50 protein-coding genes and 1 pseudogene (2 of these 51 cut by a window edge) are annotated in these 56,477 nt (G+C 69.1%); 27 read left to right on the forward strand and 24 right to left on the reverse strand.

Annotated features, from left to right (window positions below):
- A protein-coding gene (locus AB0B61_RS08000; RefSeq protein ID WP_358429462.1) for a TAXI family TRAP transporter solute-binding subunit crosses the window boundary here: on the forward strand, positions 1–51 show its end. The gene continues 849 nt to the left of window position 1, outside the view; 51 of the gene's 900 nt are visible here — the last part of the coding sequence; its start codon lies off the left edge, out of view; it ends in the stop codon at positions 49–51.
- A 7-nt stretch (positions 52–58) separates the two neighbouring features.
- On the opposite strand, the gene AB0B61_RS08005 is transcribed toward AB0B61_RS08000, so the two are convergent.
- From AB0B61_RS08005 to AB0B61_RS08020, 4 genes are all read right to left on the reverse strand, one after another.
- Positions 59–1,396 (reverse strand): HAMP domain-containing sensor histidine kinase, encoded by a 1,338-nt coding sequence (locus AB0B61_RS08005; RefSeq protein ID WP_358429464.1) that lies wholly within the window; start codon positions 1,394–1,396, stop codon positions 59–61.
- Entirely contained in the window at positions 1,393–2,058 is a 666-nt protein-coding gene (locus tag AB0B61_RS08010; protein WP_357947318.1) for a response regulator transcription factor, read from the reverse strand. Before AB0B61_RS08010 ends, AB0B61_RS08005 begins: the two co-directional genes overlap by 4 nt.
- 9 nt (positions 2,059–2,067) lie before the next feature.
- Positions 2,068–3,390, reverse strand: coding sequence for an MFS transporter (locus AB0B61_RS08015; RefSeq protein WP_358429466.1), 1,323 nt, complete (start codon positions 3,388–3,390; stop codon positions 2,068–2,070).
- Positions 3,391–3,538: 148 nt separating this feature from the next.
- Positions 3,539–3,784 carry a DUF2630 family protein gene (locus AB0B61_RS08020; protein ID WP_358429467.1) on the reverse strand — a complete coding sequence of 82 codons (246 nt, stop codon included), beginning with the start codon at positions 3,782–3,784 and terminating at the stop codon, positions 3,539–3,541.
- Positions 3,785–3,822: 38 nt separating this feature from the next.
- Here AB0B61_RS08020 and ddaH (AB0B61_RS08025) point away from each other — a divergent pair, with 38 nt between their 5' ends.
- A complete protein-coding gene (gene ddaH / locus AB0B61_RS08025; protein WP_358429469.1) occupies positions 3,823–4,566 on the forward strand; it encodes a dimethylargininase in 744 nt (247 codons plus the stop codon).
- A gap of 162 nt (positions 4,567–4,728) precedes the next feature.
- Positions 4,729–6,435: a 2-isopropylmalate synthase gene (leuA, locus tag AB0B61_RS08030; RefSeq protein WP_358429471.1), complete on the forward strand. Its 1,707-nt coding sequence runs from the start codon at positions 4,729–4,731 to the stop codon at positions 6,433–6,435.
- A gap of 54 nt (positions 6,436–6,489) precedes the next feature.
- On the opposite strand, the gene AB0B61_RS08035 is transcribed toward leuA, so the two are convergent.
- Genes AB0B61_RS08035 through AB0B61_RS08045 form a run of 3 tightly spaced genes read right to left on the reverse strand, consistent with a single transcriptional unit; the run spans position 6,490 to position 8,672 of the window.
- The gene (locus AB0B61_RS08035) at positions 6,490–6,927 is read right to left on the reverse strand and encodes a YbaB/EbfC family nucleoid-associated protein (protein ID WP_358429473.1); all 438 of its coding nucleotides are present in this window, start codon (positions 6,925–6,927) and stop codon (positions 6,490–6,492) included.
- A gap of 16 nt (positions 6,928–6,943) precedes the next feature.
- Entirely contained in the window at positions 6,944–7,246 is a 303-nt protein-coding gene (locus AB0B61_RS08040; RefSeq protein WP_358429475.1) for a hypothetical protein, read from the reverse strand.
- Positions 7,247–7,262: 16 nt separating this feature from the next.
- A complete protein-coding gene (locus AB0B61_RS08045) occupies positions 7,263–8,672 on the reverse strand; it encodes a hypothetical protein (RefSeq protein ID WP_358429477.1) in 1,410 nt (469 codons plus the stop codon).
- Between the two features lie 386 nt (positions 8,673–9,058).
- Here AB0B61_RS08045 and AB0B61_RS08050 point away from each other — a divergent pair, with 386 nt between their 5' ends.
- The 9 genes from AB0B61_RS08050 (at position 9,059) to AB0B61_RS08090 (ending at position 26,117) form a co-directional block, all read left to right on the forward strand.
- Positions 9,059–9,772, forward strand: a complete 714-nt coding sequence (locus AB0B61_RS08050) for an alpha/beta fold hydrolase (protein ID WP_358429479.1) — start codon at positions 9,059–9,061, stop codon at positions 9,770–9,772.
- A gap of 2 nt (positions 9,773–9,774) precedes the next feature.
- Positions 9,775–10,599: an SDR family oxidoreductase gene (locus AB0B61_RS08055; protein ID WP_358430419.1), complete on the forward strand. Its 825-nt coding sequence runs from the start codon at positions 9,775–9,777 to the stop codon at positions 10,597–10,599.
- 41 nt (positions 10,600–10,640) lie between these two features.
- On the forward strand, positions 10,641–13,580 hold the full coding sequence (locus AB0B61_RS08060) for an amino acid adenylation domain-containing protein (protein WP_358429481.1): 2,940 nt from the start codon (positions 10,641–10,643) through the stop codon (positions 13,578–13,580).
- On the forward strand, positions 13,573–16,722 hold the full coding sequence (locus AB0B61_RS08065; protein ID WP_358429483.1) for an amino acid adenylation domain-containing protein: 3,150 nt from the start codon (positions 13,573–13,575) through the stop codon (positions 16,720–16,722). Before AB0B61_RS08060 ends, AB0B61_RS08065 begins: the two co-directional genes overlap by 8 nt.
- 12 nt (positions 16,723–16,734) lie before the next feature.
- On the forward strand, positions 16,735–22,083 hold the full coding sequence (locus AB0B61_RS08070; protein ID WP_358429485.1) for an amino acid adenylation domain-containing protein: 5,349 nt from the start codon (positions 16,735–16,737) through the stop codon (positions 22,081–22,083).
- A 1-nt stretch (position 22,084) separates the two neighbouring features.
- A complete protein-coding gene (locus AB0B61_RS08075; protein ID WP_358429487.1) occupies positions 22,085–22,834 on the forward strand; it encodes an AzlC family ABC transporter permease in 750 nt (249 codons plus the stop codon).
- On the forward strand, positions 22,831–23,151 hold the full coding sequence (locus tag AB0B61_RS08080) for an AzlD domain-containing protein (RefSeq protein ID WP_358429488.1): 321 nt from the start codon (positions 22,831–22,833) through the stop codon (positions 23,149–23,151). Before AB0B61_RS08075 ends, AB0B61_RS08080 begins: the two co-directional genes overlap by 4 nt.
- Before the next feature lie 292 nt (positions 23,152–23,443).
- Positions 23,444–24,937: an AbgT family transporter gene (locus tag AB0B61_RS08085; protein WP_358430421.1), complete on the forward strand. Its 1,494-nt coding sequence runs from the start codon at positions 23,444–23,446 to the stop codon at positions 24,935–24,937.
- 40 nt (positions 24,938–24,977) lie between these two features.
- A complete protein-coding gene (locus AB0B61_RS08090) occupies positions 24,978–26,117 on the forward strand; it encodes a M20 family metallopeptidase (protein WP_358429490.1) in 1,140 nt (379 codons plus the stop codon).
- A 513-nt stretch (positions 26,118–26,630) separates the two neighbouring features.
- Here the strand turns inward: AB0B61_RS08090 and AB0B61_RS08095 are convergent.
- The 6 genes from AB0B61_RS08095 to AB0B61_RS08120 all read right to left on the reverse strand — a co-directional run bounded on the left by AB0B61_RS08095 (position 26,631) and on the right by AB0B61_RS08120 (position 32,090).
- Positions 26,631–27,029, reverse strand: coding sequence for a hypothetical protein (locus AB0B61_RS08095; protein WP_358429492.1), 399 nt, complete (start codon positions 27,027–27,029; stop codon positions 26,631–26,633).
- Positions 27,030–27,278: 249 nt separating this feature from the next.
- Positions 27,279–27,581, reverse strand: a complete 303-nt coding sequence (locus tag AB0B61_RS08100; protein WP_358429494.1) for a hypothetical protein — start codon at positions 27,579–27,581, stop codon at positions 27,279–27,281.
- A 284-nt stretch (positions 27,582–27,865) separates the two neighbouring features.
- On the reverse strand, positions 27,866–30,067 hold the full coding sequence (locus tag AB0B61_RS08105; protein WP_358429496.1) for a hypothetical protein: 2,202 nt from the start codon (positions 30,065–30,067) through the stop codon (positions 27,866–27,868).
- A complete protein-coding gene (locus tag AB0B61_RS08110; protein ID WP_358429497.1) occupies positions 30,064–30,306 on the reverse strand; it encodes a hypothetical protein in 243 nt (80 codons plus the stop codon). The genes AB0B61_RS08105 and AB0B61_RS08110 overlap by 4 nt, the downstream gene beginning before the upstream one ends.
- 753 nt (positions 30,307–31,059) lie before the next feature.
- Positions 31,060–31,275, reverse strand: a complete 216-nt coding sequence (locus AB0B61_RS08115; RefSeq protein ID WP_358429499.1) for a DUF397 domain-containing protein — start codon at positions 31,273–31,275, stop codon at positions 31,060–31,062.
- Entirely contained in the window at positions 31,263–32,090 is an 828-nt protein-coding gene (locus tag AB0B61_RS08120; protein WP_358429501.1) for a helix-turn-helix transcriptional regulator, read from the reverse strand. Before AB0B61_RS08120 ends, AB0B61_RS08115 begins: the two co-directional genes overlap by 13 nt.
- A 149-nt stretch (positions 32,091–32,239) precedes the next feature.
- Between AB0B61_RS08120 and AB0B61_RS08125 the strand changes: the two genes are divergently transcribed.
- Entirely contained in the window at positions 32,240–32,716 is a 477-nt protein-coding gene (locus tag AB0B61_RS08125) for an ATP-binding protein (protein ID WP_358429503.1), read from the forward strand.
- Between the two features lie 357 nt (positions 32,717–33,073).
- A complete protein-coding gene (locus AB0B61_RS08130) occupies positions 33,074–33,202 on the forward strand; it encodes a hypothetical protein (protein ID WP_358429505.1) in 129 nt (42 codons plus the stop codon).
- 186 nt (positions 33,203–33,388) lie between these two features.
- On the opposite strand, the gene AB0B61_RS08135 is transcribed toward AB0B61_RS08130, so the two are convergent.
- Both AB0B61_RS08135 and AB0B61_RS08140 read right to left on the reverse strand, forming a co-directional pair.
- Positions 33,389–34,066: an NAD(P)H-binding protein gene (locus AB0B61_RS08135; protein WP_358429507.1), complete on the reverse strand. Its 678-nt coding sequence runs from the start codon at positions 34,064–34,066 to the stop codon at positions 33,389–33,391.
- Between the two features lie 97 nt (positions 34,067–34,163).
- Positions 34,164–34,595, reverse strand: a complete 432-nt coding sequence (locus AB0B61_RS08140; protein WP_358429509.1) for a VOC family protein — start codon at positions 34,593–34,595, stop codon at positions 34,164–34,166.
- Positions 34,596–34,707: 112 nt separating this feature from the next.
- Here AB0B61_RS08140 and AB0B61_RS08145 point away from each other — a divergent pair, with 112 nt between their 5' ends.
- From AB0B61_RS08145 to AB0B61_RS08160, 4 genes are all read left to right on the forward strand, one after another.
- Positions 34,708–35,418 carry a GntR family transcriptional regulator gene (locus AB0B61_RS08145; RefSeq protein ID WP_358429511.1) on the forward strand — a complete coding sequence of 237 codons (711 nt, stop codon included), beginning with the start codon at positions 34,708–34,710 and terminating at the stop codon, positions 35,416–35,418.
- 107 nt (positions 35,419–35,525) lie between these two features.
- The gene (locus tag AB0B61_RS08150) at positions 35,526–36,920 is read left to right on the forward strand and encodes an MFS transporter (protein WP_358429513.1); all 1,395 of its coding nucleotides are present in this window, start codon (positions 35,526–35,528) and stop codon (positions 36,918–36,920) included.
- Between the two features lie 100 nt (positions 36,921–37,020).
- Positions 37,021–39,525, forward strand: coding sequence for a PEP/pyruvate-binding domain-containing protein (locus AB0B61_RS08155; protein ID WP_358429515.1), 2,505 nt, complete (start codon positions 37,021–37,023; stop codon positions 39,523–39,525).
- A 1-nt stretch (position 39,526) separates the two neighbouring features.
- Entirely contained in the window at positions 39,527–40,126 is a 600-nt protein-coding gene (locus AB0B61_RS08160; RefSeq protein WP_358429517.1) for a TetR/AcrR family transcriptional regulator, read from the forward strand.
- Between the two features lie 90 nt (positions 40,127–40,216).
- Here AB0B61_RS08160 and AB0B61_RS08165 read toward each other — a convergent pair whose 3' ends face one another.
- A complete protein-coding gene (locus tag AB0B61_RS08165) occupies positions 40,217–40,918 on the reverse strand; it encodes a TetR/AcrR family transcriptional regulator (RefSeq protein ID WP_358429519.1) in 702 nt (233 codons plus the stop codon).
- A gap of 140 nt (positions 40,919–41,058) precedes the next feature.
- Between AB0B61_RS08165 and AB0B61_RS08170 the strand changes: the two genes are divergently transcribed.
- From AB0B61_RS08170 to AB0B61_RS08180, 3 genes are read left to right on the forward strand one after another with little or no spacing between them, the layout of a single operon-like run.
- A complete protein-coding gene (locus AB0B61_RS08170) occupies positions 41,059–41,385 on the forward strand; it encodes a YrdB family protein (protein WP_358429521.1) in 327 nt (108 codons plus the stop codon).
- A gap of 2 nt (positions 41,386–41,387) precedes the next feature.
- Positions 41,388–42,299 carry an NAD-dependent epimerase/dehydratase family protein gene (locus AB0B61_RS08175; protein WP_358429523.1) on the forward strand — a complete coding sequence of 304 codons (912 nt, stop codon included), beginning with the start codon at positions 41,388–41,390 and terminating at the stop codon, positions 42,297–42,299.
- Complete coding sequence (locus tag AB0B61_RS08180; protein ID WP_358429525.1) at positions 42,296–43,183, forward strand: Gfo/Idh/MocA family oxidoreductase; 888 nt, start codon at positions 42,296–42,298, stop codon at positions 43,181–43,183. The genes AB0B61_RS08175 and AB0B61_RS08180 overlap by 4 nt, the downstream gene beginning before the upstream one ends.
- A gap of 85 nt (positions 43,184–43,268) precedes the next feature.
- Here AB0B61_RS08180 and AB0B61_RS08185 read toward each other — a convergent pair whose 3' ends face one another.
- The 3 genes from AB0B61_RS08185 to AB0B61_RS08195 are packed head-to-tail and all read right to left on the reverse strand — an operon-like array spanning position 43,269 to position 46,517.
- Positions 43,269–44,093: a hypothetical protein gene (locus AB0B61_RS08185; protein ID WP_358429527.1), complete on the reverse strand. Its 825-nt coding sequence runs from the start codon at positions 44,091–44,093 to the stop codon at positions 43,269–43,271.
- A 52-nt stretch (positions 44,094–44,145) separates the two neighbouring features.
- Positions 44,146–45,153 (reverse strand): acetamidase/formamidase family protein, encoded by a 1,008-nt coding sequence (locus tag AB0B61_RS08190; protein ID WP_358429529.1) that lies wholly within the window; start codon positions 45,151–45,153, stop codon positions 44,146–44,148.
- Positions 45,150–46,517 carry an APC family permease gene (locus AB0B61_RS08195; RefSeq protein WP_358429531.1) on the reverse strand — a complete coding sequence of 456 codons (1,368 nt, stop codon included), beginning with the start codon at positions 46,515–46,517 and terminating at the stop codon, positions 45,150–45,152. The genes AB0B61_RS08190 and AB0B61_RS08195 overlap by 4 nt, the downstream gene beginning before the upstream one ends.
- A gap of 185 nt (positions 46,518–46,702) precedes the next feature.
- Here AB0B61_RS08195 and AB0B61_RS08200 point away from each other — a divergent pair, with 185 nt between their 5' ends.
- Positions 46,703–46,990 (forward strand): hypothetical protein, encoded by a 288-nt coding sequence (locus AB0B61_RS08200; RefSeq protein WP_358429533.1) that lies wholly within the window; start codon positions 46,703–46,705, stop codon positions 46,988–46,990.
- Here the strand turns inward: AB0B61_RS08200 and AB0B61_RS08205 are convergent.
- Entirely contained in the window at positions 46,987–47,175 is a 189-nt protein-coding gene (locus tag AB0B61_RS08205; RefSeq protein ID WP_358429535.1) for a hypothetical protein, read from the reverse strand. The genes AB0B61_RS08200 and AB0B61_RS08205 overlap by 4 nt on opposite strands.
- A gap of 77 nt (positions 47,176–47,252) precedes the next feature.
- The gene (locus tag AB0B61_RS08210) at positions 47,253–48,530 is read right to left on the reverse strand and encodes a Glu/Leu/Phe/Val dehydrogenase (protein ID WP_358429537.1); all 1,278 of its coding nucleotides are present in this window, start codon (positions 48,528–48,530) and stop codon (positions 47,253–47,255) included.
- Between the two features lie 244 nt (positions 48,531–48,774).
- On the opposite strand from AB0B61_RS08210, the gene AB0B61_RS08215 reads away from it, so the two are divergent.
- The 4 genes from AB0B61_RS08215 to AB0B61_RS08230 are packed head-to-tail and all read left to right on the forward strand — an operon-like array spanning position 48,775 to position 52,950.
- Entirely contained in the window at positions 48,775–50,322 is a 1,548-nt protein-coding gene (locus AB0B61_RS08215; RefSeq protein WP_358429539.1) for an alkaline phosphatase D family protein, read from the forward strand.
- 21 nt (positions 50,323–50,343) lie between these two features.
- On the forward strand, positions 50,344–51,072 hold the full coding sequence (locus AB0B61_RS08220) for a class I SAM-dependent methyltransferase (RefSeq protein ID WP_358429541.1): 729 nt from the start codon (positions 50,344–50,346) through the stop codon (positions 51,070–51,072).
- Between the two features lie 53 nt (positions 51,073–51,125).
- Positions 51,126–51,737 (forward strand): RNA polymerase sigma factor, encoded by a 612-nt coding sequence (locus AB0B61_RS08225; protein ID WP_358429543.1) that lies wholly within the window; start codon positions 51,126–51,128, stop codon positions 51,735–51,737.
- Positions 51,730–52,950 carry a CU044_5270 family protein gene (locus AB0B61_RS08230; RefSeq protein ID WP_358429546.1) on the forward strand — a complete coding sequence of 407 codons (1,221 nt, stop codon included), beginning with the start codon at positions 51,730–51,732 and terminating at the stop codon, positions 52,948–52,950. The genes AB0B61_RS08225 and AB0B61_RS08230 overlap by 8 nt, the downstream gene beginning before the upstream one ends.
- 61 nt (positions 52,951–53,011) lie before the next feature.
- On the opposite strand, the gene rocD is transcribed toward AB0B61_RS08230, so the two are convergent.
- From rocD to AB0B61_RS08245, 3 genes and pseudogenes are all read right to left on the reverse strand, one after another.
- Entirely contained in the window at positions 53,012–54,226 is a 1,215-nt protein-coding gene (rocD, locus tag AB0B61_RS08235; RefSeq protein ID WP_358429549.1) for an ornithine--oxo-acid transaminase, read from the reverse strand.
- 1 nt (position 54,227) lies between these two features.
- On the reverse strand, positions 54,228–55,025 hold the full coding sequence (gene ddaH / locus AB0B61_RS08240) for a dimethylargininase (RefSeq protein WP_358429551.1): 798 nt from the start codon (positions 55,023–55,025) through the stop codon (positions 54,228–54,230).
- 228 nt (positions 55,026–55,253) lie between these two features.
- Positions 55,254–55,688, reverse strand: a pseudogene (locus tag AB0B61_RS08245) (Lrp/AsnC family transcriptional regulator); the annotation flags it as partial.
- Between the two features lie 91 nt (positions 55,689–55,779).
- On the opposite strand from AB0B61_RS08245, the gene AB0B61_RS08250 reads away from it, so the two are divergent.
- Positions 55,780–56,477, forward strand: partial view of a GH1 family beta-glucosidase gene (locus tag AB0B61_RS08250; protein ID WP_358429553.1) — the 5' end (the start) only. It continues 1,639 nt past the right edge of the window; only the first 698 of its 2,337 coding nucleotides appear in the window; it begins with the start codon at positions 55,780–55,782; its stop codon lies beyond the right edge, outside the window.

A 56,477-nucleotide genomic window follows, 5' to 3' on the forward strand; every position in this document is an offset into this window, starting at 1 on the left:
GTCCCCCTGCACCCCGGCGCCGCCCGCTACTTCAGGTCCGTCTACGACTGAGCCGGCGTTACAGGTCCGTGTACGGCTCAGCCAGCCGCAACTCCACGACCAGCCCATGGGGTACGGCGGGCAGCAGGCTCAATGTCGCCCCGCACGACTTGGCCAGCTCGGTGGCGATGGCCAGCCCCAGCCCGCTGCCCGGCACGTTCGCGTGCGCGCCCGACCGCCAGAACCGGCCCAGCGCGTCACCCCGCTCCTCCTCGGCCAGCCCCGGCCCGTCGTCGGCGACCCGCAGGACGCCGTCGGAGAGCGTGACCGTCACCGTGCCGCCCGCGGGCACGAACTTCTGGGCGTTGTCGAGCGCGATGTCCGCCACCCTGGCCGCAGCCTCGGGCACGAGCGACATCTCCGGCACCTCCACCCGCAGGGTGAGGTCCTTGGCCGGGTAGACCTCCCGCCACACCGCCAGCCGGGGCCGCAGCTCGATCTCCTTGGCCTCGGTGCCCGCGCCCGCCTCCACCCTGGCCAGCGCCAGCAGGTCCTCCACCAGCAGGGCCAGCCGGTCGAGCTCGGCCATGGCCTCCTCGAACTCGGTGGTGCCGTCGGAGCGCAGGTGCGGCTCCAGGTTCTCCAGCCGCAGCCCGAGCACGGTCAGCGGGGTGCGCAGCTCGTGCGAGGCGTCGGCCACGAACGCCCGCTGCCGCTCCATCGCCCCCGACACCGCGTCGGCCATCGCGTTGAACCGCTCCTCCAGCCGCTGCAGCTCCGAGGGCCCCGCACCCGGATGGGCCCGCGCGTCGAGGTGGCCTTCCGCGATGGCCCGGGTGGTGCGGTCGAGCTCGGTCACCGGGCGCAGGATCCAGCGGGCCAGCTGTCTGGCCGCCAGCACCGAGTAGCCCAGCGCGATCAGCGCGCCCAGCGCCAGCGCGCCCCAGACGAGCGAGACGTCCAGCCGCGACTGGTCGGTGCGGGCCTGGAGCAGCACCACGCCGGACAGCTGCGCGTCGCGGCCGGCCGGCTCGGCCAGCAGGACCTTCGCGGGGCCGAAGGGGCTGATCGTGGGCAGGTCCTCGGTCGTGCGGCCGCTCAGCGCCAGCCGGGTCTCCGCCTGGTCGTCGCCCTCGAAGCGGCCGGCCGTGACCACGATCATGCCGTCCCTGTCGCGGACGCGGATGGCCGCGCCGTACAGGTCGGCGTAGCGGACGACCTCGGCCGTCAGCGCCGTGCGGTCGTCGTCGCGCGCGGCCTGGTCGGCCAGTTCCGCGAAGCGGGTGGCGTCGGCGCGGCGGTCGAGCAGCAGCCGGTTCGTACGGTGCGAGGCGTAGGCGAAGCCGAGCGGCACCGCCAGCGCCGCGATGAGGAACACGATCAGCGTGGTGAACGTGACCACCAGGCGGGAGTTCACGCCGTGGAACCCAGGCGGTAGCCGGTGCCGCGCAGCGTCTCGACCAGGTGCGGGCGGCCGGTCTTCGACCGCAGCCCGGCCACGTGCACGTCGAGCGAGCGGGAGGCCGACAGCAGCGGGTCGCCCCACACCTCGTCCAGGATCTCCTCGCGGCTGCGCACCACGCCAGGCTCGCGGGCCAGCAGCGCCAGCACGTCGAACTCGCGCCTGGTCAGCGTCACCTGCTCACCCGACACGGTGACCTGCCTGGCCTCCAGGTCGATGCGCACATCGCCGACGCTCACCACGTGGTCCCGCGTCGGCATCGGGCGGGTGCCCCTGCGCATCACGGCCTCCATGCGCGCCATCAACTCGACCGTACGGAACGGCTTGACCAGGTAGTCGTCGGCCCCGGAGCGCAGGCCGCGGAGCACCTCGCGCTCCTCCGTGCGGGCGGTGACCACGATGACCGGCACCGCCGACACCCGGCGCAGGCGGCGCAGCACCTCAAGGCCATCCATGTCGGGCAGGCCCAGGTCCAGTAGGACGAAGTCGACGCCCCCCGCCAGGCGGAGGGCGTCGACCGCCAGCCCCGCGCGCGCGACCTGGTGGCCGTGGCGCGCGAGGGCCGTGGTGAGCGCGGAGGCGAGTCGATCGTCGTCTTCGACCAGGAGAACTCGCATCAGGCCAGATTAGGCCCGGACGGAGACAGACTCCGCCGCTCCCTCTCGCTCCGAGCGGGAGAGCGCCACGTCGCGCGTCTCGCGCATGGTCAGGTAGACCACGAGCGACACGGCTGCGCAGGCCGAGACGTACCAGTAGAAGCCGGACTCGATGCCCGACGACTTGAACCACAGCGCGACGTACTCCGCCGTGCCGCCGAACAGGGCGTTCGCGATGGCGTACGGCAGGGCCACGCCGAGCGCCCGGATGTGCGTCGGGAACAGCTCCGCCTTGACCACCGCGTTGATCGAGGTGTAGCCGGTGATGATGATCAGGCCGACGAGCGACAGGATGAACGCGCCGACGAAGCCGGAGACGCTGGACAGCGCGGTCATGAGCGGTACGGTGCCGAGCATCGACCCGATGCCGAACGTGATCAGCAGTGGCCGGCGCCCGATCCGGTCGGACAGCCCACCGGCCAGCGGCTGGATCAACATGAAGATGAACAGCGCGGAGAAGCTGACCAGCGACGCGGTTTCCTTCGGCAGGTTCGCGGTGTTGACCAGGTACTTGGTGAGGTAGGTCGTGTAGGTGTAGTACGCGACCGTGCCGCCCATGGTCAGGGCGATGACGAGCAGCGCTTCCTTCTTGTGGGCCATCAGCGCCTTGATGGTGCCGCGCTCGCTCTTCTCACCCTCCTTGCCCTGCTCCTCCTCGTCGTAGGCCTCGGTCTCCAGGAGGTTGCGCCGCAGGTAGAACACGACCGCCGCGCCGAGGGCGCCGATGATGAACGGGATGCGCCAGCCGTAGGAGTTGAGCGCCTCCTTGGTCATCGTGTTCTGCAGGATGATCTGCAGGCCCAGGCCGACGAGCTGACCGGCGGTCATCGACACGTACTGGAAGCTAGAGGCGAAGCCGCGCTTGCCCGCCGGAGTGGCCTCCGTCAGGTACGTGGCGCTGGCCGCGTACTCACCGCCCACGGAGATGCCCTGCAGGAGGCGGGCGATCAGCAGGACCACGGCGCCGAAGTAGCCGACCGACGCGTACGTCGGGGCGATGGCGATCAGCAGCGCGCTCAGCGACATCAGCGTGACCGTCATGGTCAGCGCCGCCTTGCGGCCCTTCGTGTCGGCGTAGCGGCCGAGCAGCCAGCCGCCGATCGGGCGCATGAAGAAGCCCACGGCGAAGATGCCCGCGGTGTTGAGCAATTGTGCGGTGGAGTTGCCATTGGGGAAGAAGGAGGCGGCGAAATAGACGGCGAAACTGCTGTAGACAAACCAGTCGTACCACTCGACCAGATTGCCGACGGAACCGCCGATCACTGCCTTCCACGGCACGCGGGGTTGGCTCACTGGATTACCTCCTGTGCGGGGCCTGGGGGGAGTAGGTGCAGGCCAGAGCCTCTCCGCAGAAGGTTCTTCCGACAAGGGGAGACGGGCTAGATCTAACGTCCGCTTAACATCAAGGAAACGGAGCGGTGAGATCAGGCCCGTTTTCCCGTCATTGCCGGTAGTTCTCCACCTCGCCGGCCGGCCGGGCCTTGGCGCCGTCCGGATTCTCGCCCGCGTCCCTCCTCGCCCTGCGCTGCCTGAGCAGGTCCCAGCACTGGTCGAGGGCCGTCTCCAGCTCCCTGACCCGTGCGTGTTCCTCGTCCGAGCTGACCTCGCCCGCCGACAGCCTGCCGCGCAGCTCGTGCTCTTCGGTGACCAGGTCACTGATCTTGGTGAGAATCTCGTTGTCCCGCATGTCCAAGACTGTAGTGACTACGTGATAGAACACGGCCTATGCCTGGTATCGCGCTGGTAAGAAAGCCCGGCCCACGGATCTCCGAGGGCATCGTCACGCATGTGGAGCGCGCACCGGTCGATCACGAACGGGCCCTTGACCAGCACGAACGCTACGTCGCCGCGCTGGAGGGGGCCGGGTGGCAGGTACGCCACGTGGAGGCGGCCGACGACCTGCCAGACGGGCCCTTCGTCGAGGACATGGTCGTGGTCTGCGACCAGCTGGCCGTACTGACCAGGCCGGGGGCGATCGAGCGGCGGCCCGAGGTGGACACCGTGGCGGCCCTCGTACGGGAGCTCGGGGTCAAGTCCGTCAGGATCGCGCGGCCCGGCACGCTCGACGGCGGCGACGTCCTGCAGGTCGGCAGGACCGTGTACGTCGGCAGGTCGGGCAGGACCAACGACGAGGGGATCACCCAGCTCGCCGCGTTGCTGCCGGAGCGGCAGGTGGTGCCCGTGGACCTGAACGGCGTGCTGCACCTGAAGTCGGCCGTCACCGCGCTGCCGGACGGCACGCTCATCGGCGACCCCGACCGGGCGGACCTGCCGGGACTGCTCGTGCCCGCCGAGGAGTCGGGCGCGCACGTGGTGCCGCTGGGCGGCGACCGCGTGCTGATGGCCGCCTCCGCGCCGCGGACCTGCGCGATGCTCCAGGAACGCGGGCTGGAGGTGACGCTGGTGGACATCTCGGAGTTCGAGAAACTGGAAGGCTGCGTCACCTGCCTGTCGGTTCTCATCATGTGAGATCAAGGACGGTTTACCGCGAGACGTCTGGTAGCGTGCAAAGCATGCTGCGTGGCCTCCTTCTTAGCTGCCGCGGCGGGGGCCACTAAGGCCGGCTCCCTCGCCGCGGAGCGAGCCATGCGCGTCGGCCGCTTTTCTTTCGACCGACGAGGAGCTCCCGACATGACCGCTCAGCAGCCCAGCCCGATGCCTTTCCAGCGTTATCAGCCGTTCGAACCGATCCGGCTGACCGATCGCACCTGGCCTGATCGGGTCATCACCGAAGCGCCGCGATGGTGCGCGGTGGACCTGCGTGACGGTAACCAGGCATTGATCGACCCGATGGACGCCCATCGCAAGCTGCAGATGTTCGAGCTGCTGGTGAAGATGGGCTACAAGGAGATCGAGGTCGGCTTCCCCGCGGCCAGCCAGACCGACTTCGACTTCATCCGGCAGATCATCGAAGAGGACCGGATCCCCGGCGACGTGGTGATCCAGGTGCTGACCCAGGCCCGGCCCGAGCTGATCGAGCGCACCTTCGAGTCGATCGAGGGCGCCAAGCAGGCCATCGTGCACCTGTACAACTCCACCTCCACGCTGCAGCGCCGGGTGGTGTTCGGGCAGGACCGCGAGGGCATCACCGCCATCGCCGTCGAGGGCGCCAAGCTGGTCAAGAAGCTCGCCGACGCGACCGACGTGGACGTACGTTTCCAATACTCGCCCGAGTCCTTCACCGGCACCGAGCTGGACTACGCCGTCGAGGTCTGCGACGCGGTCAACGACGTGTGGCAGCCGACGCCCGAGCGCAAGGTCATCGTCAACCTGCCGGCCACGGTCGAGATGGCCACGCCCAACATCTACGCCGACCAGATCGAGTGGATGCACCGCCACCTGAAGTACCGCGACTCGATCGTCCTGTCGCTGCACCCGCACAACGACCGCGGCAGCGCCGTGGCCGCCGCCGAGCTGGGCTACATGGCCGGGGCCGACCGCATCGAGGGCTGCCTGTTCGGCAACGGCGAGCGCACCGGCAACGTCTGCCTGGTCACCCTGGGCATGAACCTGTTCTCCCAGGGCATCGACCCGCAGATCGACTTCGGCGACATCGACGAGATCCGCCGCGTCGTCGAATACTGCAACCAGCTGCCCGTGCACCCGCGCCACCCGTGGGGCGGCGAGCTGGTCTACACCGCCTTCTCCGGCTCCCACCAGGACGCCATCAAGAAGGGCTTCGACCACCTGGAGGCCGACGCGGCCGCGGCCGGAGTGCCGGTCGACCAGTTCACCTGGGCCGTCCCCTACCTGCCGATCGACCCCAAGGACATCGGCCGCACCTATGAGGCGGTCATCCGGGTCAACAGCCAGTCCGGCAAGGGCGGCGTCTCCTACATCATGAAGGCCGACCACCAGCTGGACCTGCCGCGACGGCTGCAGATCGAGTTCTCCAAGGTCGTCCAGGCGCGCACCGACGCCGAGGGCGGCGAGATCGGCTCGGCCCAGATGTACTCCATCTTCCGCGACGAATACCTGCCCAACCCGGCCAACCGCTGGGGCCGCCTCAGCCTGATGGCCCACCGCCACGAGTCGGCGGGCGACGACAAGGACCGCATCGGCGCCGACGTACGGCTCGACGGCGAGATCCGCGAGATCGAGGGCGTCGGCAACGGCCCGATCTCGGCGTTCATCGACGCGATCGCCAAGGTCGGCATCCGGGTGCGGGTCCTCGACTATGTGGAGCACGCGATGAGCGCGGGCAGCGACGCCAAGGCCGCGTCCTACCTGGAGTGCGACGTCGACGGCCGGGTGCTGTGGGGGGTGGGGGTCGACGCCAACACCACGACGGCCTCGCTCAAGGCGATCATCTCGGCGGTCAACCGCGCTTCGCGCTGATCTCGACAGCCATCAGCCGACCGCGTCTCCTGATCACGGTGAGCCGCGGTCGGCCTAGTGCTCGTCCATCTCTCGGATGATCTGGTCGAGTCGGGTCTCGCGGTTGTTCATGGCGCGGTTGAAGGTGTGCATGACCTCCTCGAACTGGGTCATGACCGCGTCAGGGGAAGGCGCCGTCCGGCCGACGGCGTCGTACAGGAGTTCCTCCTGGCGCCGCTCGCAGTCGTCCTGGGCCCGCATCACCGCGAGGGTGACCTCTTCGCCGAGGTCCTGGCTGCTCAGTTTCATCGCGCGTGGGTCGAGGCGCACCTCGGTGACGCGACCGCTGGAGTCGGTGCGGGCCCTGACCTTGCCGTCGGCGCTCTCACCGGCGCCGTAGACGTCCTTGAAGCCGCCGCCGGCCTTCTTCAGGCGGCTGTGCGCCTGTTCGGCTTGTTCTGAGATTCGGTGGAGTTCGTCCCGGTAGATGTTTTTGGGGTCGTCGGAACTCATGTTCTCCCTTGAGGAGTTATCTGACCGGGTTGGTCCGGTCGTAGTTCTTCTTGGTCTGGACCAGGTTCAGGCCCGCGTTGTTCAGGTTCCACATCAGGGCGTCCATCCAGTCGATGGTGTTGGTGTAGAACTTCAGATAGTCGTCGGCCAGTTCATGCGAGCCCTCGGGGAGCAGGCCGAAACAGGTGGACGTCGGCCTGGCCGCCGCGGCGAAAGCGTTTCGGGGAGCGGACAGCAGGCTCGTCGAGTCATCGGTGGCCTTACCGCTCGCCTTCAGGTCTTCCGCCGAGTATCCGACTTCCTGGTTTTTTCCTGTCATCGCATTCTCCAGTCGGTCACTTCAGATTCGGAAGTTTCAGTGTCGTGCCTGGTTTCAGGGCCCCGGGGTCAGCACCGATGACATCGCGGTTGGCGTTGTAGATTTCGGTCCAGTATTTCTCGCTGCCGTAGATCCGCTTGGCGATCCCGGACAGCGTGTCCTGCCCTGCGACCTGGAAGGACGATGGCCGGGGAGCAGCGGTGCCGGTCTCCGGTCGGCGTTCCATCGATGGGGGAATGTCGGGCTCCGGATACTTCCCATGGTCGATGTGCACGGGCGGGACCGCCTGCTTGTAGGGGACGCCGATGGGTGGGGGAAGGTTACGCAGGGCGGTGCCGGGGATGATCGCGCCGGTGGAGTTGAAGAGCTGGACCTGGAAGTCGCCGGTGACGCCGAACTTACGGAGGGCCGAACCGTTCAGGGCGCCCCAGCCGCCGTTCAGCACCGCCACCTTGCCGATGTCCTTGGCCATTTGCGCCACGGTCTTGCCTTCGAGCCGGTCGTTGGCGATCGTGTAGCCGGTTCCCGTGATGGCGCCTGCCGCGAAAAGGGCCTTGGCGCCGTACGCCTTCTTCGCCTTGTCCCAGCCGACGCGGCCCCAGGGGAAGGCCGACGATATCGCCGCGGAATTCACCATCTCCGCGTACTGGAGGCCGAAGGGCGCGAAGAACGACTGGCCCTTGATCTTCCGGCCCAAGCCGACGAACATGAGCTGGCCCGCGCCCATCTGAAGGACGAACATCTTGGAGTAGCTCCGCCAGGACGCCAGGGCCGTCTTACCGAAACTCAGGCCCTGCGTCCCGTTCAGCACCCAGTTCTGCGACTTGAAGACCGTCAAGGCCCTTCTGAGGGACTTGTGCCTCTTCATCAGCTCGGCCAGCTTGCGCAGCGGTACGGCGATCTTCTTGAGCAACCAGATCAGCCGCGCCAGGATGGTGGCCGCGAGACCGGCGCCCTGAGCGGCGATCTTGGCTCTGGCCATCCACGCGGCCCACCTGCCCATCACGCCCGTGAACATGGACAGGGCCACGCTGATCGCCACCGCCTGGAGGATGGATTTCAGCAGCTCCCGGAACGCCCGTTTGGTCTCGTGAGTGGCCTCCTTGGCCATGAGGAGCACTTCCGACACGTGGCCGAGGCTCTTGACCAGCGCCTGCCGTTCGGCCGGGTCGAAGTAGGTGTCGACCATCTCCTGGTGGTGCGTGGCCGCGCCGCCGGTCCACTGCTTGCGGCCCTTCTGCACGGCCGGGTCGATGTATTTGTCGCCCACGGACTCCAGGCTGCCGGCCAGCTGCCTGCACGCCTCGGACATCTGCGCCAGCTGGCGTTCGTCGTTGTCGTTGCCGGCGGCCTTCATGGCGTTCATGATCGTCGAGATCAGCTGCGACAACGCGTCGACCTCGGCGCGCGGGTCAAAGTTAACCATGTGCTCCCCTCAAGCGTCGCCCTGTGCTCGATCCGCGAGCGCAGGGAGGCGCCCGAGGCCCACCCTCCCAAGCCGCGCCCGATGGGCCAGGCGGCATCGGGTCATGTGGTCATGATCGCTGCGGTGCCCCGCATTGTGGCACGCAGAGGGATGTTCGGCTAGAGATTCGACGATCAAGGACGTCCTGCGGCAAGTATGACCCCGCGCGTCACATCTGAACCTTAAGTGTTTGTTAGATCGGCGATGTGGATCTTGACGCTATCGATCAAGGATACATACGTTCGGTCACGCTTCGCGACTGTTCGCAGCGCCAAGACCATCGGCGCCGGACGGGCGAGGCGTACCCCCCACAGCCGAGACACCGTCCACAGACGGGAGAACGGATCATGGAACCCACCTACCTCATCTGCCTGCCCTTCGCCGGGGCCGGCGCCTCCTTCTTCAAGGGATGGCAGCGTTACCTGGCCGAGGGCCTGAGCATCGTGCCGGTGCAACTGCCCGGTCGTGAGGAGCGCTTCGTCGAGCCTCCCCACACCGACGCCGCCCGCGCCGCGGACGAGGCGTGCTCGCAGGTGCTGCAGCGCATCGGCCCCGGTTCCCGGGTGGCCGTCTTCGGTCACAGCCTCGGGGCCGTGCTGGCCTACGAGCTGGCCCACCGGCTCAGCGGCGTGACCGGATTGCGGCTCGCCCGCCTGTACGTCAGCGGCTCCCCTGGGCCGTGGAGCGGGCGGGAGAGCCGCGCCACCGGCCTGGACGACGAGGCGTTCCTGGCGCGGATCCGTTCCTTCGCCGGATACTCGCACCCGGCCCTGGAGGACCCGGAGATGCGGGCGCTGCTGCTGCCCATGCTGCGCGCCGACGTCGAACTGCACGAGAGCTACCGGCCCCAGTCCGACAAGCCGCTGTCCACACCGATCACCGCCGTACACGGCCTCGACGACGAGCTGGTGGACATGGCGATGATCGCCCAGTGGGAGCGGGCCACCAGCGCCGGGTTCAACACCGCCGAGCTCGACGGGGGGCACATGTACCTGGCCGATGACCCCGCTCCCCTGCTGCGGCTGATCGGAGCCGACCTGGCGACGCCGGAAGAGCGGTGACGATGCGCCTGTCCGGGAAGACGGCCGTCATCACCGGCGCGGCCCGCGGGCTGGGCCGGGCCACTGCCCGGTTGTTCGCGCGGGAAGGTGCCGACCTGGTGCTGCTCGACGTCGCCCGCGACCTGCCAGGGGTGCCGTACGCGCTCGGCTCCGCCAGTCAGCTCGAATACACGGCCGAACTCTGCCGGGAGCTCGGCGTCTCCGTCCTGACCAGGCAGGCCGACGTACGGGAGACGCACGACATCGAGGCCGCGGTGTCCATGGCGGTCGGGCGCTTCGGCCGCATCGACATCCTCGTCAACAACGCGGGCATCGCCGCCCCTTCCGGCAAGGTGGCGCACGAGATCGACGAGCACGAGTGGCAGTTGATGATCGACGTCGATCTCTCCGGGGCGTGGCGCGCCATCCGCGCGGTCGGCAAGCTGATGGTCGAGCAGCGCTCCGGCAGCATCGTCAACGTCGCCTCGACCGCCGGGCTGGTCGGATATCGGCACTTCGCCGGATACGTGGCCGCCAAGCACGGTCTCATCGGCCTGACCAAGGCCGTCGCGCTCGACTACGCCCCGCGCAAGGTCCGGGTCAACGCCCTGTGCCCCGGCTCCGTCCGTGATGACTCGCAGGTCGAGGGCCGGATGCTGGCGGAGATCGCGCGCTCGCTCGACGTGCCGGCGGACGAGCACGAGGAGGCCTTCGTGCAGGCCCAGCCCATGAACGCCCTCATCGAGCCGGACGACGTCGCCTCGGCCGCCGTATGGCTGGCCTCCGACGAATCCCGGCAGGTCACTGGCAGCGTGCTCACCGTCGACGGAGGCTTCACGGCACGCTGACGCCCGCCTTTTCGCCACGACCACGCTCTGGAGATCACCGCGTGCCCCGAACCGATCTCATCCCCCCAGACCGCTCGTCCCACACCTTCTCAGGTCTCATCCCCTCAGGCTGCTCGCCGTCCGCGCACTGCCACGCCTGGTGCGTCAGGCTGCCCGACGGCGCTGATGCCACCCGGCTGGCCGGGCTCTTCGAACGCGCGGTCCGCACCTGGTGGGGGGACACGCCTGAGCGGCTGCCCCGGTTCTGGGGCGAGCGGGTTCCGGCCGCCTGTGACTCCGCGGTGGCGCGCCGCCGCGTCGAGGCCGAACTGCACCGACCTCTGGACGCGGAGGGCGCCTTGCTGCGCGCGGTGCTGCTGCGGTACGCGGACGGGCCCGCCGACCTCGTGCTCGTCGCCCATCGCGCCAATCTCGACGCGCTGTCGCTGCGCACCGTGGCCGATGTACTCACCGGGCGGGCTCGGTTTGAGGAATTCACCGGCAAGACGGCGAGTCATATCGTCGCCGCTGCGGACGCCGAAACGCTCAAAAGATGGCGGGAAGCGGATTTTTCCGGACGTATTGCGTGGGCCAGTGGCGACGACGCGGCGGGTAACCGTACCGGCCTGGTCACCGTGGCGATGAGCGAGTCCGGGGCGGACGTGTCGGCCACGATGGCGGCGGCGGTCGGGCTGGTGCTCGGGCGGTATGAGAACCAGGAGAACCCGGTCGTCGGCGTGCTCGGCCCCGTGCCCGAGCGGCCGGAAGGAGCGCTGGGTGCGTACGACGCCGGGCTCCTGCTGGCATTGGACCTTTCGGGCGGGCGCACCGCGGGCGAGCTGGTGGCCGAGACCGCCCAAGCCCTGGCCGGCGACGGCGGGCGGTGCGACGGGCGGCAGTACGCCGAACTCCTCGCCGAGACCGGCGGCCGGGTCGTGGCCGGTCTGGTCACCGACGGGCCGGCGGAGGGCGGGTCCGGCAGGCACGTTCCCTGCCAGACAGCCCCGTTCCCGCTCACGATCGTGCCCGGCCGTAGCGCGGACGGCGGCCTTCAGCTGGTGGTCCACCACCGGCTGGAAGACGTGGACGCCGACTCGGCCAGGCGCTTCGCCCGCCATGTCGCCCGCGCCTACGAGCAGCTGGCCGACGCGCCCGCCGACCTGGTCCCCGCCGACGTCGAGCTGCTGGACGAGGCGGAGACGCGGCAGATGATCGCCCTCGGCCGTCCGGCACGGCGGCTGGAGGGGCGGCCGGAACGGATCGACGACGTGTTCACCGCCCGCGTGGCGGAGCACCCCGACGCGGTGGCGCTCACCTGCGAGGGCCACTCCCTGACCTACGCGGAACTGGACGCGCGCGCCGGCCGCTTCGCCGCCGCCCTCCTCGACCGGGGCGTGCGTCCGGGGGAGCGCGTCGGCATCTGCCTCGGACGCACGCCCGATCTCGTGGTCGCCATGCTGGCCGTGCTCAAGGCGGACGCGGTGTATGTGCCCATGGATCCGGCGTACCCGGCCGACCGGCTGGCGTTCACGGCCCAGGACGCGGCCTTGCGCGTCGTCATCGCGGACAAGGACTTTGCGGACAAGGATTTTCCCGGCGGCGGGCCGGCGAGCGTGGTCCGGCCCGAGGAGCTGGAGACCCATGGGAGCGAGGCGGGCCGTGCGGGTCAAGGGCGGCGCGGGCCGGGTGCGGCCGCGTACGTCATCTACACCTCGGGCTCGACCGGGCGCCCGAAGGGCGTCGTGGTGCCGCATCGCAACGTCGTCGCCCTGCTGTCGGCCACCCGCGACGATTTCGAGCTCGGTCCGGGTGACACTTGGACGCTCTTCCACTCCAGCGCGTTCGACTTCTCCGTCTGGGAGATCTGGGGAGCGCTGCTCACCGGCGCCCGGTTGGTCGTCGTGCCGTACTGGGTCTCTCGCTCGCCCGAGGAGTTCCGCGAGCTGCTGGCGCGCGAGCGCGTCACCGTGCTGAACCAGACGCCGTCGGCGTTCGCCCAGCTCATGGAGGCCGACTGGCGGCAGGAGGAGCGGCTGGCGGTCCGGCTGGTGGTCTTCGGCGGTGAGCCGCTGGACGCCCGGCCCTTGCGGGCCTGGTTCGACCGGTATCCGGAGGACCTGTGCCGGCTGGTCAACATGTACGGCATCACGGAGACGACGGTGCACGTGACGGCGCAGAACGTGACCCGCCGCGAGGCGATGACCGGGTCACGGTCCGTGGGGCACGCCCTGCCCGGCTGGCACCTGTACGTCCTCGACGAGCGCGGCCGTCCCGTGCCGTGCGGTGTCCCCGGCGAGATCCACGTCGGGGGAAGCGGGGTCGCCCTGGAGTACCTGGACCGTCCCGAGCTGACCGCGCGGCGCTTCCTGACCGATCCCTTCACCGTGGGCCGCGTCTACCGCAGCGGCGATCGGGGCAGGCTGCTGCCGGATGGCCGGCTGGAGCACCTCGGCCGTCTCGATACCCAGGTCAAGCTGCGCGGATTCCGCATCGAGCTGGACGAGATCCGCAACGTCCTGCTGGCCGACCCTTCCATCACGGCGGCCGCCGTGGTGCTGAACGGCGATCGGGACGCCGCGGGAGCGCGCATCGACGCGTACGTGGCGCCGGCCGGCGGCGATCCGGCGGCGATGCGGCAACGGGCCGCCAAGCTGTTGCCGGAGCACATGCTGCCCGCCACCATCACGCCTCTCGACACGCTGCCACTGACCGCCAACGGCAAGCTCGACGTTCGCGGGCTTCCCGTGCCGCTCGTCGCGCCCGCCGCGCCGATCCGGGCTCCGTCAGGTGAGCTGGCGGGCGCGCTCGCCGCGGTGTGGGAGTCGGTGCTCGGCGTGCCCGTCGGCCCCGACGACAACTTCTTCGAGCTGGGCGGCAACTCCCTGTACGCCATGCGGGTGGCGGCGGCCATGCGCGACCGCGGCCTGCCCGCCTTTCCGATGCGCGAGCTGTACCTGCACCCGACGGTGAGCGGCCTCGCGGGGGTGATCTCCCATGAGTGAGCGGCTGCTGGACGGCTGGAACGACACGGCCACGGACTATCCCCGAGACAGTCGCGTCGAGCTGCTCTTCGCCGAGCAGGCCGAGGCGGCGCCCGGCCACCCGGCCGTGGTGCACGGAAACACCACGCTCACCTACGCCGAGCTGCACCGCCGCAGCACGCTGCTGGCCCAGAGGTTACGCCGTGAAGGGCTGCGTCCCGCCGAACCCGTGGCGCTGCTGCTGCCGCGTACCCCCGACCTGATCGTCGCGGCGCTCGCCGTGCTGAAGGCCGGCGGGTTCTACCTGCCGATGGACCCCGCCCATCCAGCGGATCGGATCTCCCAGCTGATTGAGGACAGCGGCGCCGGCCTCCTGCTGACCACGCGAGAGCTGGCCACACGAGAGCTGACCACGCGAGAGCCGGCCCGCGGGCAGGCCATCGCGGTGGACGCCCAGGACTGGTCGGCCGAACCCGAGGCCGACCTCCCCGTGCCGGGCGGCGCGTCGGACGTCGCGTACCTGATGTACACCTCGGGGACCACCGGACGGCCCAAGGGCGTCCTGGTCCCGCATCGCGGCATCGTCCGTCTGGTGCGGGGCGTCGGCTATGTACGGCTCGACTCCACGGCCCGGGTGGCGCAGATCGGGGCGACCGGTTTCGACGCTTCCGTCTGGGAGACCTGGGCCGCCCTGCTCCGCGGTGGGACCGTGCACATCCTCGATCGGGAGACGTTCCTCGACGGCGCGGAGCTGAAGCGGGCGCTGGCGGACGGGGGCATCACCACGGCGCTCTTCACCTCCGCGCTGTTCGGTCAGCTCGCGGACGAGGACCCGACCGTGTTCGGGCCGCTGCGGGACCTGCTGGTCGGAGGTGACGTGCTCTCGGCCAAGCACGCCAGGTCCGTGCTGCGGGCCAATCCGGGTCTGCGGCTCGTCAACGCGTACGGGCCGACCGAGAACGCGGTCATCTCCACCTGCCACGAGGTTCGTGAGCCGATCGGCGCCCGCGTGCCCATCGGCCGCCCGGTGCCCAACTCCACCGCGTACGTGCTCGACCAGGACCGGCAGCCGCTTCCCGTGGGCGTCACCGGAGAGCTGTACGTCGGCGGCGACGGGCTGGCGCTCGGCTACCACGGGCGCCCCGACCTGACCGAGCACGCCTTCGTCCCCCACCCTTTCCGGCCCGGAGAGCTGCTCTACCGGACCGGCGACCGGGCGCGCAGACTGCCCGACGGGTCGATCGACTTCCTCGGCAGGACGGATCACCAGATCAAGGTGCGTGGTCTGCGCGTCGAGCCGGGCGAGGTCGAGGCCGCGCTGCTGGCCCGCCCCGGCGTGCGCGAGGCGGTGGTGGTGGAGCGGCGCGCGCCTGATTCGTCCGACGGTCACCTACGCGCGTACGTCTCGGGTGGGCATTCCCTGGAACCGGAGCGACTGCGGGACGAGCTCGGGCGCGTGCTGCCCGCTCACATGGTGCCCGCCCAGATCGTGGTGCTGCCCGCGCTGCCGCTGAACGTCAACGGGAAGGTGGACCGAGCCGCTCTGCCCGAGCCGACCCCCGCGGGCAGCCGGACGGCTGGGGACGAGCTCGAGCGAGAGCTCGTCGAGCTGTGGGAGGACGTCCTCGGCGTGCGCGGGATCGGCGTCGACGATCCGCTCGACCGGCTGGGCGGCAGCTCGCTCACCGCGACCCGGCTGGCCGCCAGGGTGCGGAAGAGGTTCGGGGTGGCTTGCCCGGTCTCGGCCGTGCTGGCGGTCCGTACGGTGTCAGCGCTGGCCGACCTGGTCCGTGCCGCGGACGGCACCGACGTGGTGGGGCCGCGTCCGTGCCAGGCCGGCGAGCGGACCCCGCTGTCACCCCAGCAGAAGGGCGTCTATGTCGAGCAGGTCAAGGACCCCTCCAGCACCCAGTACAACCTGCCGATCGTCGTCGACCTCCCCGGCCGGATGGACGCCGGACGGGTGCGCGCCGCTCTCTCGACGCTCGTCGAACGGCACGAGATCCTGCGCACCGACGTGGCCGTGGGCGACGACGGGCAGCCGTACCAGCGCGTTCACGAGGCGCTCCGTACGACGCTGGACGAGGTCGGCCTGTTTCGCGGTGCGGATCTCGACGGCTGGACCGAGCGGTGGATCCGCGCCTTCGACGTCCATCAGGCTCCCCTGTGGCGGGCGGCCCTGGCGCGGCACGACCATGGGACCCGGCTGGTGCTGGACGTTCACCACCTCCTCACCGACGGCCACTCGCTCGCCCTCCTGATGGCCGAGTGGGCGGCGCTGCTCAGGGGCGAGCCGCTCCCCGAGGTGGAGCTGCGTTACCGGGACTTCGCGCAGTGGGCGAACGGGCCGGAGCGGCGCGCGCTGTCCGAGACCCAGCGTGGCTTCTGGGCCGAGACGTTCGCGCGGCCGGTCAAACCTCTCGATCTGCCCATCGACCTGCCCCGGCCGGCGGTGCGCCGGACGGAGGGGGACCACCTGTCGTTCGCGTTCGGCGCGGAACGCAGCCACGCGGTCAGGGAGCTGGCCCGCGCCGAGGGGGTGACGGCGTTCCAGGTGATCCTGGCCGTCTACACCGTCTTCCTCGGGCAGGTGAGCGGGGGCGACGACGTGACGGTCGGGACGCCCTTTTCCGGACGGCACCTGCCGGGGGTGGACCGGGTCCAGGGGATGTTCGTGAACACCCTGTGCCTGCGGGCCTCCCCGGCCCCCGAGCTGCCGTTCCGCGCGTACCTGCGAGCCGTGGCCCGGCACGCGCTGGCCGCCGGCGACCACCAGGATCACGCGTTCGACGCTCTGGTGGCGATGCGGGGCGAGCATGACTTCAGCCGCCACCCGCTCTTCGACGCGTTCTTCGCGATGCAGGACACGGGGCTGCACGAGGTGGACTTCCTCGGCGGCCGGCCCCGGTGGCGGCCGGAGGCCACCCGGCGCACGATCTTCGACCTGGACCTGCAGGTCGAGGACTCGCCCGAAGGGTACGACGCCCGGCTGGCGTACGCCACGAACCTCTTCCTGCGCCCCACCGTGGAGACGTTCCGTGACGAGTTCCTGTCCTTGCTCGACGCGGCACTCGCCGAACCGGACACGCCGCTCGGCGAGCTCGGCCGGGCGCCTTCGGCCCGGCCCGGCCTGCCCGCGCTCGCGTTCGACTTCGACTTCTGAACTGGAGGGGCCATGCAGTCCATCGAGACCCTGGGCAGGCTCAAGGTCGCGGCCGCGAAGCGTCGCCGCGAGGGGGTGTTCTGGCGCGCCCAGCTCGCGGCGCTGCCCGAGCGCGCCGGCTTCCCGTCCGACACGCACCGTGGCCCGGCAGGGGAGGCGGGGCGCGCGGTCACCACGCTCGACCTCGGCCCCGAGCTGACCGCCAGACTCGCCAAGCTGGCCCGAGGCGAGGACCTCGCCCTGCGTTCCGTGCTGATCGCCGTGCTGGGCGCGTTGCTCCAGCGTTACGGCGGCGGCGAGGAGTCCGTGCTGGCCACCCCTCCCGTCCCCGTGCCCGGCAGTCCCGCGCCGCTGGCCTCCTCGCTGGTGCTGCGGCTGCCGGTCACGCGGGACACCACGCTGCGCGGGCTGCTGGGCGAGGTCGGGGACCGGCTGCGGGCCGCGATCGACCACCAGGACTACCCGCTCGAGCTGCTCGCCGCCGAGTTCGGGACCGCGGCGGGGGAGGGCGACGACCCTTTCGCCGACGTGCTCGTGGACGCGGTCCGCGACGAGGCGGAACCCGCCGGGCGGCCCGGCTTCCCGCTCGCCTTCGCCTTCGTACGCGGGCAGGCCGGGCTGGCTCTGGAACTGCGGCACCGGACCGGCACGCACGGCCCCGGCGCCGCCCGGCGGCTCCTCACGCACTGCGTGATGCTGCTCGACCAGGCCAGCGCCGCGCCCGACACGGCGATGGCCGCCTTCGACCTGCGATCCGACGACGATCTGGCGCTGATCGACGAGGCGAACGCCACGGACGCCGCCTTCGAGGACACGGTGCGGCTCGACGAGCTGTTCAGCCGCCAGGTCGCCGCGACCCCTGACGCCGTGGCCGTGGTGGGTGACGGCTTCCTGCTCACGTACGCCGAGCTGAACGCGCGCGCCAATCGCCTGGCGCACACGCTGCGCGCCCGCGGCGTGGGCCGCGACGACCTCGTGGCCGTGCTGGCGGATCGCTCGCCGGAGATGCTCGTCGCCGTCTACGCCGTGCTGAAGGCGGGGGGCGCGTACCTGCCGATCGACCCGGGCAACCCGCGCGACCGCATCGCGTACATCCTCGGCGACAGCGGCGCCGGCCTCGTCCTCACCCAGCCCCGCCACCTGGAGCTGGTCGGCGACGGCGTCGCCGTCCTCGACCTCATGGACGAGGAGGCCTACGCGCAGGAGGTGAGCACGCCGCCGGTCGAGGGCGGCGCCCACGATCTCGCGTACGTCATCTACACCTCGGGTTCGACCGGTGCTCCCAAGGGCGTGCAGATCGAGCACCGGTCGGTCGTCAACCGCATCGGCTGGATGCAGAAGGCGTACCCGATCAGCTCCGCGGACGTCATCATGCAGAAGACGCCCACGTCGTTCGACGTCTCGGTGTGGGAGCTCTTCTGGTGGACCTTCGCCGGGGCGTCGGTGTGCCTGCCCGAGCCCGGCGCGGAGCGGGACCCGGAGGCGCTGACCGCCGCGGTCGAGCGGCACGGCGTCACCACGATGCACTTCGTGCCGTCCATGCTGGGGGCCTTCCTCGACTTCGTCGCGGAAACGGACGAGCAGTGGCGGCTCGGCACCTTGCGGCAGGTGTTCGCCAGCGGCGAGGCGCTGCCGGCGCACCACGTGCGACGCTTCCACGAGGTGGTCACGGGTTGCCGGCTGATCAACCTGTACGGGCCCACCGAGGCGGCCGTCGACGTCACCCACTACGCCTGCCACGGCGGCGAGAACATGGTGCCGATCGGGCGGCCGGTCGACAACACGCGCGTCCACGTGCTCGACGCGGACCTGAAACCCCAGCCCGTCGGCGTCCCGGGGGAACTGTGCGTCGCCGGGGTCCAGCTGGCCCGCGGGTACCTGCGTCGCCCCGACCTGACGGCCGAACGCTTCGTCGCCGCGCCCCACGCGGGCGAGCAGCGCGTCTACCGTACGGGGGACCTGGCCCGCAGGCTGGCCGACGGCGGCATCGAGTATCTGGGCCGCATCGACCACCAGGTCAAGCTGCGGGGATACCGCATCGAACCGGGTGAGATCGAGGAGCGGCTGCGGCAGCACGCCGCCGTGCGGGACGCCGTCGTCATCCCGCGCGGGCAGGATTATCTGTGCGGTTACGTCGTGGCAGCCGGGCCCCTGCCCGAGGACGAGCTCAAGGAGCATCTGAGGCGCACGCTACCGGAGTACATGGTCCCCGCCCGCCTCGTCACGCTCGCCGCGTTCCCGCTCAGTCCGAGTGGCAAGCTGGACCGCCGCGCGCTGCCCGACCCCGGTGAACCGGCCCGCGCGGTGGACCACGTCGCCCCGCGCACGCCGCAGGAGGCGGACCTGGCCCGCGTCTGGGCCGAGGTGCTCGGCGTCGCATCCGTCGGTGTGCACGACAACTTCTTCGCGCTCGGCGGCAACTCGATCCACTTCGTCACCGTGCTGGCCAGGGCCCGCGCGTGCGGCCTCGACTTCACCTTCCAGCAGCTCTTCGAGAATCCGACCATCGCGGGTCTGGTCGCGCTCGCGCGGGACGCGGATCCGGCGACGCGCCCGCTGCGGCCGTTCGAGCTGCTGACGCCTGAGGACCAGGCGAAGATCCCGGCTGGGGTGGCCGACGCCTACCCGATGACGCAGCTCCAGGCGGGACTGGTCTTTCAGAGCGAACTGTCACACAACACAGTCGAATATCACGACATCATCAGCTACACGATCCAGAGCTCGTTCGACGCCGGGTGCTTCGAGCGGGCGGTCCGGCACATCGTCGCCGCGAACCCGATCTTCCGTACCAGCTACCACCTCACCGGCTACGGCGAGTACCTGCAACTCGTCCACGAGGACGCGCCGTCACCGCTGTACATCGCCGACCTACGCGGTATGAACGAGGACGAACAGGACGCCTGGTATCACGTATGGGCGGAGCGGGAGAAGGCTCATCGCTTCACTTGGACAGAGCCCGGCCTCGTCCGGCTGCACGTGCACGTGCTCGGTGACGACCTGTTCCGCTACACGCTCAGCCAGCACAACTCCGCGCTGGACGGCTGGAGCATCACCCTGGTGCACACCACGCTGTTCGACACGTACTACCGGCTGCTCGACGGACGGCCGCTGCCGGACGCGGAGCCGGACGGGTACGCGCGCGACTACGTCGCACTGGAGCGCCGGTCCCTGGCCGACGAGGGCCACCGTTCCTACTGGGCGGGCGTGCTCGAAGGCAGCACGTTCACCGACGTGCCCCGCACGAGGGAATCGGCGTCGCCGGACGTCTTCCCCGTCGTGTTCCACGAGGTGGAGTTCCCGCGCGGCCTGTCCGACCGGATCGTGGCGCTGGCCGGGGCGCTGTCCGTGCCGGTCAAGAACGTCGCGATGGCCGCGCACGTCAAGGTCCTCTCCCTGATCAGCGGCGAGCGCGACGTCATGACCGGGTACGAGCACAGCGGCCGGCCCGAGGCGGAGGGCGCCACCCGTTCGATCGGCCTGTTCCTCAACACGGTGCCCTTCCGGGTGCGCACGGGCGAGGGCTCCTGGGAGAGCCTCGTGCGCGAGGTCTACCGGGCCGAGGTCGAACTGCTCCCCGCGCGGCGATACCCGATGGCGCGGATGAAGCACGACCTGGGGACACAACAGGCGCTGTTCGAGACGGCCTTCAACTTCACGCACTTCTATCTGCTCAGGCAACTGGAGGAGCTCGACGGCTTCTCCCTGCTCGACGTGCGGGCCAACTCGGAGACGGAGTTCGTGCTGCGCGCCGAGTTCTCCCGGCACTTCATCACCGACGAGGTGCGGCTGAGCCTGCACTACCACGCCCACCTGTTCGAGCCCTGGCAGGTGGCGCGGATGGGGGCGTACTACATCGCCGCGTTCGAGCAGATGACAGCCGATCCGGCCGCTCCCCATCACCTCGCCGACCTGTTGCCTCGCGAGGAAAGCGAGGCGCTGATCGCGGTGGAACAGAGCGAGAGCGTCCTGCCGAAGCTGGCCGAACATTATCGGGCGCGGATCGTCGACGAACACGGCCTGCGCGTGCCCTTCGCCACGCCGGGACGGATCGTGCTGAGCGCCAACGGGGTCACGATCCCCACCACAGGTGTGTACGGACGCCGCATGCCCGGCGGCCTTGAGCTGCTCCAGGAACCCCGCCGCCTGACGTTCCACCGTTCCGGAGAGCGGAGCGCCGCAGGGGAGACGGGCCGTCACCCCAGCCGTCACCCCACCGGCGCGGTGGGACCGCGCATCGCGGAGGCGTGGTCCAGGGTGCTCGACGTGCCGCTGGAGCAGATCACCCTCGACGGCAACTTCTTCGAGCTCGGCGGCAGCTCGCTCTCGGCCATGCGGGTGGTCATGGAGCTGGAGGGGCTCGTGTCACTCACCGACCTGATGCGCAACTCCACCCTGGGACCGCTGTGTGAGGTGGCCGAGGCTCGGCTGAACGAGGGCGCGCTTCGCTCGCTGTGGGCCGACTCCGACCTCGGTCTGCTTCGCTCGCTGTCGGCCGACCCCGGCCGAGCCCGGGCCGCCCTCGTGTGCTTTCCCTACGCGGCCGGCAACGCCGTCAACTTCGAGCCGCTGGCCACCGCCCTCGACAAGGCGGGCGCCGACCTGGCCGTCTACGGCGTGGAGCTGCCGGGCCATGATCCCGGCCGGCCGGACGAGCCCTTTCTGTCCATCGAGGAGGCGGCGCGGCGGGTGGCGGAAGAAATCCGCGGCCTCGCCGAACGGCCCGTGCTGCTCTGGGGCCACTGCGTCGGCTCGGCTCTGGCCGTCGAGACCGCACGCCTGATGGAGGCGGGCGGAAACGCGCCGCTCCACGTCTTCGTGGCCGGAAAACTGCTGCACGACGCCCGGACCACCCGCGAGTCCATGGAGCGGGTGGACGCGATGACGGACGAGGACATCGTGCGCTGGCTCGTCGAGGCGACCGGGTACTCCGGGCTCGACGTGCTCACACCCGCGCAGGCGGCCTTCGTCACCAGGACCTTCCGGCATGACTCCGGCTCCGCCAACGGCTATCTGCTGGCGGCGGCCGAACGGGGGCCCGTGGCCAGGCTGCGCGCGCCGCTCACGGTCGTGCACGCCTCGGACGATCCGCTGACCCCTGACCACCGGCGGAGGTACGCGGACTGGTCGCTGTTCTCCGATCGGCCGCGGCTCGCGGAGCTCGGGCCCTTCGGCCACTACTTCTGCCGGACGGCCCCGGACGCGGTGGCCACACTGCTGCGTGAGCTGGCACCACGTACGGAAGACCAGCCGGTATCACCTACGAAAAACCAGCCGGCACCACGTACGGAAGATCAGCCGGTATCACCTACGAAAAACCAGCCGGTTTCACTTACGGAAGATCAACGGAGCGAAACGCACTGACATGACCACCACGAACACCCCCCAGGCGGTCACGCCGCTGACCCCCGGCCAGCAGTACCTCGCCGGAGCGAGGAGCATGGTGCCGTTCCTCGCCTCGGCCATTCCCATGGGCATCGCCGGAGGCGTCCTCGGACTGTCGAGCGGACTCTCCGGCTGGGCGACCCTGGGCCTGGCGATGGCCGTGAACTCCGGCACCGCCCAGTTCGTCGGCTTCGCCCTCATCGCCGGCGGCACAGGCTGGGCCGCGATCATCCTCACCACGCTCATCCTGGGGCTCCGGATGCTCCTCTACTCCACCATCCTGATCCCGTACATCAAGGAAGTGCCCCAGCGGTGGCGGGTGCTGCTCGGGTTCGGGCTGATCGACGAGGTCTTCTTCGTGGCGATCGAACGGCTGAGGAAAGGCGAACTCACCCACAACAAGCACATGTTCTTCCTCGGGGCGTCCTCACTGCTGTACGTCACCTGGATGCTGTGCACGGCGATCGGCATGTCCCTCGGCTCGGCCGTCCCAGACGTGCGGGGGCTCGGACTGGACTTCCCGGTGACCGCCATGTTCATCGCCATGCTCGCGATCGGGCTGGCGAACTGGCGCGTGGCCGCGGCCATCTGCGCCGCGGGGGTGACCGTGATGCTGGCGCGGGACCTGCCGTACAACCTCGGCGTCGTGCTGGCCGCGGTGGTGGGAGCGGTGGTGGGGGCCGCGTGCGAGTACGCGGCGAAGACAAGGACGAAGGAGATCGCCCGATGAGTATGGCGCTGTTGATCCTCGGCATGGGGTTGTGCAGTTTCCTGCCGCGCTACCTGCCGCTGGCCCTCTTCGCCGACAGGGAGATGCCACCGCTGGCGGAGACACTGCTCAGGTACACGCCGCCGGCCGTGCTGGCCGCACTGGTGTTCCCGGCCGTTCTCGCGCCCTCGGGGAACGGCGTCGAGCTGACCCTGACGAACCCTTATCTGATAGGCGGCGTGGTCACCTTCGCCGTGGGTCTGGTGTCGAAAAGGTTCCTGCTCGTGACAGCAGTCGGAATTGCCGCTTTCTATCTCAGTCGCTGGCTTGTCGGCTGAATGTTATAGGCGCCTTAAGTTTGTCGAAATTCATTTGACACCCGACATCGTTCGGGCGCTTTCGCATGCCCTTTTTACCTGCTCTCAACTGGTGAGACATCCTTGACAATCAGCTATTGCGAGATGACCCTGCCGCCGTTAAAGTATGGCCCGCAGGTGCGGACTCGCAATAAAGAGACGGGGCATCTTTCGCGTTCTGTCTGTGCCTCAGGCGAAACGACCAAGAAAGGATGACCGGGTCTCCATGACGACCGTGTCCGCTGAGAAAGAATCACGTGCCTTAAACGTGACCATGCGCGTGCTGAACAGCGTCGAACGCGCCGGCAATAAACTGCCTCATCCGTTCTGGCTCTTCATCATCCTGAGCGTCGTGCTCATGGCACTGAGCTGGATCCTGTCGGCGGCCGGAGTGTCGGCGGTCAACCCCGCCGACAAGACGACCGTCGCGGTGAAGAACCTGTTGTCGAGCGAGGGCGTCACGCTGATGCTCGGCGACGCCATCAAGAGCTTCACCACCTTCCCCCCGCTGGGCACGATCCTGGTGGTCATGCTCGGCGTCGCGGTGGCCGACAGAGCGGGGCTGCTCTCGGCGGTCCTGCGCCGGGGCGTCTCCCGCGTACCGGCCCGGTGGGTCACGTTCGCGCTCGCCTTCACCGGCATGGTCTCCCACGTGGCCGCCGACTCGGCGTACATCGTGCTGATCCCGCTGGGCGGCCTGGCCTTCTACGCGGTCGGTCGCAGTCCGATCGTCGGTGTCGTGGTCGCGTTCGTCTCGGTCGCGGCCGGCTTCGACGCCAGCCCGGTCGTCACCCCTCTCGACGTCATCCTGGGCGGCATCACCACCGACGCCGCGCACACCATCGACCCGAGCTACACCGTCACCCCGCTCGCCAACTACTTCTTCTCCATCGGCTCGTCGGTCGTGCTGTCCATCGTCATCACCGTGGTGACGGAGACGATCCTCACCAAGCGGGCGGCGAGCATGCCGATCGACGAGGACGCCGAAGTGGGCGACCTCGGCGCGCTGGAACTGTCCGACAAGGAGCGGCGCGGGCTGCGCTGGTCCGGCGTCGCGCTGCTGGTGATCGCCGCGCTGATCGCGCTGTCCATCATCCCGGCCGACTCCCCGCTCCGCGGCGAGGGCGGCAGCCTGGTCACCGGCCCGCTGCTGAACGCGATCTCCGTCATGCTCGGCATCGCCTTCTTCCTCGTCGGAATCGTGTACGGCCGCGTCGCCGGCACCATCAAGAGCGGCAACGACGTGCCCGCGTTCATGGCCGAGGGCATGCGCGAGATGGCGCCGGTCCTCGTGCTGTTCTTCGCCATCTCCCAGTTCCTGGCCTACTTCAAGTGGACCGGCATCGGCACGATCGTCGCCATCAACGGCGCGGACCTGCTGAAGTCCGCTGGAATCAACGGCCCGATGATCTTTGTCGGCATCCTGATCATCGTCACCTTCATCAACCTGCTGATCACCAGCGGCTCCGCCCAGTGGGCGCTGGTCGGCCCGGTCTTCGTGCCGATGCTGATGCTGCTGAAGATCTCGCCGGAGGCCACCCAGGCGGTCTACCGCATCGCCGACTCCTGCACCAACGCCCTCAGCCCGATGAGCCCCTACTTCGTGCTGGTCCTCGGCTTCATCCAGCGCTACCGCAAATCAGCCGGCATCGGCACGCTGATCGCCCTCACCATGCCTCTGTGCCTGATCATGCTCGTGGTCTGGACACTGTTCTTCCTGGCATGGTGGGCGCTCGGCATCCCGCTGGGCCCCGGCGTCCCCTCCTAACTCTCACCCGAACCCTCACCCGAAACGGAAGGATCCTTTAGTGACACCGGCTCCCACGTGGACCCGCCAGGCGCTCCCTGCCATGCTCGACGACCTGCGCACGCTCGTCGAACTGGAAAGCCCGAGCAACGACAAGCAGCTCCTGGACGGGGCACTCGACGCGATCTTCCGCTGGGCGGTGGACCGCGCCGGGGAGCCGGACGAGTTCACCCGTCACGACGGCGGCCAGTACGGCGACGTGCTGGAACTGACCTACCAGGGCACCGCCCCGGGATTCGTCCTGCTGGTCGGCCACTACGACACCGTGTGGCCGGTCGGCACCCTCGCCGACTGGCCGTGGCAGATCACCGACGGCGTCATCAGCGCACCTGGCGTCTTCGACATGAAGACGGGCCTCGTCCAGGCGGTCTGGGCGGTACGCGGGCTGCGCGAGCTGGGCCTGCCGCATCCCACGGTCCGCCTGCTGTTCAACGGCGACGAGGAGATCGGCAGCCCGGCCTCCCGCGCCCGCATCGAGGCGGCCAGCGCCGGGGCGCTGGCCAGCCTGGTCTTCGAGGGCGCCATAGACGGCGCCGTCAAAACCTCCCGCAAGGGAGTCGGCATCTTCCAGCTGTCCGTCACCGGGATCGAGGCCCATGCCGGCCTCGACCCCACCGCCGGAGCCAGCGCCATCCACGCCATGGCCGACCTGATCACCCAGATCGCCGCCCTGGGCGCCCCCGCGCTCGGCACGACGGTCAACGTCGGCCTGGTCAGCGGCGGTACCGGCACCAACGTCACTGCAGGCCAGGCCACCTGCGGCATCGACGTACGCGTGTCCGACCCGGCCGAGATGGCCCGGGTGGACGCCGCACTCACCTCACTCCGCGCCCCCGACCCCCGGGTCTCCGTGGCGCTCTCCGGCGAATGGAACCGGCCACCCATGACCCCCAACCCCGCCTCCCAGGACCTGTACGCCAGGACGTACAAGGTGGCGATCGAACACGGCTGGGACCTTCGGGAGGCGGGCGTCGGCGGGGCCAGCGACGCCAACTTCATCTCAGCCCTGGGCCGGCCCGTCCTCGACGGGCTCGGTCCCGTCGGAGCGGGATCCCACTCTCGGGGGGAGCACACCATCGTCGAATACATCCCGGAGCGCACCGCCCTGACCATCGGGCTCATCGCGGGCTTCGCCAGCTAGTCGCCCAGTCACGCGACCTTGGCCGGGTAACTGGGCCCGGCTTGCGCTGTGGGGTGCCGGCCTGGACACCGTCACCAATACGGCCTCGCTTATAGGAAGGATCTCCACGCTCACCACGACGGCCTCGCTCAGGCGAATCATCTCCGCGCTTCGCGCTGACGCCGGGCCTGTGCTGCCAGGTGGGTATTGCCGGGCAAGAGCCCAGATCGCGCGTTTGAGCAGCGGTTTTCGGTAAGCCTAGGTTCGTGATGTAGCCAGGCTGGCCAGGTGCAGGTGTTCGTTCGGGAAGTGCGGTCGGCGGGCCTTGGAATGGAGGCGCGGGCCTCGGGGTGCAGGCCGAGCGGGTCCTGGGTCACTACCAGGGTCAGCAACTGGGCCTCGGCCAGTTTCAGCGCTCGCCCGATCGATCGTCACGTACGGTCCGTGATAAGGGTGTTGATGATCGGTCTGTGACAACAGGTCAATCCTCAACACCCTTTGTCATTTCCCGAACGACTCAGGACCTATTCGTCGCTAGGCGCCGTCCTTGTCCAGCAGCCGATGGAGCGTGCGTTCCACGTCGGCCATTGTGCGCTGCAGGCAGTCGAGTCTGTCTAGCATCTGGTGCTGAGCGGATGTGAGCTGCTCCTTGGTGTGCCGGCGAAGGCCGGCGATCTCGTCTCCGAGAGCTGCGAAGTCCTGGGACGTTTCCGCCTTGATGCTGGCGATTTCAACTCTTATCCGCTCAACGGCGACCGCCGTTGAGGCGATGGCGGCGTGTATGCCTTCCAGGCATGGGCAGCCGTTCGTCGGGAGGCTCGCATGTTGGCGCCGCGCGCGAGGGCCGCGATAGGCCCCATTACGGGAACGCGCTGTCGCTTCGACGGCTGCCGCGCGAAGCTTCACGTCGCGAGTCTCCGCCTCTTCGTTCATGTACCCCTACCTTTTCGGTAGCTGGAAGGATCCCGGCTTTGGCGGCCGAGATCACTGTGTGTGAGTACATCGTCGCAAGAAGTTGTTGTCGATGACGCACGGTCACCGGAATCCGGGTGGGGTTTTATTCATCGCGGTGTGGCAGAGATGCACCTGAGTCCGATTTTGGACTCCAGCGAATGTGTCGCGAGTGGGACATTCTGGGACGCTACGGGCTGGCTAGGTTTTGGTAGCGGGAGGGTGAAGTTGCTAGGCGCCGGGAGTGCAGTTGTACAAGTGGCCGTAGCGCTTTTGGGCGATGCGCATGAGCTCGGTCATGTCCTTGATCGCATCCCTGCCTTTGGCGATTTGGGCCAGGCCGATGTCGATCAATCGGTCCTTGTTGTCGCAGCGAAACTTCGCGCTCACCTGGAACGGCTGGTCGGGGAATGATGCATTCGGCAGGTGCGCGGCCAGTCCGTCACCGAGATCGCTAGGGAGCGGGACCCCGCCGTGCCTTGTGTATACCTGGCGCCTGTCATTCAGCAAAAGGTCCAGATGCTCTCGGGGCATCCCAGGGCCCTCCTGCATCCATCTCACGTCCAGAGGCCGAGGGTTCGTATCAGGAGCCCAGCAGTCGCCGTTCTTCTCGTTGCCGTCGGTTTTCTCCGCGAGAGGCCCGCTCGCCCCAGTGACAACGCGAAATGCCTGCTCGGGGATGAGTTTGCAGACGTATGGTGCGGCATCCGCGACAGGTTGGGGGGCTGGGGCTGGTGTGGAGACGACGTCGTTTGTCGGAGTACAGGCTGCAGTGAGCAAAGCGAGAGCAGCCAGAGCGACGGGCAGACGGGAATGCCTCATTTGCCGCCTCCAGAAGGAGGAGTCTCGAGGCCGAGATAGTCGTCCACCTCACTGGTACTGCGAAAGGTGTTCTTGAAACGGTCGTGCAGGTCGCTACTTCCTCCGGTTGTGCGAGTCCATGCGAGGAACTGGCTGTATTCCTTCGGAGTCATCTCGGCGAAAGGTTTGAGCGTCGGCGGGGTTCCGGTCGCGAACACGCGATCCTTCATGTCGAGCCCGTCAAGCAGTCCCTTGTTCAGCATGGCTGTGGCGACCATCTGCTCCGCCAGCCTCTCCACCGCCAACCGGTTGTCCGCCAGTGTGCGATACGTGTCATCCAAGCCTCGCCGGTTTTCGGACATCTGCTGGGCGACCCGGATGGCGATCTCGTCACGCGCGACTCCGGCGAGCCTGTCGTACTCCTTGCCGACCAGTTCGCTGAAGGCGCCGGTGGCCAATTTGCCCACCTGCTTGGCTCCTGGCACCGGGAGCAGCCCAATCGCATCGCCCACCATGGTCTTCAGCGACTCGTCCGCCTTCTTGTCGTCCAGTCCTTGAGCGATCAGCGCCTGGCGGCGAGTCTCCACGATGAAAGTGAAGGGAAGCGCCTCCTCCACGGTGCGGTCCACCAGGAACTGCTTGATGTCAGCCGTGTCGACCCGCCCATTTTTGTCGAAGTCGAACTTCTTGACGTCGGCCTTCGTGAAACCGAGCCGCTCGGCATTGGAAGCGTTGAGGCCGACTGGAGCCACGGTGTCCAGCGCCGCTCGCATATGTTCAGTCTGTGCTCTCACCAGCGCCTCAAACCCGGCGTCGTGGGAGGCGGCCAGCACCAGCGCATAGGTCAGGTCTTTAGCCGCGACGTTGCCAAAGGCCTCATGGTTCACGAGGAGCTTAGAGACCTGGTCGATGTTGGCCGCGATCGCGCGGGCCAGAGGATAGCTCAGGGGAGCGAAACGATCGAACGTCTCTCTGTTCTTTATCTCCAGATTTCCGTTCTCCCCTTTGCCAAAGGCAGGGCGGACCTCGTCGGCGACGGTCTTCATCATCTCGGCCGCCAGCTTCTGGGAGGTCTCATCCCGGCCGGTCGTCGCCGTCACCAGCAGGTCATTGAACGGCGCGTAGTCGCCCAGATAGCGAGAGGCACCCCACCGTGTCGTCAGCAGATAGTGCAGCACGGATTCCTTCCACCCGGCCGGGGTCTGGTCCAGCAGAGCATGGGACGCCTCCCGGCTGGACTTCGCTGCATGGAAAAGATCGTCCACCAACGATGAGGCCCTCGCGCCTGGATTGCCCACATGCGTTCCCGGTCTCAGCATGGTGCCAAGGCCGAGCGCGCCCGCCAGGTCGACTATGGGAACCTGGGCTCCCGCGAACATCCGGCCCAGTAGATCCTTGCTCGCCGCCCATTCATCCTTACGCTGCTCGTACTCGTAGACGATCACGTCACGCCCGACGACCTCCATGAACTCCTTCGAGTACGGAGGCTTCCCGTCGTGGGCACGCCAGATGAGCGCCTGAGCCTGGTAGCCCGTGTACTTCGTGTCGCCGGCCTTCTGCTGGGCCCGGCCCTCCCTCACCAAGTCCTTGAGGAATTCGGCGCCCATGTACGCGGGATTCTTCGGATCGGTTCCCCTGGCCAGAGCCGCGCTCAGCATGCGCAGAGCGTCCTTGCCCTGGCTGGAGACCTGGGCCAGGCGATCGGAGTCCCCGTGGGTCCCGGCGTCGCGCAGTCGCGCGGCCAGCGAGCCAGGCAGTCGCGTCACGCCCTGGGTGCCCAGCGTGCCCAGGAATGCCTTCACGAACTCCGCGTCCCCGGTCCGCGCCGCGTATTTCTTCAGCTCGGCCAACGCCTTGGCGTCCCCATCCGCAGCGTTCAGTGCGGCGCGGCCGGCCAGGGTTCCGTCCAGCAGGCCCTTGGCGGCCTCCAGGCCGTCGGGCATCTCGAGGAAGCTCCCGGCTGCCGTGCTCATGCCGAAGGTGACCTTCTGCCGCTGCAACTCGTGGACCAGTTTCTGCCGCCGCCGCAGGTCCTCAGCCTGCGTGGTAATACGCCCGGCCAACTGCCGCAGCCGAGCCGCCGGAGAAGTGTCGAGCCCGGCGCCCTGCAATTCGCTGTGCAGGGCCTGCGCCAGCTCTTCCAGTCGCCTGGCGGCCTCGGTGTGCTTGCCCGCCATCGCGTCGAATTCGGACGGCTTCACTCCGGTGAACTCCGTCATGGCTTGTCCGGAAGGGAAGCCAATTTCTGGTTCGCGCTGTGTACGGCCTGCGTGAGCATGTCCTGCAACTCCCTCCGGTCCGCGTGGACCTGGGAGTCGAACCGGGCGCCCGTAGGACCCACCCACGCGTCGTTCTCCATCAGGCGGCAGGAGGGATCGAGCGCCCACCAGTGCTCGTCCGAGAGTCGCTGGATCCGCTCCGCCACGGCCCGCATCGTCTCGCGGTCGAGGTTGGCCAAGATGATCCCCTTGTACGGCTCGCTGCACCAGAACAGATCAGGAGGCGGCGTCCCTCACGTGGTCACACGGTAATCAACATCACATCAACAAAACAAGTTTAAGCGCAGTGAAAGGTATGGCGCGTTGGAATTTTGTTATGCAATGAGCTGCTTTGCCCGACCTCGATCTTGTCAGGTGGGAACTGGCTGTGACCTGCGGGTCTTTCCGCCGGCGAGAGTGAAACTCATTAAGGATTCGCTGAAACGGTTGAGATGAGGCCAGCGCGAGATGGTTGACGAGTGCACCGTCACGGACGGGAAGATCATGGCCGCCGGTGCAGGCCGGGGCGGGAACGCAGCTACGCGCCGATTACGCGCTCAAACTCCCGTCGGGGACTGCCTATCGTGGTGGTGGAGTTAAGACAGACGCCCACCAGCGACGACGAGGGCATTGAGCAGGCCAAGCGATACGCCAGCAAGCTCCAGGCACCCTTCGCCAACGCGACGAACGGGCTCAGGCTCATGAGATCGGCCTCGACGCGGGGCTCAGCACAGAGACCGACGGCCACTCTTCGGCGGACGAATTGTGGGCGATGCCACCAGTCAAAGGGAGCTCGGCGCGTGGCTCACCATCGCGGAATGCTTGCGAGCATCGCTGCTAACCGCTGCGCCCAGCAGGATGCTCTAAAATCCTCGTGGCGGAGTCTGGTCGCTTTACGGATCAAGGGAAGACTCTCCGCATGAGCGGAGAGCCTTCCCTTTCTGCGAACATATTTACAAGTCGAACTCGCCGTCCTTCACGCCGCTGATGAAGGCGCTCCATTCGCCAGGAGTGAAGATGAGGGCCGGACCGCTGGGGTTTTTGCTGTCGCGGACACCTCGGCGTCCTCCGGACAGTTCAGCAACCTCAACGCAGTTGCCGCCGTCGGGCCCCGATCGGGTGGACTTGCGCCAGGTAGCTGTGTCGAGTTCGCGGGTCAGCTCGTCCATCGCTGCAGCGTCTCCTTGATCAGGTCTAGGGATTCGCGTTGGGACAGCGCTTCTGAGCGAATCCCCTCATATCTATATGTTAGGACGCGGACGTCCTCTGGTCGCTCGGTTACTCGACTCATGACGCCAGCGGATTCGACATACGCTGTGTCGAAGACGCCATGTGCCTGCGCGATGGCGAACCCGCCAGCAAGACCGGTCGTGGAGTAGGCCTTGAGGGGAAGAACCTGGATGGTAATCCGGGGAGCTTCGCCATCTTCGAGAAGGCGAGCGAGCTGCGCCGACATCACAGCGGGGCTGCCGATCGGGCGGTGCAGAACTGCCTCGTCGATCACAATCCACAACAATGGCGGTTTGGGACGCCTAAGGATACTTTGGCGTTCCATTCGAGCGATCACATGTTCCTCGACCTGTTCGGACGTCACGCCGACATCACCGCTCAGGACCGCCCTGGCGTAGTCCTCGGTCTGCAGCAGGCCGGGCACGACCAGCGGTTCCCAGGTCCGGATCGCCTCCGCCGTGGCCTCCACCTCGAGCCAGGGCCGAAACCAAGGAGGAGCCTGTGCATGACTGACCATCGGCCAAAGCCGCATCAGCGCTCCTTCCGCCTCCAGCGCCTCGTCGCAGTGGCGGGCGAACTCCTCCGTTGGTGACCGTCTGGCTGTTTCGATCATGCTGATCGTGCCGACGGAGTAGGAAACCGCTTTCGACAGACGGATCTGGGACCAGCCTCGGGCTTTGCGGTGTCGCCGCAACTCAAAGCCGAACAGTGCGGTCGGTGAATCAGTAGGGCATAGCTCGCTTTCCCTAGGCATCTGACCTCCAGGGGGGATGGCCACCGTTTCAACACGACTTTCAGCGAAACGGTTGATGGCTTATCGAAGTCGATTGACTACTCAATGTAGCCGAGCCTTGGGATGGTTGGAAGGCCGATCGAGGCCGACTTCTTCGGGTGGGTGAAGCAATGAAAGCAGCGAGTGCGGAGCCGAGGGTCATCGGCTGGATCCAGCTCGTGGGCATTCGCGAGTCCGTCTCGCACGCCCGCTCCGAAGTGCGCAGATGGCTCGGAGACGATCATCCTGCTGTCGACGACGCGGTGCTGGTGGCGTCCGAGCTCGTGACGAACGCGCTCCGGCACTCCGACGCCAAACCGTACGACTTCATCGGCCTCACCGTCACCGCGACGGACGAGATGGTCTATGTGGAGGTGCGTGACCCCGGTTCCGCCTTTTCCGGCCCGCACATCCGGCAGGAGCCGGAGGCGGAGGACGGGCGTGGGCTGCTGATAGTCCGTGAGATCTCCCAAGACTGGGGAACCCGAGAGCACGGCCGTGGGCTTGGCCGTACCGTCTGGTGCGCCATCCGGGCCGTCCCATCTTCCCCTGACCCGTCCGCTCCCGAATCGGTCTCCGGATCGGTTGGCGGGTGTGGCCCTGGCTGAACGCGCAGCCAGCCCAGGTCAGGTGGCTCCTCCTTCTCGAGGAGGGGGAGTGGGGGAGCCGCCGCAGAACGTCCGGCAGGGATCTTCCCCCCGTGGCTCCAGGCCGGGCGGGCCCCCGATGAGTGCACCCGCTTCGGCCCTCATCGGGGGCCATTCACAGAATGCAAGGAAGGTCTGTGAGCGGGCACAGTAAGTGGCGGACGACCCGGCATCGCCGCCTCGCCGGTGAAGTGAACGACCCCGAGTGCGCCAGGCTTTACGAAGAGGAGGAAGCCGAGCAGCGACTTGGCCAGCTTGTCTACGACCGGCGCGTTGCTCTTGGCCTGTCGCAGGCGGAGCTGGCTGAGCGTGCGGGGGATGACTCAACCGCAGGTGTCCCGCCTGGAGACGAGTGGTGGCAACATCACCGTGGCGTCCCTGAGGCGGCTGGCCGCCGCGCTGGACGCGGACCTGACCATCGGTTTCCTTCCTCACCAAGCTGCATGAGTCGGGCCCGACGACGTACATCACGACATCGATGCGGCGGTTGAGCAGCGGCATGTCTCGCGGGCGCAGGCCCTCGGCTGTCGGCCCGCCTGGCGCGCACGCGGCCGGGCCGCCCGCATAGCAGCCGCTCTTGGTGGGCAATGCAGGGCGAGGGAGGTCGCCCAATGGCTGCCGTGCCGAACATTGTCAGGCGGGTCTGTCCTGGCCGGTTGCGTGGTGCAGGAGATGCGCGACGGCGTCGGTGACGGGTGTGTCGCCGGTGGTGAGTTCGACGATGACGCGGCTCAAGGCCGGTTCGTGCAGGGCCGCGTCGATGAAGGCGGCCACGTCGTCGCGGGGCACCTTGCCGTACTCGATCGCCGGTCCAGCTGTGACCCGGCCGGTGCCGGGCTCGTCGAGGAGGGTGCCGGGGCGGATGATGAGCCAGTCGAGGCCGGTACGGGCGAGGTAGACGTCGGCGGTTTTCTTGACCTTGATGTAGTGCTCGAAGCCCTCGTTGGGCTCGCCGCCACGCAGCGCGTCGGGAAACACCGATACGAGGACGAAGCGCGACACACCGGCGCGGGCGGCTGCGTCTGCGGCCTTCTCCAGCCCCTTGCCGTCGATCGCGGTAGTGAGGTCCCTCCCGGTGCCGTGTGCGCCGGCCGAGAACACGATCGCGTCATGTGCGCTCATCCTGGTCGCCAGGTCGTCCACGGTGTCGGCGATGAGGTCGCCGGTCAGCGGGGTGGCGCCGGAGCTGCGCACGGTATCGGCCTGGGCAGGGTTGCGGAACATCCCCGTCACCGTGTCGCCGCGGGCGGTCAGCTGGCGGGCCAGCCGGTTGCCCACGCCGCCGGCGGCGCCGATCAGGAACACCTTCATGATCATCCCTTCGAGAGGTGTTTTCTTTCGGGTGGATGGCAGTGCGGTGAAACACCCGCCGAGAGGCGTGCTGGCGGCAGGCGGGCAGTACGTACGGTCAGGAAGCGAAGACCTGGGAGTCGTCGGCGAACGCCTTGAACTCCAGGGCATTGCCGGCCGGGTCGAGCAAGAACATCGTCCACTGCTCGCCGGCCTGCCCGGCGAAGCGTACATAGGGCTCGATCACGAACAGGACGCCCGCGGTACGGAGTCGGTCCGCCAGCGTGTGGAAGTCCTCGATGGTGAGGATCAGGCCGAAGTGCGGCACCGGGACGTCATGGCCGTCGACCGGGTTGTGGATCTGCTGGGCCCGGGTCGGCGCCAGGTGCGTGACGAACTGGTGGCCGTACATGTTCCAGTCGATCCAGGTTTCGGCGCTGCGGCCGTGCCGCAGGCCGAGTACCTCGCCGTAGAAGCGGCGGGCGGCCGTCAGGTCGTCGACCGGCATGGCCAGGTGGAAGCGTGGGATCGGGGAGTTCAACACGCTCATGATGGTGGGCCTTCTTCCTGGGAGGACGGGGCTGGGAATGTCCTAATGTCGACATTACGCCACAGATGGAGAGGTTGTTAACATTGAGACAATCTCTGGAAGGTAAAAGCTGATGGGTGAACAGACCACAGTGGCTCCCGCTCGCCGTCGAGGGCTGGCCGACGAGGTCGCCGATCGCGTTCGGGAGGCCATCTTCGGCGGCGTGTACGCCCCGGGGGCTCAGCTGCGCGAGGTCGAACTGTCCCAGGCTCTGGACGTGAGCCGTGGCCCGGTACGCGAGGCGCTGCTCCTGCTCGAGCGCGAGGGTCTGGTCCGCAGTCAGTGGCATCGCGGCGCCACGGTGATCACCCTGTCCCCGCAGGACATCGCCGAACTGGACAGCCTGCGCGGCGCGCTTGAGCACCTGGCCGTGCAGCGGGTGGTCGCCCACGCTTCCGAAGAGGACCTTGCCAAGATCGACAAGGCGGTCGACGGCATGGGGCGCGCAGCGGACGCGCACGCGATGGTCCGCTGCGACCTCGCGTTCCACGACGCCGTCTACGACGCCGCCCACCACCGGCGCCTGAGTGAGGCATGGCAGGCGATCCGCTCACAGATCCACCTGTTCCTGCTGACCCGGATCGGCCGCAGCTCCGATGGCTACCTCGAGCACGTCGCGGACGAACACCGCCTGCTCGCGGACGCCCTGCGTGCCGGCGACGCCGACGCCGCCTTGGAGCTGTTCGCCGCCCACCGCCACCATGCCGCCCAAGTGCTCACCGCTCACGACTTCCCGCCGGGGCAGGACGATCAGAGCGTCTTGGGGTCCACGGCGAAGCGGTAGAGCACATCGCTCTTCAGTACGCGCTCGCGGCCGTTAGTGAACGTTGCGTTTCTATGGGGTGAATCGTATGCTCCTTAGAGAACGATTCGTTCTCTAAGGAGCGTGCCATGGGCCTCGTGCTGCCGGGTTTGATGCTGGCGATGCTGCTGGGCGCGCTCGACCAGACGATCATGGCGCCTGCTCTGCCCGCCGTGGCGGGGAGTCTCGGCGGGCTGGACCAGATGCCGGCGGTGATCAGCGCCTACCTGGTCGCCGCGACCGTCGTGATGCCCCTGTACGGCAAGCTCGGCGACCGGTACGGGCGTAAGCCGATGATGCAGGCGGCGATCGTCATCTTCGTCACCGGTGCCGTGCTGTGCTCGGTGGCTGCCTCGATGCCGCAGTTCATCGCGTTCCGTGCGGTGCAGGGCATCGGTGGCGGCGGGCTGATGATCGGGGCACAGGCGATCATCGGCGAGGTCGTCAGTCCGCGTGAGCGCGGTCGCTATCTAGGTCTGATCGGTGCCGCGTATGTGGTCGCCGCGGTCGGTGGACCACTGCTGGGCGGGTTCTTCATCGATCGGCTCAGCTGGCGGTGGATCTTCGCCATCTACCCGCCGCTCGGGCTGCTCGCCCTGGTCGTGCTGACGGCGACCTTGCGGCTCCCCAAGCCCGAGCTCACGGTCGAGAATCGCGCGCCGATCGACTTCGCCGGTGCGGTCACGTTGGCGGTCGCCGTGGTCGGTGTGGTCATGCTGGGACAGACCAGGAACCTGGCCTTCCTCGCCCTGGCCGTCGCGGGTGGGGCGGCGTGGCTGGTGAGCGCCAGGTACGCCGCCGATCCGATCCTGCCGCTGCGTCTCTTCCGCGACCGCGCCTTCGCCGTGCCCGTGGCGATCAGCCTGCTCATCGGATTCACGCTGTTCGGGACCATCGCGTACATGCCCGCCTACCTGCAGATCGCCCTGCGCTCCACCGCCACCCAGGCGGGCCTGCTGGTGACCGCGCTCATGGGGGGCGTGCTGACCACCACCATCGTCTCCGGCAGGCTCATCACCAGGACGGGACGCTACAAGCCCTACCCGGTGGCGGGTACGGCGCTGACGGCGGCCGGGCTGGCGCTGCTCGGCATCGTGGGCGACCGCGGGGGACCGGTGGCGATCGCCGGCGTGATGCTGCTGATGGGGCTCGGCGTCGGACTGGTCATGCAGGTCATGGTGCTGGCCACGCAGAACGCCGTCGACTACGCCGACCTCGGCACCGCGACCTCGACGGTGACGTTCACGCGGCAGATCGGTGCCTCGGCCGGAGTCGCGCTGGTGGGGGCGCTGATCACCTGGAGATCCGGCATCACCGCCACGGAGGCGGCGGATCTGCCTGGCAGCGTGCGGGACGCCTTCGCCGCGGCCGTGCCGCCGGTGTTCGCGGCCATGGCGCCGCTGCTCGTCGTGGCGTTCGTCCTCGCGTTCGCGCTGCCGGCGCGACCGCTCCGCACCACCGCTTACGCCGAGGAGAACCAGTGACATCCGAGGAGGACCGGTGAACAGCCGAAGAGAACCAAGTGAAAGACGACCAGGAGCAAGTGAAAGACGGCGAGGACCGAGTGAAAGCCGAGGAGGGCAAGTGAAACTCGTAGCACCCCTGAACGCCTTCGGCCGCGGCGACCTGGCTCTGGCCGGAGGCAAAGGCGCCAACCTGGGCGAGCTCGTCAAGAACGGTTTTCCCGTCCCGGGCGGTTTCGTCGTGACCACCGCCGCCTACGACCTGGTCACCGACGGGCACGACACCCGTACGTACTTCGAGAACGTGGACATCCCCCCGGACCTGCGCGAGGCGATCACCAGCGCCTATGTCGAGCTCGGCGGCGGGCCCGTGGCGGTTCGGTCCAGTGCCACCGCCGAGGATCTGCCGGGGGCGGCGTTCGCCGGGCAGCAGGACACCTACCTCAACATCGTGGGGGAGGAGGCGGTGGTCGACGCGGTCCGCCGGTGCTGGGGCTCGCTCTGGACCGAGCGGGCCGTCGCCTACCGCGAGAAGCGGGGTGTCGACGCCGCCGAGGTGCGCATCGCGGTGGTCGTGCAGCGCATGGTCCAGTCGGAGGCGGCCGGCGTGCTGTTCACCGCGAACCCGGTCACCGGCGACCGTACGCAGATCGTCGTGGATGCGAGCAGCGGGCTCGGCGAGGCGGTCGTCTCGGGACTCGTCACGCCCGACCACTACGTGCTCGACGCCTCGGGGCGGGTCACCTCCTTCACGCCGGGCCGTCGCGAGGTGGTCATCCGCGGTACGGCCGGCGGCGGCGTCGTACACGAGACCGGAGACCCCGCCACCGGCGAGGCGCTGCCCCGCGCGGCGCTCGCCGAGCTGGCCCGGCTGGCGAGCGAGGTCGCGGCTCGATTCGGCCGCCCGCAGGACATCGAGTGGGCGTACGCGGGCGGCCGGGTGAGCCTGGTGCAGGCCCGTCCCATGACCGCGCTCCCGCCGCCGCCCGTGGGGTCGCTCAACCCGGTCCAGCGCAAGGTCGGCAGCGTTCTGCTCGAATATCTGCCCGTACGCCCCTATCCGATCGATATGACGACCTGGCTGCCGTACGGTCCGGCGGGCATGATGGCCAAGGTCGCGGCGGCCTTTGGCATCAAGGGGGTGTTCGAGGACTTTCTGCAGGAGGAGGACGGTGTCGTCTACCGGTTGGTGCCCCGCTCCCCGCGTGTGACAGCCGGTCTGCTGGCCATCCCGTTCCGGCTCGTCCGGCGGGCCAGGCGCTACGATCCCGCCCGCTGGACGGAGGATCCGCGCTTCCAGACCTTCCTTGCCGCGAGCCGCGAGCTGGCGGCCCGTGACCTGGCCTCGATGCCCTGGCCGGAGCTGATTCGCGTGCCCAGGCAGGCACTGGACCTGGTCCGGCCGGTGACGGACCTGCGCACCGACTACCTGCCTGGCACGGGGCTCGCCCTGTTGCGGCTGCTGGTGGCGGTCAAGCTGTTGCGGCGCGGCGCGCTGTTCGGCGAGCTGATGACCGGCGCGCGTACCCGCACCTCCGACGCCAATCAGGCGCTGGAGGAGCTGGCCGAGGAGGCCCGGGCGACCGGAGCGCTCGACGCGGATCCCATGCCCTCCGGGTTCGCCGCGAAGCTGCGCGGCTTCCTGGCCGAATACGGGCACCGGGAGACGGTGACCCCGATTCTGGTCACCCCGCCGACCTGGGGCGAGGCCCCGGAAATCGTCCTCGGAACGATCAGGGTGCTCGCGGCCAAGCCGCCCTCTCCCGCGCCCGCCGCGGGCAAGGCGGCTGTGGGAGTGGGCGGGGCGCTCGAGCGGGTGCTCCGTCACCCCCTGTTGCGGGCCGGGCGCCGGAGGGCCCGGGTCGTGCGCTGGGTCGAGGCGGCTCGCGCGGGTCACGCCTTCCGCGAGGACAGCCACTTCTACTTCACGCTCCCGCTGCCCATCCTGCGTCGGTCGCTGTTGGAGATCGGGGCGCGGCTGCGCGACGCGGCCGTGCTCCAGCGGCCCGAGGACGTCTTCCACCTGCGGTTGGAGGAGCTGGAGTCGATCAAGGATTTGGCCGCCTCCGACGAGTGCCTCGATGGCCTGCGGGCGGTCGTGCAGCAGCGGGCGGCCAAGCGGGAGGAGCTCTCGGGTGTGCGGCTCATCGACCCGCGGGCGATCTTCCCCGTCCGTGACGCGGGCGACGCGATCGTGACCGGGACACCCGCGGGCGGCGGCAGCGCCACCGGGCCGGTCAAGGTCATCCGGGATCCGGCCGAGTTCGGCGGCCTGACGAGCGGGGACGTGCTCGTCTGCCCCTACACCAACCCGTCGTGGACCCCGCTGTTCCAGCGTGCGGCGGCCGTCGTCGTCGACACCGGGAGCGCCGCCTCGCACGCCGCGATCGTCGCCAGGGAATACGGCATCCCGGCCGTCATGGGTACGGCCGGAGGCACGTCCACGCTGGTCGACGGGCAGGTAGTGACCGTCGACGGGGACGCGGGCACCGTCGTCATCGCCCACTCAAGCGGGGATGCGGCCGCCTCCGACCCTGGCAGGGATGCGGCCGCCGCGGTCTCTGACGGGGGTGTGGTGGCCCCGGTCTCAGATGACGGCGCGGGCACGGTCACCGCGGCCTCATAAGATGCCTGTCATGGTCACCGACCACCGCAAGCTGCCGCGGCGGCGCGGCGAGGCGCTCAACGTCGCCATCTATCAGGCGACCCTCGCCGAACTCGCCGAGGTCGGCTACGCCCGGCTGACCATGGAGCGCGTCGCCGAGCGGGCCAAGGCCAGTAAGGCCTCGCTCTACCGGCGCTGGCCCACCCGCATCGAGCTGGTCATGGACGCCGTCTATCACGTACTGCCCGACGCGCTGTCCGTCCCCGACACGGGCAGCCTGCGCGGCGACATACTGGCGGCGTTGCGGCGGACGGCCGAGGCGCTGGCCGGTCCCGCCGGTGAGGCGATGCGCGGGCTGCTCAGCGAGGCACTGGGCGACGAGTCGCGGGCGGCAACGTTCCGAGAGCACTCGCAGGGCACCGGCAGGCGGCTGATGCGGGAGATCGTCCGCCGGGCGGTCGAGCGCGGCGAGGTCGCTCCCGAGGACGTGACCCCGCGCCGGCTCGACGCCGGTCAGGCGCTGCTCCGGCAGCACTTCCTCTTCCAAGGCCTGCCCATCCCGGACGAGCTCCTCGTGCAGATCGCCGACGAGGTCATGGTCCCGCTGTTCACCCGCGCCTGAGCCCGGCGGGCAGACGAGCAGGCGGGCAGGCGGGCAGGCGGGCAGGCAAGGCGTTCACCCCGATCTGGCTCCGGCGGGCAAGCTAAGCGTTCACGCGGGCTTGAGGCCCAGCAGCGCGCCCAACGTGCGCACCGACTGCTCGAAGCCCCCACGCCTGTCGTCGATCGTGTTCTCGAACTGGCCGAACACCTCGAAGTTGACCCAGCCGTACAGGCCGGTCCACGCGGTGAGGCCACGGAAGATCAGGTCATCGGGGACCCCGGGCATGATCTGGCGCAGGTTCGCCGCGTCCGCCGACAGCGCGGCGGGGGCGGGCGGGGCAAGGTCGGGCGGGGTCAGCGCGCCCGCGTCGTACGCCTGCGCGGTGATCCGGCCGAACACCGCCACATCCCGCAACCTGGCCGCGATCGTCTCCTCCGGCGCCTGGTAGCCGGGCACGGGGGAGCCGTACAGCAGCGTGTACTCGTGCGGATGGGCCAGCGCCCAGTCGCGTACGGCATGGCAGACGGCCAGCCAGCGCCCCGCGAAGTCGCCGGGCGGGCTGTCCTCGTCGGCGCGCTCCACCACCGCGCCCAGCGCGTTGTAGCCGTCGATGATCAGGGCGGTCAGCAGGTCATCGCGGCTGGGGAAATAGCGGTAGATGGCCGATGAGACCATGCCCATCTCGCGGGCCACCGCGCGCAGGGAGAGGCCGCCCGCGCCCTCGGTGGCCAGCTGGCGGCGGGCGATGTCGGTGATCTCCTTGGTCAGTTCGGCCCTGACACGTTCTCTCGCGGTACGGCTCGCAGTCATGTTCCGACCATATCAGAGCACTGCGAAAAAACGAGAGCACTGCTCTTGACGATTGCTGCTCTGATGAGAGAGCATTGCTCTTGTAAGCGAACGGCAGTCACGCGGAGGTTGAGATGCTGAGCATCGCCAAGGGAGCCAACATGGCTCTGATGTTCTTCCTGGAGCTTGGTGTTCTGGTCTCCGTGGGGTACTGGGGCTTCACGGTGAGCCCCAACTGGGCGATCAAGCTCCTCGCCGGGCTCGGCGGGGTGGCACTGTTCATCGGCGCCTGGGCTCTGTTCGGTGCGGGTGGCGGCGCCAACGCCACGTTCCCGCTGACCGGCCTGGCCAGGGTCGCCCTGGAGATCCTCTGGTTCGGTGGCGGCGCCCTGGCGCTCTACGCCGCGGGCCAGGTCGCACCGGCCGCCGTCTTCGCGGCGCTCTTCGTCCTCAACGCGGTCCTCCGCATCGTCTGGAAGCAGGTCTGATCATGGGTAAGCACGTCGTCGTGGGTTCCGGTCAGGTCGGTACGCATCTGGCCACCAAGCTCCTGGCCCAGGGGCACGAGGTCACCGTGGTGACCCGCTCGGGCAGCGGCCCCGCCGGGGTCCACAGGGTGGCGGCCGACGTCGCCGACGTGGCACGGCTGACGGAGGTGGCCAAGGGCGCCGACGTCCTCTACAACTGCGTCAACCCGCAATACCACCGCTGGCTGACCGACTGGCCGCCGATGGCCGAGTCGTTCCTCGGCGCCGCGGAGGCCACGGGCGCGGTGCTGGTCATCCTGGGCAACCTCTACCCCTACGGCCCGGTCAAGGGCCCGATGACCGAGGACCTGCCGCTCGCCTCGGCCACCCCGAAGGCTCAGGTGCGGGCGAAGATCTGGAACGACGCGCTGGCCGCGCACAAGGCGGGCCGGATCCGGACGACCGAGGTGCGCGGCTCCGACTACTTCGGCCCCGGCGCCACCGACCAGTCGCATCTGGGCGGGCGGTTCCTCGTGCCGTTCAGGGCGGGCAAGACCATCCAACTGGTGTTCCCCGCCGACATCTCGCACAGCTGGACGTACCTGCCCGACGTGGCCGACGCGCTGATCGTCGCGGGCACCGACGAGCGGGCCTGGGGGCGGCCGTGGCACGTGCCCACCAGCGACCCGCTCAGCTTCCGCCAGATCGGTGAGCGGATGGCGGCCATCGAGGGGCGGCCCGCGCCCAAGCTGGCCACGCTGCCGTGGCCGCTGGTCCAGGCGATGGGCCTGTTCTCGCCGATGGTCAGGGAGCTGAAGCACGTCCGCTACCAGTTCACCGCGCCGTACGTGCTCGACTCCTCGGCCTTCCAGCGGACGTTCGGTGTCGCGCCCACGCCGATCGACGAGGCGCTCGCGGCTACGCTCGAGGCGTGAAAACAGCCATGATCGGCCTGGGCGACATCGCCGAGAAGGCGTACCTGCCCGTACTCGCCGCCCAGCCGGGCCTCGACCTGCACCTCTGTACGCGTAACAGCAAGGCCCTGGACCGGCTCGGCGACACCTACCGGATCGCCGCCCGGTCCAGCTCGGTGGACGACGTGATCAAGAGCGGGGTCGAGGTCGCGTTCGTGCACGCCGCCACCGGGGCCCACCGCGAGATCGTCGAGCCGCTGCTCGACGCCGGGGCGCACGTCTACGTGGACAAGCCGATCGCCGACAATCTGGCCGACTGCGAGGCTCTCGTACGGCTGGCCAAGGCGAAGAAGCGCTCGCTGATGGTCGGCTTCAACCGCCGGTACGCCCCCGGATACACCGGACTTCTCGCCCTTCCTCGGCACCTCGTGCTGATGGCGAAGAACCGCGAAAAATATCCTGATGTGCCTCGCCGGGCGATATTTGATGACTTCATTCATGTGGTCGACACGCTCCGCTTCCTCGCGCCCGGTGCGGTCACCGGGACCCGGATCAGGACGCGCGTCCAGGACGGACTGGTCGAGCACATCGTGCTGGAGCTGTCCGGCGACGGCTTCACCGCCATCGGCCTCATGAACCGCGTCAGCGGTGCCACGGAGGAGACCTGCGAGGTCATGGGCGACGGCGTCAAGCGCCGGGTGGTCAACCTGGGCGACGTGATCGACTACGCGGGCGGCGAGACGCTCACCAGGCGGCCCGACTGGGTCCCGGTCGCCCGGCAGCGCGGCATCGAGCGCATCTGCCTGGAGTTCCTCGCCGCGGTCCGCGACGGCCGCACGATCAGCGCGGACGACGCGCTGATCAGCCACGCGATCTGCGAGGACATCGTGGCGAACGCCTCCTGACCGGCCCCCGCAGCGCCCGAGACGCCCGGTTCGCGGCCAGTGCCGGGCCGCTGCCGTTACGAGCGCGGTCTGTGCCGGACCGCCGTCATGAGCTCTGTCTGCGGCGCATCCAGGCGTCGGCGCCGGTCAGCAACCGGCTGAACGGCTGACCCCCGAGCCGGGCCAGCACGGTGAACCCGCCCGCGTCGCTCATCGGGCTGGAGGACGACACGACCCCCGCCACCTCCTCCCCGTACACGGCCGGACCGCCGCTGCCGCCCGACGGCGCGTGGCAGTTCTGGGTCACCAGCACGCCCGGCCCCTGGGCGGTGGCCTCTTTGGCGTCCCCCACGCAGTGGTACATCCGGGTGCCGGGATACCCCCGCCCCGCCGGGTAGCCGAGCAGGTCGAGCCCGCGCAGCGACGTACCCCTGCGGGTGGCCAGCGGGCGCAGCCCAGGCCCGGTCGCGTCCTCCAGCGTGCCGCCGCGCCGCATCACCCCGACCAGCCCGACGTCGTACGGCAGCAACTCGGCGGAGTACGGCCGGCCCCGCCACTGATCAGGCACCCAGGTTCGCACGGCCGGCCAGACGCCGAACGGCGGCCGCCCCTGGTCGAAGCCCGGCAGGAAGACCACCTGCCGCAGCGGCCGGCCGTCGTGGTAGAGGCAGTGCGCGGCCGTCAGCACCAGGCTGCGGCTGCGCGACCTGATCACCGTGCCGCCGCACATCACGTTCGTACGGGCGTCCGGATCACGCCCGAGCAGCACCCCGATGAGCCGTTGGACGCCGGTGTAGGGGCGGGGGACCAGCGCGTACCCCAGGCGGTCGCCGTCCGGTGTCAGCACCTTGCGCGTAGGCACCGATCGCTGGGGCGCCTCCGCGAGGCCGGTCGGATCGAGCAGGGCCAGAGAGAGCACCATCCTGAGCACCCGTACACTCTAGGCCGATGATCATAAGCGCTCTGACCTGCGACATGAAGGTTTACCTAACTGTGTACTGAGCGCTGAGGGTGCGCAGCCGCGAGTGCGCCGAATCGTAGGCCGTTGGGGTACCGAGGTAGGACTTGGGAAGTTTGGCGACCATCGTGTAGTTGGTGTCGCATACGTTCCCCACCGGTGCCTGCCCGCCCTGGCTGACCAGCTGGTAGGCGTCGAGCGTGTCGAGCCCGGTCAGCGCCGACGTCCAGGTGACCAGGTCGTGCTGGCTGATGCGGTAGGCGTCCTCCAGCGGCCGGGCCGATCCGGTGGACATCAGATGCAGATCATCCTCCAGCCGCGGCCAGGGCGTCGCCACCCCCTTGATCAGCTCGACCGCCACGACCGTGTTCATGGCGGCCTCGACCGCGGTGCCGCACACCTCGCCGTGGCCCTGCCGGCCGTGGCCGTCGCCGATGGAGAACAGGCCGCCCGCCACGTTGACGCCCAGGTAGACGGTGACGCCGGCGCGCAGCTCGGGGGTGTCCATGTTGCCGCCGTGCGCGTCGGGTGTGATCGTCATCCGCGACTCGTTCGCGGCGGGCGCGACGCCGACCGTGCCGTGCATCGGGTCGAGCGGCAGCTCCACGCTGTAGTCGCTGTTGCGGGCGTGGTAGACGGCGACGCCCTTGGCGGTGTCGAGGTCGTAGCGCCAGACCCGCTCCTCCAGCGGCGGCTGCAGCATGGCTGTGGTGTGCGTGCCGGTCAGCGCGCCGAAGTGCGGGAAGGTGGTGGAGACCGCCCAGTCCCTCGCTGGGGTGATCGAGATGAAGTGCAGCGCCAGCGTGTCGCCGGGTTCGGCGCCCGTCACGTGGAAGGGGCCGGTGACGGGGTTCAGGTAGGGGAACTCGCACACCCGCGACGGCAGGTCGTCGACCGTGCGGACCCGGCCGCCGAAGCAGTCCTCGGTGAACAGCTCGAGGATCGTTCCCGGCGTCACCTTGCCCACCGGGGCGCGCCCGCCGAAGGTGTAACCGAGCTCCTCCGGAGAGGGACGATAGGAGACGACGTTCACGAGACCTCCGAGGGCAGGACGGGCTTGCGGCCCAGGACGTAGAGCGCGATCGTGGCGAGCAGCCCGATGCCGAGCCAGATGAAGCCGAGCCGCTGCGCCGCGACGTTGGCGTTGATGACGACAAGGACCAGCACGGCGAAGCCGACCACCGGCACCACGAGGTGCGCCAGCCAGCGGCGGCTGCGCCGCCGCACCACGTAGTGCACCACGACGGCCACGTGCAGCAGCAGGAACGCGGTCATCGCGCCGAAGTTGACCATGGTGCTGAGCAGGTCGATGCCCTTGTCGTAGAGGCTCATGCCGACGCCGAGCAGCAGCGAGACGACCGCGACCGCGAACGTGGCGTTCACCGGCACCTTGTGCTTGGGGTCGATACGGGCCAGGAACGACGGCAGTTGCCGGTCCCGCGCCATCGCGAACAGCAGCCGCGAGGTGGCCGCCTGCGCGACCAGCGAGTTGGCGAAACCCCAGGCGATGGCCGTCGCGACCGCGCACAACACACCCAGCCAGGCGCCACCGGCGTACGAGGCCAGGTCGTAGAAGGCGTCGCCCAGCTGGGCCCCCGGGGCCAGCAGGGCGGCCCGGTCGGGCACGAGCAGGGCCGCGACCCAGGTCTGCACCACGAACAGCACCGCGGCCAGCGCCAGCGCGGCCACCATGGACCGGCCCAGCCGCCGCGCGTCCTCCCGGTTCTCCTCGGCCAGCGTCGAGATGCCGTCGAAGCCGAGGAACGACAGCACCGCCACCGAGGCCGCCCCGAACACCAGCGTCCAGGAGAAGCCCGAGGAGTCGTAGAGCGGGGTCAGCGCGCCCGTAGTGGCCTTGCCCTGCGCCAGCGCGATGCCGCCGACGACCAGGAAGATCGCCAGCACGAGCAGCTCGGCCACCAGCATGATCCGGGTGATGCGCGCCGTCATCTGGATGCCGAGATAGTTCACCACGGTGTTGAGCAGCACGAAGGCGACGAGCCACAGCCACACCGGCACCGCCGGCACGAACGAGTTCATGGCCGTGCTCGCCACCAGGTAGAGCAGCGCCGGGACCAGCAGGTAGTCGAGCAGGATCGCCCACCCGGCCATGAACCCGACGGGCGGCGCGATGCCGCGGCCCGCATAGGTGTAGACCGAGCCGGCCATCGGGAAGGCCCTGGCCATCTGCGCGTACGACAGTCCACTGAACGCCATCGCGACCAGCCCGATCATGTAGGCGAGAGCCACCATCCCACCGGACAGGGCGAAGACGTTGCCGAAGATGCCGAACGGCGCGATCGGCACCATGAAGATCAAGCCGTAGATCATCAGATCCGCGAAGCCCAGGGAACGCTGAAGCTCCTGGCGGTAGCCGAATTGCTCGACGCTGCTCATGGACGGCTCCTTGATGCAGGGGGCAATTCGCACGGTAGATCCAAAACCTCCTGCTGAACAGGCCGCGGGCGGCCCGACCAGGGTGTGATCGCGCGGGCGAACAGGGCGGCGTGCGCCGTCATCCGCCGCCCGGACAGCTCGCGCTGCTCCGGCGTGGCCCCGTCGTGCAGCCACAGCACGCCGGCGTGCGCTGTCGGACCCAGCAGCGAGTACGCGAGATCGTCCGGCGATCCCAGATCGTCGCGCACCCCCAGGACGAGGTCGCCGCGAGCGTGGCGGCCGGGCGCGGCCTGGAGGAGACGTTCGCCGCCTGCTCGAACCCGTGGACCGAGCGGCTGGACCCGACGCTGTCGGCGGCGCTCACGACCTACGCGGTGCCAGGGGAACTGGCCCAGGCCGGCATGCTCCAGCTCTGCCGCGACCTGCACCGGCTGAACATCCTGGCCACCTACCGCCTCTATGAGAGTCGCTAGTTCTCCTCGCGGCCCTGGTCACTCCAGATGAGCAGGGCGACGCCGGCTGCCGCGACCGCGAGGTACACGGGGGTCGGGATGTCGAACAACCTGTGCAGCAGGCCCCATTCGGTGTCGAAGAAGACTCGCGCCACGAATCCGCCCAACCCCTGAATGACCGCGATCACGCCCAGAAATCCCCTCATGCCTCCACCCTGGCGGGCCGGTGGAGGCACGGGCATCGAACCTAGGGATACCTCAGGGCCTACTAAAGTTCAGGCCGTCACGGGTAGAGGCCGCGCATCTGGTGCGCCTCCGCCACCCGGCCGACGCCGATGACGTGCGCCGCCTGCCGCAGGGTGAGGTCGCGGGCCGTGGCCAGCGAACGCACCTCGGCGTAGGCGCCCTCCATCAGGTCGCGCAGCTTCAGCTCCACCTCGCCGCCGCTCCAGGAGTAGGCCTGCATGTTCTGCACCCACTCCAGGTACGACACGATCACCCCGCCCGCGTTGGCCAGGATGTCGGGCACCACGATCGTGCCGCCCGCGGCCAGGATCTCGTCCGCCTCCGGCGTGGTGGGGCCGTTGGCGCCCTCCACGATCAGGCGGGCGCGGATCCGCGGCGCGTTCTCGGCGGTGATCGCCCCCTCCAGGGCCGCGGGCAGCAGTACGTCCACGTCCAGCTCGAACAGCTCAGCGTGGTCCAGGGCGTCCGCGTGGCGGTAGCCGGACACGCCGCCCGACTCGGCGGCCCAGGCGCGCAGGTCGGCGATGTCGAGCCCGCCGGGGGCGTACACGGCGCCCGTCGCGTCGGACACGGCGACCACCGTGCAGCCGGCGTCGGAGAGGTACTGCGCGGCCGGGGCGCCCACCTTGCCGAAGCCCTGTACGGCCACCGTCACGCCTTCGGGCGAGCGGCCGAGCGCGCACATGGTGGCGATCTGGACGCCGCGCGCGGTCGAGCCGGTCCGGCCGAGCGAGCCGCCCAGCGTCAGCGGCTTGCCGGTGACCACGCCGGGCACCGAGTAGCCGGTGTTGACGCTGTAGGTGTCCATGATCCAGGCCATGGTCTGCTCGTCGGTGCCGACGTCGGGGGCCGGGATGTCCTTCTCCGGGCCGATCATCGGCAGGATCTCGTTGACGTAGCGGCGGGTCACGCGCTCCAGCTCGCGCTGGGTGAGCTCGGTCGGGTCCACGGCCACGCCGCCCTTGGCGCCGCCGTACGGGATGCCGACCAGCGCGCACTTCCACGTCATCCACATCGCCAGCGCGGTGACCTCATGGATGTCGGTGCTCGGGTGGAAGCGGAGGCCGCCCTTGGCGGGCCCGCGTGAGACGTTGTGCTGGACCCGGAAGCCCTGCACCACGTCCATGCGCCCGTCCTCGCGGCGCACGGGGACCGATACGGTCAGCGAGCGGCGCGGCGTGGCGAGCATCGTGCGGAGCCCGGCGTCGAGCCGGAGATGTTCGGCGGCCTGGTCCAGCTGGTGGAGAGCCGAGTCGAGAGCCTGGCGGCCAGGTGTGATCAGGGCCGGCGTCCTTGACGGCACCATGACGGTCATGGAAGGGAGTCCTCCTGTTGTCTACGCCCGGTACGTTGGGCAGGCGCCATTGCCTGCCTTGTTTGGGCGTTCGTGTCACGATCATCCTAGAGCGCGGCGTTTATCGCTGCCTACGGTTTTCGGATTGCCGTATCTAGGCTGATCTGTTGTCATCAATTACATGCGCTGAGCGGGATGCTGCAAACGCGCCACTCTGGCAGGCTTGCCCGGGCAAGTGTGCCGAACTGTCGAATCTGGGGGACTGATGCCCGCACTGGTCGTCGGGCCCATGCTGCGTTACGTCGATTCAGCCAGCGCCTCGATCTGGGTGGAGATCGGCGAACCCGGCGTGGTCACCGTGGAGGCCGCGGGCCGGGCCTTCACCTCGTCCACGTTCACCGTCCACGGACACCACTACGCGATCGTCGATCTGCTCGGCCTGACCGAGAACGTCGACTCGTACGTGGTCAAGATAGGGGAAGAGCAGGTGTGGCCGCTGGAAGGTTGGCCACCCAGCCGGATCAGGTTGTTCCCGGCGGAGGGGCCGAGCAAGGTGACGTTCGGTTCCTGCCGGACGAGCGTGCCTCATGACGGCACGTACGTCCTGACCCACGGCGAGGACGTGCTGCGCTCCTACGGCTCGCATCTCAAGGACGCCGGCGCCGAGGAGTGGCCGGACCTGCTGCTGCTCCTCGGCGACCAGGTCTACGCCGACAGCCCGTCGCCCGAGATGCTGGAGTTCATCGCCGCGCGCAGGGACAGCGAGCCGAAGAAGGAGATCGCCGACTTCGAGGAGTACGCCGAGCTCTACCGCCAGGCGTGGACCGAGCCGGAGATCCGGTGGGTGCTCTCCACCGTGCCCACCGCGATGATCTTCGATGACCACGACCTGCGCGACGACTGGAACACCTCCCAGACGTGGCGCGAGCAGATGGCCGCGACCTCCTGGTGGAAGCGCCGGGTGATCGCCGGGCTCGGCGCCTACTGGGTCTACCAGCACCTCGGCAACCTGTCGCCGGCCGAGCGGGCGGACGACGCGCTGCTGGCCGGCCTGCTGAAGGGCGAGGGCGGCGACGCGCTCGACGCCTTCGCCGAGCGGGCCGACGCCGACCCGAGCAGCAACCGGTGGAGCTACTCCCGCGAACTCGGCGACACCCGCCTGATCATGGTCGACACCCGGTGCGCCAGGCAGCTCACCCCGGGCGACCGGCGGATGCTCGACCCGGTCGAGTGGGCCTGGCTGCGAGAGGAGGTCGCCAAGCCCGCCGAGCGGCTGGTCATCGGCTCGTCGATCCCGTTCCTGCTGCCCGAAGGCGTGCACTTCGTCCAGAACTGGAACGAGGCACTCTGCGACGGCAAATGGGGCCGCTTAGTCGCGCGGCTCTCGGAGCGGTTCCGGCAGGCGATCGACCTGGAGCACTGGGCGGCCTTCCGCCGCTCGTTCGAGGACCTGGCCCGGCTGCTGGTCGAGGTCGACAAGCCGGTGCTGGTCCTGTCGGGCGACGTGCACTACTCCTACCTGGCCAAGGTCAACGGCCGGCCGATCTACCAGGTCGTCTGCTCACCGATTCGCAACCCGCTCAGCCCGGTGCTGCGCTGGGCCAACGTGTTCAGCCAGTTCGGCCTGGCCACGCTGGTCGGCGGGGTGCTGGCGCGGCTGGCCCGCATCCCGCGCCCGCCGTTCCGCTGGGAGGTCGTCGCCGGGCCGTGGTTCCAGAACGCCGTGGCCACGCTGACCCTGCCCGGCGAACTGGACTGGTACGAATCATCCGGTGACACGGTCAAGCACATCGATTCTGTACGGATTCCATGAAAACGGTTATCGTTGGCTTTTGTGTACCATGACCAGTACTCCGTCGCCGTGCCCTTCTACGACCTGTGGCACGAGGATGGGCACGTCCCGGAGATACGCCGGCTCCTTCCGCCACTGATCAGCGGCATCGGCCGGAGCATCATGGAGATCGGGGCCGGCACCGGCCTGATCACCGAGCTGATCGCGTGGGAGACGCCGGCGGAGATCTATGCCGTCGAACCGTCGCTCGGCATGCGCTCGGTCCTGGTCTCCCGCCTGGCCGAGCGCGCCGACCTGCTGTCGCGCGTGACCGTCCTGCCGTGCGGCGCGCTCGACGTGGAGGTCGACGAGCCGGTCGAGGCCATCGTGATGATCTCGGTCCTGCACGGCTTCGACGCCACCGAGCGGGAACGGCTCTGGCAGGTCCTGGCCAGGCAGCTCGAACCCGGCGGGCTGCTGGTGTTCAACCACCGCGAACCACCTCCTTCCGTCCCGGGCGAGCTCGAGCGCATGGGGTCGTACCAGGTCGGCAGGCACACCTACGAGATCTGGGGACAGGTGCTGGAGGCGGCGGGCGAGACCGTCAGGTGGCGCTTCCTCTACCAGATCAGGCAGCGTGGGGTGCTGATCAGCGAGGACGAGGTGGTGAGCGTCAGCCACCGGCCCGGCAGGGGGCGCCTGGACGCCGAGCTCGACGCGGCCGGTTTCACGGCCCAGCGGGCCGCGGAGGGCCTCCTGGCGTGGCGGCTCAACGGCAGTTCATGGAAATAGCGTGAAATAGGTGGAACCGAGGTCCCGCGTGCGGTCAACAACAGGGTGACCGCATGAGAGAGGACCGGCACGTGGTGGGTGTTCAGGAGAAACCTGAAACGCTGGACGACTCCGCGCTGATCGCGCAGTCGGAGATTGATCCGGAACGTTTCGCGGTGCTGTTCGACCGGCATGCCGACGAGATCCACCGGTACGCGGCCAGGCGCCTCGGTCCCGAGCCGGCCGAAGACGTGACGGGCGAGGTGTTCCTGGTCGCCTTCCGCGTCCGGGCGCGCTATGACCGCACGTGGCCGGACGCCAGGCCCTGGCTGTACGGCATCGCCACCAAGGTCGTCGCCCAGCACCGCAGGGCGGAGCGGCGGCGTATTAACGCGATGTCGAAGGTGAGCGCGGAGCGGCCGGGCTCGTTCGACGACCGCAGCGCGGACCGGGTCACCGCCGAGCAGCTCCAGCCCAGGCTGGCGCGGGCGCTGACCAGCCTCAGCGCGGCCGAGCGAGACCTGCTGCTGCTGGTGGCGTGGGCGGACCTGACGTACGAGGACGCGGCGCTCGCGCTGGGCGTGCCAGTGGGCACGATCCGGTCCAGGCTGCACCGGCTCCGCGTCAAGGTACGCAGAGCTCTCGGCGGCATCGACCCCTTCGCAGAGGAGCCCCAGCATGGATGACGAGATCCGGACGTTCGCGGACGGAAGGCCGGCCGCTCCGCCGTACCCGGAGGAGGCCCGCGCGAAGGCGCGTGAACGGTTGTTGCGCGAGGCCCGCGAGGGGCGTGGGTTCCGCTTTCCGAAGCTGGGCTGGCAGGCCGCGGCCGCGTTCGGGGTGACGGTCGCTCTTGTCGGGGGCGTGGCCGTGGCCCTGTCGGCGCAGCAGCCGAAGCTGGGGGTGGCCACATCGGCCGCCACCCAGTCGGCGGCCGTGTCGGACGGGGAGCTGCGGCCCAGGCCGGGGCAGTTCATCATGGTCGCGTCCGACACGATGTACGGCTCGTTCACGCAGACCAGCGGCAAGATGTCCCGCTATCTCTACCGGACGCACCGCGAGATCTGGCAGTCGGCCGACGCCAGCGCGGACGGCCTGCTGCTCATCGCGGGGCTCAAGCCCAAGCCGTGGCCGGGCGAGCCACTGCCCGAGGAGTCTCGCAAGTGGAAGGGGGAGAGCTGGATGCAACTCGCCTCCTGCCCGGACCGGCTCGCGGCCTTCCGTACCGACTACGCCTACCTGAGCACACTGCCGGACGACCCGGCGGCGATGCGGGCATTGCTCGGCAAGCGGCAGCCCGGTGAGAAGGGGGAGGCCGACCGGGCGGCGTTCACCGGGGTGGGCGACCTGTTCAGGGAGACCTACATGCCCAAGGCGCAGCGTGACGCGCTGTTCGAGGCGGCCAAGGAGATCCCGGGGGTGCAGGTGGCCGAGGGGGTCGAGGACTCCGCCGGGCGCCAGGGGGTGGCCCTGGGCAGGGAGTCGCAGGGGACCCTCGAGCAGCTGATCTTCGATCGGGACACGCACATGCTGCTGGGGGAGCGGCACACGGTCGTGGACGCCAAGGCCGCCGGCGCGCCGGTGGGCAGCGTGCTCGCCCTGACGGCCCAGCTGAAGGTGAGCGTCGTGGACCGGCTGCCGGAGCATGCGGGCAAGGTGGAGGGGGACAGCTCCTGCGTGCCTCAGCCCGGCGCGACGGCGGACTCCACCGGACAGCCGAGCGCCCCGCCCACTGCCGAGGTGACCGTCACGGCCACCGCTCCGGCTCCTGTCGAGACGACCGTCCCGCCCGCCGCGGAGCCGAGCAACTCGGTCGGCGCTGAGCCGACCGACTCGGCCAACGCTGAGCCGACGGTCACCATTGAGCCGTCGGCCCCGGTCCCTACGAAGACCGGCTGAACCAGTACGGCCCGCGCCCCGGAGTAGATGCGCGGGCCGTACCTGTTTCCGGATGTGGTCTCTAGCTCTCCCGGAACGAGGCCAGCGCGTCGGCGAGCTGGTCGACCGCCCAGACGAGGTCCTCCTCCGAGATCACGATCGGCGGCGCCAGCCGGATCGTGGAGCCGTGCGTGTCCTTGGCCAGCACGCCGCGCGCCATCAGCGCCTTGGACAGCTCGCGCCCACTGGCCAGCGACGGGTCGATGTCGACGCCCGCCCACAGGCCACGCCCGCGCACCGTCACCACGCCATCGCCGATCAGCTCGCCCAGCCGCGCGTGCAGCACCTCGCCGAGCTCGGCCGCCCTGGTCTGGAACTCGCCGGTGTTCAGGATCTCGATCACCGCGTTGCCGACCGCGCAGGCCAGCGGGTTGCCGCCGAAGGTGGAGCCGTGCTGGCCCGGCTTGATCACGCCGAGGATGTCCTCGTTCGCGGCGATCGCCGAGACCGGTACGACGCCGCCGCCGAGGGCCTTGCCCAGGACGTACATGTCGGGCACGACGCCCTCGTGGTCACAGGCGAACGTCTTGCCGGTACGGCCGAGACCCGACTGGATCTCGTCGGCGATCATCAGGATCCCCTCGGTGGTGCACAGCTCCCGCACCTGCGTGAGGTAGCCGTCCGGCGGCACCAGCACCCCGGCCTCGCCCTGGATGGGCTCCAGCAGCACCGCCACCGTGTCGGCGTCGATGGCCTCCCTGATCGCCTCGACCGAGCCGTACTTCACGATCCGGAAGCCCGGGGTGTAGGGACCGAAATTGTCGCGGGCGTCGGGGTCGGTGGAGAAGCTGACGATCGTGGTCGTCCGGCCGTGGAAGTTGTCCTCCATCACGATGATGTTGGCCTGCTCCGGCCGGACGCCCTTGACCTCGTAGCCCCACTTGCGGGCGACCTTGACGGCGGTCTCGACGGCCTCGGCGCCGGTGTTCATCGGCAGGATCATGTCCTTGCCGGTGAGGTCGCCGAGCCCGGCACAGAACGTGGCGAACTGGTCGTGGTAGAACGCCCGGCTGGTCAGCGTCAGGTTCTTCAGCTGCTCCTGAGCCGCCCCGATGATCTTCGGGTTGCTGTGCCCGAAGTTGAGCGAGGAGTAGCCGGACAGGCAGTCCAGATAGCGCTTGCCCTCGACGTCGGTCACCCACGCGCCGTGCGCCTCGTGGATGACCACGGGCAGCGGGTGGTAGTTGTGCGCGCTACGGCGCTCGCTTACGTCGATCAGCTCTTGGGTGGTGCTCATCTTAGTTCTCCCCCCGGATCTCGAGTGTGCAGCACTTGGGACCGCCGCCTGCCTTGCGCAGCTCCGACAGGTCGACGGGGATCGGCTCGTAGCCGCGCCGCTTGAGCTCCAGCTGGAGGTCGCCCGCCTCGGCGTTGATCACCACGTGGGTGCCGTCGCTGACCGCGTTCAGCCCGAGGACCTCGGCGTCGGTGTCGGTCGCGAGCACCGCGTCCGGGAACAGCCGGGCCAGCACCGCGCGGCTGCCCTCGGAGAAGGCGGCGGGGTAGTAGGCGACGTTGCGGCCGTCGATCGGGAACAGCGCCGTGTCGAGGTGGTAGAAACGCGGGTCCACCAGCGTCAGCGAGATCACCGGACGGCCGGTGAACTCCTGCGCCTCCTGGTGCGCCGCCAGGTTCGTACGGAAGCCGGTGCCGGCCAGGATGACGTCGTCGAGCGTGAGGAAGTCGCCCTCACCCTCGTTGACGTGCACCGGCTCCTTGACCGGGAAGCCCTGCTCGGCGAACCAGCGCAGGTAGGCCGGACCCTCGGCGGCCCGCTCCGGGAAGGCGAACCTGGCGCCGTAGACGCGCCCGCCGACGACCAGGGCGCCGTTCGCGGCGAACACCATGTCGGGCAGTCCCTCGACGGGATCGATGAGGCTGACCTGATGCCCGAGGCTCTCGTAAGCCGACTTGAGGCCCTCCCACTGCCGGATCGCGAGATCGCGGTCGGTGTCGGCCTCGGGATGCATCCACGGGTTGATCGCGTACTCGACCGTGAAGTATTCCGGGCGGCACATGAGGAAGTGCTTGGGCATGCAGGTCTCCGTCGGGGTCGTCGGGAAATGTCCCCGGAGGGGACGAAGACAGCCTAGAAATTTATGTTCGCGCAGGCCAAGGGGTTGACATTGCGTGTACGCGCGGGTCTGTTGCGAGTCTCAGCCACCGACCTGCGTTCTGTTGCGCTCACCCGGTAGGGCACCCCCGAACGGGTCCGATTCAGGCAGGGCGTCGCTGGTGGGAGGCACTTCGGGGATGGCTCCCGGGGGCAGGTCGACGAGCCGCGACAGCACGATCGAGCTCTTGGTCCGCACCACGAACGCCTCGGCGGCCAGCCGCTCGATCACCCGCTCGACGTGCCGCACGTCCGTGGCCCGGATGTGCACCAGCGCGTCGGCCTCCCCGGTGATCGTGGCCGCCGCGACGACCTCCGGGCACTTGGCCACGGCCAGCGCGATGTCGGACGGCTTGGTCTTGCCCTGGCAGAACAGCTCGACGTACGCCTCGGTGGTCCAGCCGAGCGCCTGCGGCGCCACCCTGGCGCTGAACCCGGTGATCGCCCCGGCATCGCGCAGCCGGTCGACCCGGCGCTTCACGGCCGACGCGCTCAGGGCGACCCGCTGCCCGATCTCCGCATAGGTCTGGCGGGCGTCGTCGACGAGCGCCGCGATGATGTCACGATCCAGCCGGTCCAGTTCCACGCGCCCTGTATACAGCCTTGTCCGGCTGGCGCGCGACGAGCGCGCCGGGGGAGACTGGGCGCTCGATCTTTCACCGGAGGATGCTGGACAAGTGAGCAGCGCTGCTTTTCCCGAGAATTTCATCTGGGGCGTCTCGACGTCCGCCTATCAAATTGAGGGCGCCAATGCGGCCGACGGCCGGGGGCCGTCCATCTGGGACACCTTTTCCGATTCGCAGGCCGCCTGCGACCATTACCACAGATATGTCGAGGACATCGGCCTGCTGAAAGACCTGGGCGTGACCGCCTACCGTTTCTCGGTGAGCTGGCCGCGGGTGGTCCCCGATGGCTCGGGGCGGACCAACACCGCCGGGCTGGATTTCTACGAGAAGCTGGTCGACGAATTACTCGGCGCGGGCATAACGCCGTACGCGACGCTCTACCACTGGGATCTGCCGCAGGCGTTGGAGGACAAAGGCGGCTGGGCCGTACGCGACACGGCCGCTCATTTCGCCGACTACGCGCGAGTCGTGCACGATCGGCTGGGCGACCGCGTCGACACCTGGTTCACGCTCAACGAGCCGTGGGTGGCGGCCTTCCTTGGGTACGGCTCCGGCATTCACGCGCCGGGCCGCACCTCGGCGGCCGACGCCTTCAAAAGCGCGCACCACATGCTGCTGGCGCACGGGCTCGCGACCCAGGCGCTGCGCCCGTCCAAGGTGGGGCTGGCACTGAACTTCGGCCCCGTCATGACGCCGGGCCAGGTCGGCGACCTGTCGCTGGAGCTGCCGGAGGAGGACGCGGAGGCGGT

The organism is Nonomuraea sp. NPDC049158, from assembly GCF_040648335.1.
GTDB lineage: Bacteria > Actinomycetota > Actinomycetes > Streptosporangiales > Streptosporangiaceae > Nonomuraea.

What these genes read in the sequence shown, in the direction of transcription:
- AB0B61_RS08145 (WP_358429511.1), top strand. Translation starts at nt 34,708, where the DNA reads ATGGGTGAACAGACCACAGTGGCTCCCGCTCGCCGTCGAGGGCTGGCC.
- AB0B61_RS08080 (WP_358429488.1), top strand. Translation starts at nt 22,831, where the DNA reads ATGAGTATGGCGCTGTTGATCCTCGGCATGGGGTTGTGCAGTTTCCTG.
- AB0B61_RS08075 (WP_358429487.1), top strand. Translation starts at nt 22,085, where the DNA reads ATGACCACCACGAACACCCCCCAGGCGGTCACGCCGCTGACCCCCGGC.
- AB0B61_RS08215 (WP_358429539.1), top strand. Translation starts at nt 48,775, where the DNA reads ATGCCCGCACTGGTCGTCGGGCCCATGCTGCGTTACGTCGATTCAGCC.
- AB0B61_RS08195 (WP_358429531.1), bottom strand. Translation starts at nt 46,517, where the DNA reads ATGAGCAGCGTCGAGCAATTCGGCTACCGCCAGGAGCTTCAGCGTTCC.
- AB0B61_RS08010 (WP_357947318.1), bottom strand. Translation starts at nt 2,058, where the DNA reads ATGCGAGTTCTCCTGGTCGAAGACGACGATCGACTCGCCTCCGCGCTC.
- AB0B61_RS08160 (WP_358429517.1), top strand. Translation starts at nt 39,527, where the DNA reads ATGCCTGTCATGGTCACCGACCACCGCAAGCTGCCGCGGCGGCGCGGC.
- AB0B61_RS08130 (WP_358429505.1), top strand. Translation starts at nt 33,074, where the DNA reads ATGACTCAACCGCAGGTGTCCCGCCTGGAGACGAGTGGTGGCAACATC.
- AB0B61_RS08205 (WP_358429535.1), bottom strand. Translation starts at nt 47,175, where the DNA reads ATGAGGGGATTTCTGGGCGTGATCGCGGTCATTCAGGGGTTGGGCGGA.
- AB0B61_RS08225 (WP_358429543.1), top strand. Translation starts at nt 51,126, where the DNA reads ATGAGAGAGGACCGGCACGTGGTGGGTGTTCAGGAGAAACCTGAAACG.
- AB0B61_RS08150 (WP_358429513.1), top strand. Translation starts at nt 35,526, where the DNA reads ATGGGCCTCGTGCTGCCGGGTTTGATGCTGGCGATGCTGCTGGGCGCG.
- AB0B61_RS08050 (WP_358429479.1), top strand. Translation starts at nt 9,059, where the DNA reads ATGGAACCCACCTACCTCATCTGCCTGCCCTTCGCCGGGGCCGGCGCC.
- AB0B61_RS08095 (WP_358429492.1), bottom strand. Translation starts at nt 27,029, where the DNA reads ATGAACGAAGAGGCGGAGACTCGCGACGTGAAGCTTCGCGCGGCAGCC.
- AB0B61_RS08105 (WP_358429496.1), bottom strand. Translation starts at nt 30,067, where the DNA reads ATGACGGAGTTCACCGGAGTGAAGCCGTCCGAATTCGACGCGATGGCG.
- AB0B61_RS08125 (WP_358429503.1), top strand. Translation starts at nt 32,240, where the DNA reads ATGAAAGCAGCGAGTGCGGAGCCGAGGGTCATCGGCTGGATCCAGCTC.
- ddaH (WP_358429469.1), top strand. Translation starts at nt 3,823, where the DNA reads ATGCCTGGTATCGCGCTGGTAAGAAAGCCCGGCCCACGGATCTCCGAG.
- ddaH (WP_358429551.1), bottom strand. Translation starts at nt 55,025, where the DNA reads ATGCCCAAGCACTTCCTCATGTGCCGCCCGGAATACTTCACGGTCGAG.
- AB0B61_RS08175 (WP_358429523.1), top strand. Translation starts at nt 41,388, where the DNA reads ATGGGTAAGCACGTCGTCGTGGGTTCCGGTCAGGTCGGTACGCATCTG.
- AB0B61_RS08045 (WP_358429477.1), bottom strand. Translation starts at nt 8,672, where the DNA reads ATGGTTAACTTTGACCCGCGCGCCGAGGTCGACGCGTTGTCGCAGCTG.
- AB0B61_RS08100 (WP_358429494.1), bottom strand. Translation starts at nt 27,581, where the DNA reads ATGCCCCGAGAGCATCTGGACCTTTTGCTGAATGACAGGCGCCAGGTA.
- AB0B61_RS08055 (WP_358430419.1), top strand. Translation starts at nt 9,775, where the DNA reads ATGCGCCTGTCCGGGAAGACGGCCGTCATCACCGGCGCGGCCCGCGGG.
- AB0B61_RS08210 (WP_358429537.1), bottom strand. Translation starts at nt 48,530, where the DNA reads ATGACCGTCATGGTGCCGTCAAGGACGCCGGCCCTGATCACACCTGGC.
- AB0B61_RS08070 (WP_358429485.1), top strand. Translation starts at nt 16,735, where the DNA reads ATGCAGTCCATCGAGACCCTGGGCAGGCTCAAGGTCGCGGCCGCGAAG.
- AB0B61_RS08230 (WP_358429546.1), top strand. Translation starts at nt 51,730, where the DNA reads ATGGATGACGAGATCCGGACGTTCGCGGACGGAAGGCCGGCCGCTCCG.
- AB0B61_RS08085 (WP_358430421.1), top strand. Translation starts at nt 23,444, where the DNA reads ATGCGCGTGCTGAACAGCGTCGAACGCGCCGGCAATAAACTGCCTCAT.
- AB0B61_RS08040 (WP_358429475.1), bottom strand. Translation starts at nt 7,246, where the DNA reads ATGACAGGAAAAAACCAGGAAGTCGGATACTCGGCGGAAGACCTGAAG.
- AB0B61_RS08120 (WP_358429501.1), bottom strand. Translation starts at nt 32,090, where the DNA reads ATGCCTAGGGAAAGCGAGCTATGCCCTACTGATTCACCGACCGCACTG.
- AB0B61_RS08115 (WP_358429499.1), bottom strand. Translation starts at nt 31,275, where the DNA reads ATGGACGAGCTGACCCGCGAACTCGACACAGCTACCTGGCGCAAGTCC.
- AB0B61_RS08020 (WP_358429467.1), bottom strand. Translation starts at nt 3,784, where the DNA reads ATGCGGGACAACGAGATTCTCACCAAGATCAGTGACCTGGTCACCGAA.
- AB0B61_RS08165 (WP_358429519.1), bottom strand. Translation starts at nt 40,918, where the DNA reads ATGACTGCGAGCCGTACCGCGAGAGAACGTGTCAGGGCCGAACTGACC.
- rocD (WP_358429549.1), bottom strand. Translation starts at nt 54,226, where the DNA reads ATGAGCACCACCCAAGAGCTGATCGACGTAAGCGAGCGCCGTAGCGCG.
- AB0B61_RS08170 (WP_358429521.1), top strand. Translation starts at nt 41,059, where the DNA reads ATGGCTCTGATGTTCTTCCTGGAGCTTGGTGTTCTGGTCTCCGTGGGG.
- AB0B61_RS08035 (WP_358429473.1), bottom strand. Translation starts at nt 6,927, where the DNA reads ATGAGTTCCGACGACCCCAAAAACATCTACCGGGACGAACTCCACCGA.
- leuA (WP_358429471.1), top strand. Translation starts at nt 4,729, where the DNA reads ATGACCGCTCAGCAGCCCAGCCCGATGCCTTTCCAGCGTTATCAGCCG.
- AB0B61_RS08140 (WP_358429509.1), bottom strand. Translation starts at nt 34,595, where the DNA reads ATGAGCGTGTTGAACTCCCCGATCCCACGCTTCCACCTGGCCATGCCG.
- AB0B61_RS08135 (WP_358429507.1), bottom strand. Translation starts at nt 34,066, where the DNA reads ATGAAGGTGTTCCTGATCGGCGCCGCCGGCGGCGTGGGCAACCGGCTG.
- AB0B61_RS08065 (WP_358429483.1), top strand. Translation starts at nt 13,573, where the DNA reads ATGAGTGAGCGGCTGCTGGACGGCTGGAACGACACGGCCACGGACTAT.